The organism is Pseudomonas sp. NPDC087690 (assembly GCF_044743175.1).
In the GTDB taxonomy this organism is placed as follows: domain Bacteria; phylum Pseudomonadota; class Gammaproteobacteria; order Pseudomonadales; family Pseudomonadaceae; genus Aquipseudomonas.
In genome coordinates, this window is the sequence record NZ_JBIUVX010000001.1 from 794,968 (window position 1) to 852,638 (window position 57,671).

The window sequence follows — 57,671 nt, forward strand, 5'->3', positions numbered from 1 at the left end:
CTGAAGCCATCATCAACGCCGAAGTGCTACAGGCACTGGGCAAGGGTGGCTATCTGATCAACGTGGCACGGGGCAAACTGGTCAACGAGACCGACTTGGTGGCGGCCTTGGCCGCGGGCGAAATTGCCGGTGCCGGGCTGGACGTGTTCGTCGATGAACCGAACGTGCCGCAAGCCTTGTTCGGCAACGAACACGTGGTATTGCAGCCGCATCGCGCCAGCGCGACATTGCAGACGCGTACGCGAATGGGGGAAATGGTGGTGGCCAGTCTGCTGGACAGCTTTGCCGGGAAAACACCGCAAGGATGCGTCACCGGCTAAGCCCTGATCTCAGCGGGGGCCAACGGCCCCCGCTGCGAATCACAACGTATAGGCAATCCCGACCTGCACCGTTCTCGGCGCACCGGGATAGGCGTAGACGTTGCCGAACGCGCCTTCTTCGTAATCACGGTCAAACAGGTTCTTCACATCGAGGTTGAGCCGCACTTTGTCGTTGACCTTGTAGAAACCGAGCAGGTCGACGACGGTGTAGCTGCCCATCGAGAACGCGGTGTTGGCCGTTTGCCCGGCGCGCTCATCGACATACTTCAACCCTGTGCCCAGACCCAGGCCTTTGAAAGTGCCGTCCTGAAACTCATAGACGTTGAGCAGGCTGAAGCTGTTCTGCGGGATGTTCATCAGGCGTGTGCCAGAACGAATCACATTGTCCTTGGTGACCTCGGCATCCACATAGGCGTAACCGCCGATCACTCGCCACTCAGGGGTGAGATTGCCGGCGACGTTCAAGTCAAAACCACGACTGCGCACTTCCCCCGCCGCCACACCGAACGTCGAGTCCACGGGATCGGTGGTCAGCACGTTACGCTTTTCGATCTGATAGATCGCAGCATCGACGCTCAACTGCTGATCCAGCGCCTCCCACTTCACCCCCATCTCCCAGGATTTACCTTTCTCGGGTTCAAAACCACCGCCCTGGCGACTGGCGCCGGTGTTGGGTTTGAACGAGCGCGCGGTGTCGGCGTAAAGCGCAACCGCGTCGGTCAAGTCGTAGGACACGCCCAAACGCGGAGTGACCGCGTTGTCACTGGCCTGCCAGTTTTTACCGCCCGGCACGTAGGTTTCATAATCGTGTTCGAAACGCTCGAAACGCGCCCCGGCGAGCACTTTCAAGCGCTCGGTCAGTGCCACTTGATCCTGCACGAACGCTGCGTAGGTTTTGAGATTTTCTTTGTCGTGAGTCGGTGTCCGGGTCAATGCCGGGCGAGGCTGACCGTAGACCGGGTTGAAAATGTCGATCGGGTAGGCGCCGATTGCACCGCTGGAGCGCTGGATAATCGACTGGTAGTCGTAATCTTCGTACTCGACGCCGGTCAGCAACGTGTGCTGCAAGCCGCCCAGGGTGAAGTGGCCAGTCAGGTTGAGTTGGCTGTCCTTGTCTGTCCACTCGAGCTTGCGGTAGTTGAAGTTGCGTCCCAGTGTTCGGCCATCAGCGCCGATGCCATTCGCCTCGATCGCGTCGCCCTTGAGCGAGCCGTCGAGCCACTGGAAACCGCCGCCCAATGTCCAGTCATCATTGAGCAGGTGCTCGAAACGCAACTGCGCCATGTTGTTGTCGTTATGCAACTTGCCAACGTCTTTCTCGCCGAAGAACGTGTCACGCGAGGCGGTGCCGATCTGCTTGGGGTAACGCGTGACGCCACGGTCCAGCGGCGCGTTGTTGCGCATGAAGTCGCCCTCGAAGATCACCCGGGTAGCATCGGTTGCCTGCCAGGTCACGACCGGCGCCACACCATAGCGCTCAGTCTCGACATGATCGCGGAAAGTATCTCCACCCTCGCCGATGACATTGAGTCGGTAAGCCAGTCGACCGTCCTCGTCGATCGGACCGGAAGCGTCCAGCGTGCCGCGTTTCATGCCTTGGTCATTCAGTTGACTGCCCAATGTGACCTTGCTTTCCGGCAACGGCTGCTTGGAAACCACATTGAAGGTGCCGCCAGGGTCGCCACGTCCGTATAACATTGTGGCCGGCCCGCGCAGCACCTCCAGACGTTCAATGGTGTTGGCGTCAGGCATGTTCGGATAGCCGCGATTGATCGGGAAGCCATTGCGGTAAAACTCGCCGGTGGTGAAGCCGCGCACGGTAAACGTGGTCAGCCCCTGCCCGCCAAAATTGTTCGCCCGGCCCACGCCACCGGCGTAATCCAGTGCGTCCTGCAGACGCGTGGCGCCGAGGTCTTCGACGGCATCCCTGGACACCACACTGATCGATTGAGGCGTTTCGTGAATCGAGGTATCGGTGCGCGTGGCGCTGGCAGAGCGCGTGGCGCGATAGCCTTGCACCGGCCCGTCGGCACGTTCGTAGTCTGCGGCACCGATGACGTCGGTGGCTTCCAGCTCCAAGGCTGAAGTTTTTGTATCGGCCTCTTCAGCCCACGAAGAAGGCGACAAGGCTTGCAGCACGCAGATGGAAAGCAGAGTTCGACGCATGAGGTGAGAACCTTACGAATAAGCCAAAACGAAGGGCAGAACTGCCAGCAAAACGCCGCGCATGGTATACCAGTAATTTGCGTAATTGAAACTTATTCTTATTTGCCGCGAGAGTCAGGATTGCCGAACCGAGTCAGCTTCGTGGCGAATGCCGCAGTCTTGATGGAGTTTTGAAGGGCAGCTCGCTGTTTTTCTATTGATTGACCGACAAAAACCTATACATCAACTACAATCTGTACAACTATTCACCATTAGCACTCAAGCGTCCGCTCTGCGCCCTGCTGCCATTCATTACGCTGAATCCGTGCACATGAACAAAACCCATCGGCTGTGCCTGGTCCTCGGTGACCAACTGTCTTTTGATCTGGCTTCACTGACAGATCTGGATCGCGAGCACGACTGTGTGCTGATGGTCGAGGTCATGGAGGAAGCCACCCATGTTGCCCATCATCCGCAAAAGATCGCGCTGATCTTCAGCGCCATGCGTCACTTCGCTCAGGCGCTGGAGCAGCAGGGTCTGCGCGTGCATTACGTGACCCTCGACGACCCGCAGAACAGCGGCTCGATACCCGGCGAGTCAAGGCGCTGGCAGGCGCTGCTACAGGCGCACGCGTTGCACGTCACCGAGTGCGGCGACTGGCGTCTGGAGCAGTCGCTCAAGGATTGTGGCTTGCCGATCCACTGGCATGCTGACAACCGTTTCCTCTGCGGTCGCGACGAATTCCGCGTATGGGCTGCTGGCAAAAAGCAGCTGCGCATGGAGTTCTTCTATCGCGAGATGCGCCGCAAAAGTCGCCTGTTGCTCAACGGTGACGGCACGCCGGTCGGCGGCGCCTGGAACTTCGATGAAGACAATCGCAAAACCTTGCCTAAACACGTAAAGGCGCCCTACCCGGTTGGTTTTGCCAACGATGCAATCACCCTCGACGTGCTCGCATTGGTCAAAGAACGCTTCGCCAGTCACTACGGCAGTCTGGATACCTTCAACTACCCGGTGACACACGCCGACGCCCAGGCATTGTGGGCGTGGTTTCTCGACTACGGCCTGGCCGGCTTCGGCGACTATCAAGACGCTATGGCCAGCGGCGAACCGTTTCTGTTCCATGCGCGTATCAGCGCCGCGCTCAATATCGGCTTGCTCGATCTACGGCAGCTGTGCAGCGATGTCGAGTCTGCCTATTGGTCCGGCAGCATCGCACTGAACGCGGCCGAGGGTTTCATCCGTCAACTGATCGGCTGGCGCGAATACGTCCGCGGCGTTTACTGGCTGACCATGCCTGAGTACGCCGAGGGCAATGCTTTCGGTAACACCCGGCCTTTGCCCGAGTTTTACTGGACCGGCGCCACGCAGATGAACTGCATGCGCCAGGCCATCGGCCAAAGCCTCAAGCACGCCTACGCTCATCACATTCAGCGCCTGATGGTGACCGGCAATTTCGCCCTGCTCGCCGGCATCGCGCCGAGTCAGATCTGTGAGTGGTACCTGGCCATTTACATGGACGCGTTCGACTGGGTCGAGCTGCCCAATACCCTCGGCATGGTCATGCACGCCGATGGCGGTTACCTCGGCTCCAAGCCTTATTGCGCCAGCGGCCAGTACATCAATCGGATGTCCGACTACTGTCGCGACTGTGCTTACTCGGTGCGTGAAACCACGGCTGACAACGCTTGCCCGTTCAATGCGTTGTACTGGCATTTTCTGATGCGCCACAGCGACCTGCTGCGCGGCAATCAGCGCATGGGCATGATGTACAAAAACCTCGATCGCATGCCGCAAGAAAAACAGCAGGCACTGTGGCAACGGGGGCAGAGTCTGCTCGACCGACTGGATCGCGGCGAATCGTTATGAAAGCGCGCAAGCCTTGGACCTCGTGCAACTTAAACCAGAGACCTCGGGTCAATGGCTGACAAAACTTGTGAAGCTCACGGCCGTTCGCTGATTGCACGCAAGGCAAACAACTCACAACGCATGAAGGGTGGACATCCTGAAAGAGCTTACTCGCGAGGAGCTTGAGTCCGAAGTCACGCGCCTGCGGCTGGCCGTCAAGGCGACCTGCGACGCCGTCTGGGACTGGGATCTGAAGACCGACCAGGTCATCTGGAACGACTCGCTGCAACAGGCGTATGGCTACGCGTCAGCAGCCATCGAGCCGACGTGTGACTGGCGGTTTGCGCAGATTCACACGCAGGATCGCTCGCGCGTGACAACCTCGATTCGCTCGGCGATTGACGGTTCAGGCACGACCTGGAGCGCTGAGTACCGCTTCCTCTGCCACGATGGTTCGTACGCCGAAGTGCTTGATCGCGGCCATCTGATCCGCAATGCCGAGGGCCAGGCCGAACGCATGATCGGTGCGATGCTCGACCTGACCCGCTCGCGCAGCGCCGAAACCGCGTTGCGCCGCAGCGAGGAGCGCTTCAGCACCATTCTGGAAACCATCGAGGCCGCGTTCGCGATCGTCAAAGTCAAATTCGACGCCGACGACCACCCCATCGACTATTACTTCGTCGAGGCCAACCCGGCGTTCGAACGTCAGGCCGGGGTCAACCTGCGTGGCAAGTGGGTCACCGAGTTTGCGCCCAACCTGGAAAGCTTCTGGTTCGAGACTTACGGCCATGTGGCCAAGACCGGCGAGCCGGCCAACTTCGAGAACTACGCCAATACCTTCGAACGCTGGTTCGATGTGCGTGCCGTGCGTGTCGGCGACCCGGCCGATCGGCAGATTGCGATCTTCTTCAGCGATGTCACCGAGCGCCGCGATGCGCAAGAGCGTTTGCGCATCAGCGAAGCGGTCGCTCGGGAAAACGTCGAACGGGTCCAGCTCGCCCTGGCCGCCGGCGCCATTATCGGCACCTGGCACTGGCACTTGCCCAGCGATCGCTTCAGCGTCGATGAGGCCTTCGCGCGGGTGTTCAACCTTGATCCGGCCTGGGGCCTCGACGGTCTGACCCTGGAGCAAGTGGTGATGACCGTGCACCCGGATGACCGGGAAGGACTCACAACCGCGATCAACGAAGTCATTGCCCGTGGAGGTGCCTATTCGCACCAATACCGAGTGCGCGGTGCGGATGGCAAATACACCTGGATCGAAGCCAACGGCCGCGTCGAATGCGCCGAAGACGGCACGCCTTTGCGCTTTCCCGGGGTGCTTATCGATGTCGAAGACCGGCGCAACGTCGAAGCCGAGCGCGACCGGGTCACCGCCGCGTTAAAGGCGCTCAACGACACACTGGAACAACGCGTCTCGGCGCGCACCGCAGAACTGATGCAGGCCGAAGAGAAGCTGCGCCAATCGCAGAAAATGGAAGCGGTCGGGCAACTCACCGGCGGTCTGGCCCATGACTTCAACAACCTGCTGGCAGGCATTTGCGCCTCCCTTGAACTGATGGAAAAACGCATCGGCCAAGGCCGTCTGAACGACATCGACAAATACATGCTGATCGCTCAGGACGCCGCCAAACGCGCCACCGCCCTGACCCATCGCCTGCTGGCCTTCTCCCGGCGACAGACCCTCGATCCACGGCCAACTGAGGTCAACGCGCTGATTGCCGGCATGAGCGAACTGATCCAGCGCACCGTCGGCCCGAGCATTCGCCTGAAAACGGTCGCCGCCGCCGATCTGTGGCCGGCGCTGGTCGATGCCAGCCAACTGGAAAACGCCCTGCTCAACCTGTGCATCAACGCCCGCGATGCGATGCCCGATGGTGGCAGCATTACCGTCGAAACCGCCAATCGAACCCTGGATGCTGAATCGGCGCGCGTCCGGGAAATGCCCGAAGGGCAATACCTGTGCCTGTCGGTCGCCGACACCGGTACCGGTATGAGCGCTGAAGTGATCGCCAAGGCCTTCGACCCGTTTTTCACCACCAAACCGTTGGGCCAGGGCACGGGCCTTGGGCTGTCGATGATTTACGGTTTCACCAAGCAATCCGGCGGGCAGGTGCGGGTGCAATCGACCGTGGGCCAAGGCACGACCATGTGCGTTTACCTGCCGCGCTATGTCGGCGAAACGCAACGCAATCACGATGACACGCAAAGCTCGGCAACGCCTCATGCCAAGGCCGGCGAAACCATCCTGATTGTCGACGACGAACCCACCGTTCGCACGCTGCTCAAAGACGTGCTGAACGACCTCGGCTACAACTTGCTCGAAGCGGCCGACAGCGTTGAAGGACTGGAAGCACTGCGCTCCAGCGCGCACATCGATCTGCTCATCACTGATGTCGGTTTGCCGGGCGGCATGAATGGCCGGCAGATGGCCGATGCGGGCAGGCAAATCCGGCCGAAGCTCAAGACCTTGTTCATTACCGGGTACGCAGAAAACTCGGTGATCGGTAACGGTCAACTCGGCCCGGGCATGCAGGTGCTGACCAAACCTTTTGCCGTCGACACACTGGTATCACGGGTCAATGGTTTGCTGTCCATCGACGTCGAATAAGGGTTGCGCAGAGGACTTCATGAACCTGTTGCGCCCCGCCGTCTTCGCTTGATACAGCGCCTGATCGGCACACTCGATCAGACCGTGTACCGGGTCCAGATACGCACCTCGCGCAGCGGCGATGCCGATGCTCAGGCTCACGCGGGTCACGGGACTGGTAGGGTGGGCAATGTTTTCCTGCTGCAAGCGCTGAAGAATCAGCTGCGCCACTACCGCAGCACCGTCAATGTCCGTGTCGGGCATGATCACGGCGAACTCTTCGCCACCGTAGCGCGCCACCAGATCCGAAGGCCGTCGCACACACGCATCCAGCACGTGACCGACGGCCTGCAGACAGGCGTCGCCGGCAACGTGCCCGAGCGCATCATTGAACAGTTTGAAATAGTCGATATCGATCATCAGCAAGGCCAGCGATGAGCCGTCGCGCTGTGCCCGCCGCGCCTCTGTGGCCAGGGTCTGGTCGAAGCAGCGCCGATTCGCCAGACCGGTCAGCGCATCCTTCATGGCCAGCAGTTCCAGTTGTCGGTTCGAGCCGAGCAACTGCTGCTGAGCAATGCGCAGTTCGCCTTCAACCTGGGTCCGGCGCCGGATATCGAGGATCAAGCACCAGCCGATCAGGCCGGTCAGTCCCAACAGCCCCGCCACCACCACCGCCGACAACAGCGCCTCGGTTCGCCACGCCGTGAGTGCTTCACGTTTGCCGATGGCGACCGTGGTGATCAGCGGCAACTTCTCGCTTTTGCGGAAGGCGTAGAGGCGTTCGACGCCATCCAGGCTGGAGGTATACGACGCGGTACCGACCGATTGATCGACCAGGTATTTGGCGTAGATCGGCGACTTGGAAAAGTTGCGGCCCATGTCCTGCTCGCGGAACGGATAGCGAACCAGCAACGTGCCGTCGGTGTACGACAAGCCGATAGCACCTTCCTGTCCGACGTCGAGTTTGCCGAACAGGCGCAGGAAGTTTTCCACGCCCAACGTCACGGCCACGACCCCGGCAAACTCGCCACGATCATCATTGAAACGGCGGCTGACGGTGATCACCCACTCCTGATTGGAACGGCTACGGATGGGTGGCCCGATAAAGGGTTCGCGGCTCGGGTCGTCGCGATGATGAATGAAGTAGGCCCGATCACTGCTGTTGGCCCCCGCCGGAATCGGCCGGTTCGACGACATCAGCCAATGGCCCTGACGGTCGTAGATGGTGATCCCGCTCATTTGTGGCATCAACGGCTGTTGGCGGTTGATCAGCGCACCCAAGCGCTGGATCTGCGCGGGGCCACTGCCTTCGGTTTCCAGGCGTTCGACCAGCCCGAGCAACAGCAGCGAACTTTGCCGGACAATGCCCTCCGAATAGGTCTCGAGTGCCTGGGTCAGGTTCAACCCGTGCACGTTGACTTCCTCCAGCGCGCGATCGCGCGAGGACAGCACTTTCCAGATGGTCAGGGAAGCCAGAGAGCAGCCGATGACCAGCAGCAAGAGGATGACGAGGTGGGTATCACGCTTCACGAAAGTACCTAATGGAAAGTCCGGTTTCCCGTTCCGGCCGTTACTGATTCAAGGCAATAACAGCGGTCGTATGTCCTCGACCGGCGCAAGGATACAAGTAGCGCGTCGAACGTGCAGCAACCGTATGACGGAACGTCGTTTTCAGCCCCTTGGCGTTGTTTCACAACGACACGGCGGCGGCCTGCAACTTATATTCGTGGCTGCTGGTCATTAGGCTTGCTGAGGTTGAAACCATCCGCAAACCTCAAATATTGAAGATACCGCCGTGGCCGCTGACCTCGATCGCCGCAACAACCTGTCACTGGACAGCCTGAACTTTTTCCTTGCCGACGTGCGCGACGGTCTCGGCCCCTATCTGGCCATTTACCTGTTGGCGGTGCATCACTGGGAGCCGGCCAGCATTGGTCTGGTCATGACCATCGCCGGGGTCGCCGCACTGATCACCCAGACACCCGCCGGCGCCTGGGTCGACAACAGCCGACGCAAACGTGCGTTGATTGCGATCGCCGCGCTGCTGGTAACCGGCAGTTGCCTGCTGCTGCCGTTCGTGACGTCGTTCACGTGGGTGGCGTTGACGCAAACCCTGAGTGCGATGGCCGCCTCTATATTCGCCCCGGCCATTTGCGCAATCACCTTGGGCATGACCGGGCCACGGGCGTTCACCCGCCGAACCGGGCGCAATGAAACCTTCAATCATGCCGGCAATGCCTGCGCCGCCCTCCTCGCCGGCGTGTTCGCGTATCTGTTCGGACCGGTGGCGGTGTTCTATCTGATGGCGGCCATGGCCTTGGCCAGTGTCATCGCCGTCGCCTGCGTGTCGCCAGCCGCCATCGACCATGATCAGGCCCGCGGACTGGACCCGGCCGACACCGTGCATCGCCAGCCTTCCGGTTTATCCGTGCTGTTGAGCAACCGACCGCTGCTGCTGTTCGCCATTTGCTGTGCGTTGTTTCACCTCGCCAATGCGGCGATGTTGCCGCTGGTGAGTCAAAAACTTGCGCAAGCCAATTTGCAGATGGCCACCCCGCTGACCTCCGCCTGCATCGTCGCGGCGCAACTGGTGATGGTGCCGGCGGCGTTACTGGTCGGGGCGAAAGCCGATGTGTGGGGGCGCAAACCGCTGCTGCTGGCCGGTTTTCTGATCCTGCCGCTGCGCGGTGTGCTCTATACGCTGTCGGACGATGCCTATTGGCTGGTCGCGGTGCAGCTGCTCGACGGTGTCGGCGCCGGCCTGTTCGGCGCCTTGTTTCCGATCATTGTCAAAGACCTCACCCAGGGCACCGGCCACTTCAATATCAGCCTTGGCGCGTTGACGACTGTGTTCGGGCTGGGCGCGGCACTGAGCAATGGCCTCGCCGGGTTCGTTGTGCAGGAGGCTGGTTACAGCGCGGCGTTTCTGACCTTGGCCGGTATTGCGGCGGTGGCGGTTGTCCTGCTCGCGATCGGGGTTCCGGAAACCCAGCGCAGCGGTCGTCAGGCTGAAAGCGGATTGGTCGAGGCCAGCACTGAATCCTCTGCGTAATCCATATCCCTTCCCTGCCCTCTCATTGCCGCCATTTCTACTCTGCGCGCCGCGCCAAACGGCCGCGGCGGATGCGCGTGGCGTTAAAAAATCCAGATTCAGTGGATCAGGCAAGCAATCCAGAGGAATGCACTACGGCGCTGAGGAGCTGATCGAGAGAATGTTCGGGCACAGGCTCAGACGAATAAACCCTCAATCGCAAGGACATTCCAGTGAAAGGTTTTTGCTTGGCCTTCGGGCTGCTCTTCAGTACTTTTTCAGCCATGGGGGCCGATATGTCGAACGGCGCAGACAACTTCTACACCAGCGATAAAGTGACCGTGGAAAAGGTCACCTTCAAGAACCAGTACGGGATGAAGGTCGCAGGCAATCTGTTCAGCCTGAAGAACCTTGATCCACAGTCAAAAAATGCCGCGATCATCGTCGGCCACCCGATGGGCGCAGTGAAGGAGCAAAGTGCCAATCTCTACGCGACCAAAATGGCCGAACAAGGCTTTGTCACGCTGTCGTTCGACTTGTCCTTCTGGGGCGAAAGCGAGGGCCTGCCACGCCAGTCGGTTGCGCCGGACATTTATGCCGAAGACTTCAGCGCGGCGGTGGACTTTCTCGGCACTCGCCCACTGGTCGATCGCGAGCGTATCGGCGTCATCGGTATTTGCGGCAGCGGCAGCTTCGCCATCAGCGCCGCCAAGATCGATCCACGACTGAAGGCGATTGCCACCGTCAGCATGTACGACATGGGCGCTGCCAACCGCAACGGCCTCAAGCATTCGCTCACGCCAGCGCAACGCCAATCCATCATTGAACAGGCGGCGCAGCAGCGTAACGCGCAGTCCTGGGGCGGCCCGATCCGCTACACCGGCGGCACACCGCTGAAACTCACCGGCAACGCGGTGGGTGACGAGTTCTACGATTTCTACCGCACCCCGCGTGGCCAGGTCACCCCGACCGGCGCTTCGCCGCAGTCCACCACCATGCCGACGCTGGTCAGCAATGTGAAGTTCATGAACTTCTACCCGTTCAATGACATCGAGAGCATCTCCCCGCGCCCGCTGCTGTTCATTGCCGGTGCTCAGGCGCACTCCCGCGAATTCAGTGAAGACGCGTACCAGCGCGCGGCCGAGCCCAAAGAGCTGCTGATCATTCCAGGGGCCGGCCATGTCGACCTGTACGACCGGGTCAACCTGATTCCCTTCGCCAAATTGACCGAGTTCTTCAGCCATAACCTGAAGTAACGCCATCGCAACGCTGCCAGCGCTTTAAAGCGCAGACACGACAAAAGCCTGCTTTGAGGGCAGGCTTTTGTCAGGTCGCGTTCGCTTACTTTTGCTGAGCGGTCAGCGCCGAGTAGCTGTTCATCAGGTTGCGGTAGTTGGGGATGCGCTGCGACAGCAGATTGCCCAAGCCTTCAATATCGTTGCGCCAGTCGCGGTGCAGCTCACACGCCACCGAGAACCAGTTCATCATCTGCGCACCGGCCTGAGTCATGCGGCTCCATGCGGCTTGTTGCACCGTGGTGTTGAAGGTGCCGGAAGCGTCGGTCACCACAAACACATCAAACCCTTCTGCCAGCGCCGACAAGGTCGGGAACGCTACGCAGACATCCGTTACTACACCGGCAATGATGATCTGCTTGCGACCGGTAGCCTTGATTGCCTTCACAAAATCTTCGTTGTCCCAAGCGTTGATCTGACCTGGGCGAGCAATGTACGGCGCATCCGGGAACATCTCTTTCAACTCGGGTACCAGCGGGCCGTTCGGGCCTTGTTCGAAACTGGTGGTGAGGATGGTCGGCAGTTCGAAGAACTTGGCCAGATCGGCCAGGGCCAGTACGTTGTTCTTGAATTCGTTGGGCGAGAAGTCCTGCACCAGAGAAATCAGACCGGTCTGGTGATCAACCAACAGCACGATGGCGTCGTCTTTGTTCAAGCGGTTGTAGGTTGGAGTAGTCATGGTGTGCGTCCCTTTTGAGTTTTTGAAGTTGTTGTTGCGTTCAAGTTGGGTACAGATTACTGACGCACAGGGACGGGATAAATCGGCTGAAAAGTGTTTTACCGTCAACTCGAACAGGACAATCCTCTGAACATGCACAAGCCGCACTAACAAACACTAACAGCGCCTAACTGGCGTTTGATACGCCTGGGGGTGCACGCTTGAATCGCACCATTCAAAGCCAGGCACCAGTCACCGGTTGCCTTGCTCAGTTGAACATTTAATTCAGAGGGATCCGAACATGGCTGAAGGTAATCACCCGAGTTATCTGTGCAACGCTGAGCGACTCGGCAACGACGAGCTGCATGCCTTGATGGCTGAAGCCATCCGCCATGGCCTGCCTCAGTCACAACAACTGCTCGCGACCATCACACCGTTGCTCCTCGCGTTCTTCGAGGGGCAGGTACAAGCCGGACGCGTCAGGTGTGAAGACACCCAGAGTCTTGTCCAGCAAACCTTCAACGCGCTTTATCTGGGTCAGACACGGTATGACCCGAACGCACCGTTCCGGGCTTGGCTCCTGGAGATTGCCCGCGCCACACTGCTGCACAATGTCGACAACCGGACAGCAAACGCACGGTTTGAACCTTTCACAGCGCTAGCACCGCTGCACAGCCCGCAAGTACTGCGAGCAACGTGATTGATCCGTTCAACGTCGAGAATGCTTGTCAGGAAGTACACATGATCAACATCCAGAGAACGCTTTACACCGCTCACACTTACACGACTGGCGGTCGCGAGGGCATTGGCCGAAGCGATGATGGACGACTCGATCTCAAACTGTCCCCGCCGGGCGCCCCCGGGACAGGCACCAACCCCGAGCAGCTTTTTGCCGTGTGCTGGTCAGCCTGCTTTCTTGGCTCGCTGCGTCATGCCTGCAACGCTCGTAAAATCGGCTTTCCAGCGACGGCCGGTGTTAACGCCCAGGTCGATCTGATCCATGCAGAACAGGGCTTCTTTCTGCAGGCGCGACTCGTCGTTTCGTTGCCTGACATAGACGCGGATATCGCGCTGCAGTTGATCGAAGCGGCGCACCAGAACTGCCCTTACTCCAAAGCCACGCGCACTAACATCGACGTCAGCATTACCCTCGCCTGATGCTCATATTCATACCTTCGCCTATCCAGGCGACACCATCGTTCAATAGCTCGCGCCTGTCGCCTCTGCTGTGATTGCCGCGTGCGTCGTGAGCGCCGCAACCCTACTTTCGGCCGCTCGGAACAAGACGCCCGCCTTCCAGAATTCGACAGAGCCAGGAGAAGCCCATGAACAAGCTGACGACCGCCGCGGGTGCGCCAGTGGTGGATAACAACAATTCGCAGACGGCGGGTGCAAGAGGCCCGGTGCTGTTGCAAGACGTATGGCTGCTGGAAAAGCTTGCCCATTTTGATCGGGAAGTCATTCCTGAACGGCGCATGCACGCCAAAGGCTCGGGTGCGTTCGGCACCTTCACCGTGACCCACGACATCACGCGGTACACCAAGGCCAAGGTGTTTTCGAGCGTTGGCAAGACCAGCGATATTTTCGTGCGCTTTTCGACAGTGGCCGGGGAACGTGGCGCCGCCGACGCCGAGCGTGACATTCGCGGCTTTGCCATCAAGTTCTACACAGAACAAGGCAATTGGGATCTGGTCGGCAACAACACGCCGGTGTTTTTCCTCCGGGATCCGTTGAAATTCCCCGATCTCAATCACGCGGTCAAGCGCGACCCGCGCACCAACATGCGCAGTGCCCGCAACAACTGGGACTTCTGGACGTTGCTGCCCGAGGCGCTGCATCAAGTCACCATCGTCATGAGCGACCGCGGGCTGCCGCAGTCATACCGGCATATGCACGGGTTCGGCAGCCATACCTTCAGCTTCATCAGCCCGAACAACGAACGATTCTGGGTGAAGTTCACCTGGAAGACTCAACAAGGCATCGAAAACCTGACGGATCAACAAGCGGCGACACTGGTTGGCGATGATCGCGAAAGCGCTCAACGCGACTTGTACACCAGCATCGAGCAAGGCCAATTTCCGCAATGGAAACTGTTTGTGCAAATCATGCCGGAGGTGGACGCGGCGTCTTATCCGATCAATCCCTTTGACTTGACCAAAGTCTGGCCACACCAGGACTACCCTCTGCTCGAGGTCGGCGTTCTTGAACTCAACCGCAATCCCGACAACTACTTTGCCGACGTAGAACAAGCGGCCTTCAACCCGTCCAATGTCGTGCCTGGTATCAGTTTCTCTCCGGACAAAATGCTGCAGGCACGGTTGTTTTCCTACGGTGATGCGCAGCGTTATCGGGTCGGCGTCAATCATCATCAGATTCCGGTCAACGCTGCCAGATGCCCGGTCAACAGTTACCACCGCGACGGCCAGATGCGTACCGACGCGAACGCCGGCAGCACCCTTGGCTATGAGCCCAACAGTGATGGGCAATGGGTCGAGCAACCGGACTTCAGCGAACCGCCGCTGGCCTTGCACGGCGATGCGGGACATTGGAACCACAGGGAGGATGGCGACTATTTTTCTCAACCGGGCGCGCTGTTCCGGCTAATGAGCCCGGCGCAAAAACAGGCGTTGTTCGATAACACCGCGCGGTCGATTCACGGTGCATCGGCGCAATCGAAACAGCGGCATATCGAGCACTGCACCCTGGCGGATCCAGACTACGGTGCAGGTGTCGCGCAGGCCATTGAACGCTTGGATTAAGGCATCGCCTCCAGCAGAAGCAGACCACCGTCAGCTTCTGCTGGAGAACGTTCAAGTACTGCTGCGCGCGTAGCCGGGGTTGCACGCCTACTCCGACACCACGCTCTTGGCTTCAAGAAAACCTTCCAGCCCGAAAACCCCGAACTCGCGGCCGATACCTGACTGTTTCACGCCGCCGAACGGAGCAAGAAGTTCTGGAGCGATGCGGTTGATCAATACCGAGCCGGCCTCCAGCCGCGCGGCCAGTCGCAGGGCGCGCTCCTGCTGCCGGGAGAACACATACGCTTGCAAGCCGTAGACACTGCCGTTGGCGATAGCAACCGCTTGCTCCTCATCGTCATAGGCAATGATCGACAACACCGGGCCGAAAATTTCCTCGCGGGCAATGTCCATTTCGTTGTCGACGTCGGCAAACACCGTCGGCCTGACGAAATAGCCTCTGCTCAGGTCGCTTGGTCTGCCCTCCCCGCCGCAAACCAGTGTCGCGCCCTGCTCGCGCCCTCGGCGGATGAACCCTTGCACACGGTCGAACTGGGCTTGGTTCACCAGCGGCCCGATGGCCGTGGCCGGGTTATGCGGGTCGCCCACCACCAACGCCTCGACGAGGATTTTCAGGCGCTCGATGACTTCCTTTACACGCGTGCGCGGCACTAACAGGCGTGTACCGGCAACGCACGCCTGACCGTTGTTCATGAACGCTGCATTGAGTGCCAGGGGAATCGCGGTATCGAAATCGGCATCGTCCAGCACGATGGACGCCGACTTTCCCGTCAGGGACAGATTCACCCGTTTCATGCTCTCGATGCCGGCGCGAGCAATGAGTTTTCCGGTGGTGGTGGAACCGGTGAATGAAATTTTCGCGACGTGCGGGCTGGTGCTGAGTTCATCGCCCACATCACTTCCGCGCCCCAATACAATATTGATCACACCCTTCGGCAGCTCGGCGCGGTGCAACACTTGCGCCAGCACATGCGCCTGCAAGGCACTCAACTCGCTCGGTTTGATGACCGCCGCACAACCGCCGGCGATGGCCGACGCCAATTTGCTGCAGATCGTGCCCGCCGTGCTGTTCCAGGGCGCAATCAGCGCCGCCACGCCGACCGGTTCCATCGACACCGTGGCGCTGCCGACGCGCCGAACGAGTTCATACGTCTCCAGTGTCTGCGCCGCGTTGGCGAAAGACTGCGAGGCGTACTGGCTGACCCATTGCGCTCGGTTAAAAGGCGCGCCGTACTCCTCGATAGCGCTGTCGCGGATGTCATCCGTGCTCGCCAGCACTGCACTCTGCAACCGCTTGAGCATGGCGATGCGCTCAGCCTTGGAGGTGCGCTTCATCGCCGCTTGAGCTTGTCGAGCAGCAGCAATGGCGCGCTTGGCGTCTTCGCGATCGGCCAATGTCACCGTGCCGATGACGGCTTGCGTGGTCGGGTTGATGCATTCCAGGCGTTCATGGCCGTGAACAGGAATAAACGCTCCATCGATATAGCTTTGCTGGATATTCCACATGGTGGCGTACCTGTATGACTGTGGCGTTGTCCGGGTTGAGGCAGCAACGCCCGGACGCTCCGGACGTTGCCCAGCAAGCATGGCGCTGCCGCGTTTCAGCCCGGCATCGACTCACGGCTGAACGCTTGCACTTCCTGCACCAGACCTTGCGCCGCCATCATCACCAGTTGGCGACCTTTTTCCGGCGACGCCTGCGCCGGATCCGAGCCCATGCGCCCATCCGGGTGGCGTGCACGGAAATCGGCCGCCTCCCGAATAGGTCCCCAATTGGCAATTTGCGGCGAGTAGTCCGCCGACTTGATGGCCTCGGGATAGGCCCACTGAGTCACGGCAATTTCCGAAGGCGTTGCGTGAATGCCATGGCCGGTGGGGAACTGGTCACGGGCCAGATCATTGATCCCTTCCAGGTCCCACCAGTTGCACAACTTCAAGGCGAAACCCGCTGGACGACGGGCGAAGCTGGCCTCGGCATACAGCTCCGAGAATGCCGCCTCGATCGACGCGATGTTGCCGCCATGGCCATTGAGAAAGAAGATCTTTTCAAAGCCGTGGGCCGCCAGCGAGCGCGTCCAGTCACCGATGGCGGCGATAAACGTCGAAGGCCTCAGCGTGATGGTTCCCGGGAACCCCAGATGGTGTTGCGCCATGCCGATATTGAAGGTCGGGGCAATCAGGATGTCGGCGTTTTTCTGTGCTTCACGAGCGATGATTTCCGGGCACATCCAGTCGGTCCCTAACAGGCCCGTCGGACCGTGTTGTTCATTGGAACCGATCGGTATGACGATCGTCCGGCTGCGTTTGAGAAACTGCTCGATTTCAGTCCAGGTCGATAGATGTAAAAGCATCTGCGTTCTCTCTTTGTTGAGTTCCTTGCGGAACACAATGGGTTTGCCGTTCAAAGCGCCTGATCAAGTTGCGCTGAATTCACAACGGTGCCGGAGCGCGTCAACGGTTTGCTCGCGATGATCACCAGCGCCGCGCAGAGAAACACGCAGCCGACCGCGACCATGCCGGGATTGACGCTTGCCGTTGACGTCTTGGCCCAACCGATCACTGCCGGGCCCCAGAAACCGCCACACAGCCCGATGGTGTTGATCAGGGCGATGCCGCCTGCTGCCGCTTCGCCTTTGATGAGTTCGGATGGCATCGCCCATAAAACGGTGTAGGCCATGAACATCATCGCGATCGCCAACGTCAGCAGGACCATTGATAACACCAGGTTGCCATCGGCAACAGGATACAAAAGTATCAGCAGTGCCCCGACGGCAGCGGGTACTGCGCAGTGATAACGGCGCTCACCGCAGCGGTCGGAGCGGCGCCCTATCCAGTACATGCCGGCGGCCGCTGCCACGTAGGGAATCGCCGCACACCAGCCCAACTGCATCATGTCGCTGACGCCCTGGGCCTTGATGATTGCCGGCAGCCAGAAGCTCATGGCGTAGATGGAAAAGATGATGCAGAAGTAGGCACACGCGAGGATGTAGATTCGCCGATCGCGCAACACCGCTTTGAACGAATGCGCGCCCGCTGAAATGCTGCCCAGTTCACTGGCCAGCCACTGTTTTTCGGCCACGCTCAGCCAACGCGCTTCAGCGGGGTGGTTGGCCAGATAGAAGTACACAAACGCACCGAGAAACACGCACGGCAGGCCTTCGATCAAGAACATCCACTGCCAGCCCGCCAGCCCGCCCACGCCTTCAAACGTGGTGATCAGCCACGCAGACAACGGACCACCGATGATCCCGCCAGCGGGACCGGCGATAAACACGATCGCAATCGCCCGTGCCATGCGTTTGGGGCCGTACCAGCAAGACAGGTAATAGATCATCCCGGGCGCGAAACCCGCCTCGAAAACCCCGAGCAGAAAACGCATGGCGTAAAACATCGGCACGTTGCGCACAAACAGCATGCAAGCCGACGTAATGCCCCATAACACCAGGATGCGACTGAACGTCTTTCGCGCACCAACCCGCGGCAGCATCAGGTTGCTCGGCAATTCGAACAGTACATAACCGAGGAAAAACACCCCGGCGCCGACGCCATAGGCCGCATCGGACAGGCCGAGATCGTGCTGCATCTGCAATTTGGCAAAGCCGACATTGATCCGGTCCAGATAGGCGAACACGTAACACACGAACAACAGCGGCAGCAGCCGCCAGCTGAGCTTGCGGTATAACGCACTAAGGTCGGCACTGCTGGCCGGAGTGATAACGGTTGACATGCTGAACTCCGTTTTTTGTTGTGAGGTCTGGCTTGCAGGCACGATGCTGCGCCGCCGATGAACAGTCAGCAAGAGCAACTAAGTTCGTGTACCGTTGCTCCACGAGCAACACAAAAAAGGAGCCGTTTGATGCGTGAAATCAACCAACAGCGCTTGCGCTACTTTCATGAGGTGCTGACGCACGGCTCGATTCGCGGCGCTGCAGACAGCATCAACACCTCGCCATCGGTGATCACACGCCAGATCAAACTGCTGGAAGAGGAGCTGGGCGCGAAGCTGTTTGAACGCCAGGCGCGTGGGGTTCAACCCACCGAAGCCGCCGCGCACTTGCTGGAGTTCTGGCGCGGCTATCGATCACATCAGGAAAAACTCGAAGACCAGCTACAAGCGATCAAAGGCCTGCAACAGGGCCATGTGCGGGTGGTCATCAGCGAAGGCTACGTCGACACCCTGGTCGACCACGTTCTGGCACCGTTTTGCCAGCAGTATCCAAAGCTCGATATCCGCCTGGATATCCTGCCCGTTGACGATGTGCTCAACGAGATCGCAGAGAATCGCGCGCATATCGGCCTGGCGTACAACCCTCCTCCTCATCCGCATATCGACTACCGCGCGACCTGCCAGCAACCCGTCATGCTGTTGGTGCGCCCGGATCATCCGTTGGCGATGAAAGGAGGCATGGCCAGTGTGGCTGATCTGCTGGAGTGTCAGCTGGTGCTGACGCCGACGACTTTCGGTATCGGCCATGCCCTGAAGATGCTCGAGTACGCCGAGAAGATCACCATCCGCCCGGCCCTGGTGAGCAATTCACTGGCCGCACTCAAACGCCTGGTAGCCAGCGGTGACTTTGCCTCGCTACTGGGCGAGGTGGCGGCCTATCGCGAGATCGCGCAAGGCGATCTGACCGTGGTGCCGGTTGACCATCCCCTGTTTGTGCAAGTCGAAGCGAAGCTGCTGGTGAAGGCCGGCCGGCCATTGGCTGCCCCCGCGCAAGAGCTGTTGAACTGGATGTTGCAACGCTTGCCGATGTTCGCCGCCGGCAAGCTCAGTGACCAACGAGGAACTCGCGGGGGGACTCGCCCATCGCCCGTTTAAACATCGCACTGAAGGCGCTCTGGCTGCTGTAACCCAACTCGCGCGCGAGGGTGCCGATCGACTGCCCCTTGTCCATTCGGTCGATGGCCGTCGCCAGCCGCACCTGCTGAACCCAATGGCGGAAATTCAATCCGGTCTCACTGCGAAAAAGGCGTATCAGCGTGCGCGCGCTGGCCCCGACCTTGTCTGCCCAGTAATCGATTGAATGGGCCTGTCGGGGTTGTTCCAGAATGGCCGTGCACACGGTGACGAGTCGCCGGTCAACGGGCCAGGGAATCTGCAGCGGCAGCGTCCGCGCGCCCTGCAGCTCACTGAGTATCAGGGCCACGATGTGCGAATTGCGCCCCGCCTCCGGGTACTCGATGGATTGCCCGGCCAGCGCCAGTATCAACTCGCGGAGTAACGCCGAGACTTCCAGCACCTGGCAACCGTGACCCAATCCTGTTGCAACGTCGGGTTCGATGTACACCGAGCGCATCTTGACCGGGCTGAGCATCAGTTGATCGTGGACGATGCCCGGCGCAATCCATAACGCGCGCCTCGGTGGCAAGATCCACAGGGCATTGTCGGCCGCCACGCGCATCACCCCTTCCGCGGCGTACAACAATTGCCCATGACGATGGGTATGCGGCGCGTTGTATTCGCCGCTGCATTGATCGCGCACCAGGACGGTCATCGCTCGCGGTACGCTTTGATAGTCCAGATAACTCTCGCTGCGCGACGACCGCATGCCGCCGGAAACAAGCGCGCGAAGCTCTGCTTTCATGGCATTGCTGTCCCGGGTACGAGGGACGACGGCGAGCCGGTACTGGCGCAAAAAGACTGCAAGGCACGATTGTCACTTTCACGACAAAACATGGCATCTCCCATTTTACGTTGATCGTTAGCCTTGCCGTGTACTTCTTCAATAAGGACACATCGATGGCAAAGCCCCTTGATTTTCTCGACCACAAACACAGCGTAGCCGCGGTGATCGGCTTGCTGATCCTGTCGATCGCCTTGCGCCCACCAATTATTTCGATAGGTCCTATCCTGCTGTTGATCCAGCAACACTTTCAATTGAGTTACACCCAGGCCGCGCTGTTGACGTCGATTCCCGATGTCTGCATGGGCGTATTCGCCTTGGTGGTGCCAAGCCTGGCCAGACGTTTCGGTATCCACCGTAGCGTCGTTGTCGCGCTGACGCTGCTGGGTGGCGCGACCTTGTTGCGCGCGGTTTCACCGAATGCCGTTTTGCTGCTGGGCAGCACCTTTCTCGCCAGCATCGGCATCGCCATTGCTGGCGCCATGACCGGTGCCTGGATCAAGACCCACTTTCCCCAGCAGCCGGCGCTGTTCATGGGTATCTATGCCGGCGGCCTGAGTATTGGCGCGACCCTAGCGGCGGTCTTCAGCGCACCGATCAGCGAGCTTGCGCAGAGCTGGCGTGTCGGTGCCGGCATCTGGAGCGTGTTGTGCGTGACCGCTATCGCCAGCTGGCTATGGATGGCAAAACGTTTCGCCACACCGACGGCAGCCGCCGCATCACGGGGCAACCCAGTTGCCGATTTACCTTGGCGCAACCCGCAAGCCTGGTTGGTCGCACTGAATTTTGGTGCCGGTCAATTCGTGGTCTACGCCCTCTTCGCCTGGATGGCCCCGGCCGCTGTGGAAACAACGCATTCGCCGGGCTTGCTGTTGGGTTTGTTCACGGCCGTGTTTGCGTTGGCCAGCATCGGTGCCGGACTCATTCCCGGCAAGGCTCACGACCGCCGTATCTTACTGGCGGTGTCGGCAGCGCTGGCGATACTCGGCGTTGCCGGCATGGCCTTCGCGCCGAGCCATTCACCGCTGCTCTACGTGGTGTTGGCGGCAATCGGCCTGGGCATGGGGTTTACCGTTGCCATGACCTTGCCGCTGGACCATGCCAGCAGCGCCGAGCAGGCCGGATCATGGACGGTGTTCATGTTGTTCATCGGCTACCTGATTGCCGCCCTTGGGCCGCTGGCCTTCGGTGCACTGCGTGAGTTAACCGGTCATTACGGTTCTGCCTATCAATTGCTGTTCGCGGTGTTAGTACTCATGTTGTGCATCACGCCATGGTTGAAACTGGCGGCGCAAAAAACACTTCGCGCCTCCATTGCCTGATGCCCCGCATACGCATGAGCGCTGTAATCGCCCAGGAAAACTCAGGCCAGATAACCGCCATCAACGGTCAGGCTTGCACCGGTGACGAACGATGCGTCGTCACTGGCCAGGTAGGCCGCCATACCGGCGATCTCATCGGGGCTGCCCAGGCGTCCGAGTGGCACCAGATTGATCACGTGATCCAGATAGGGCGCGTCGGCCGGATTCATGTCGGTTGCAGTCGGGCCTGGTTGAATGTTGTTGACGGTAATGCCGCGCGGCGCAAAGTCCAGCGCAAGACCACGAACCATCCCGATCAGCGCCGCTTTGCTCATCGAATAAGCGCTGGATCCCGGAAAACCGCTGCGTGCGCCGGCGACACTGCCGATGGTGATGATACGGTCACCGCGACTCATCACTTTCGAGCAAGCCTGCGCGGCAACGTAAGCCCCACGCACGTTGACCGCATACATGTCATCCAGCGCCTCGACGCTGAATTCATCGACCGAACCAAGCCCGAGAATCCCGGCATTGTTGACCAGTATATTCAGTGCGCTGAACTGCTCCACCGTGATGCTGACGGCGCGCTGGATTTCCTGCGCACACTTGCTGTCCGCCTTGATCGCCAATGCTTTGCCGCCCTCCGACTGAATATTGTCGACCAGCGCCTCGGCCTTCGCCGCAGAGGCCGAGTAAGTAAAGGCCACTGCAGAGCCCTCTCGCGCCAGGCGGCGGACGATCGCCGCGCCAATACCGCGAGAACCGCCGGTGACCAAGGCAACCCTGCCAGCGAAACGTTGTGAAATCATCGACATTTGCGAAACCTCCAGTGCTTGATCAATCAGCGCCGCACCAAGGTACGGCGCTGGGCATTACTTGGCCGACGCGGCTTTTTCGATCAGTCGGGCGACGGGCAACGGATGGGAAACCATCACGACATGGGAAGCGCCCTTGACCACTTCCACCGCTTTCGCGTCGGCCCGTTTGGCCATGAACGCCATGGCTTGCGGCGGAATGTTTTTGTCCTTGTCGCCATAGATGTACCAGGATGGGATGTGCTTCCAGGCGGGGTTGCCTGCTTGCTCGTTTAACGCCGCCTCGGTGACCGGGCGCTGCGTCGCGGCCATCAGTGCGGCTTGCGCCGGGGGCACATCAGCGGCGAACTGGTCAGGAAACTTGTCTTGCTGGATGTATAAATCCTTGCCGCCATCGCTCAGCGCGACTGGGGCCGCCAGCGTCGGGCCGAGGGTGCTGCCCGGAAACTTGCCGGCCAGGCCGGCAACCGTTTCACCGGCCTCGGGTGCAAAGGCACTGACATACACCAGCGCTTTGACATTGGCCTGATCATTGGCGGCATCACTGATAACGTTGCCACCATAGGAATGGCCTACCAGCACCACCGGCGTCTTGATGCTCGCCAACAACGCGGCAATGGCGGCGCCATCACTCTTGACGCCACGCAACGGATTGGCGGCGGCCACCACCGGGTAGCCATCCTTCTCGAGAATCTGTGTCACCCCATTCCAGCTTGAAGCGTCGGCAAAAGCGCCGTGCACGAGTACGACGGTGGGCTTTTCGGTTGGCGCCGCCATGGCGTTGCCAACACCCAGGCCAACGGCAATGGCCAGTGCGATGAATGTCTTTTTCATTGAGATCTCCTTATTGGACGGTTTATGGCGCAAGCCGCGTGAAGACAAAGTCATGGTTGCGCACTCGCGCCTGATGACAGGCGAAACAGGTTTGATGCTGAGCCTCATCGGCCGGTTTACCGTTGATGAAGCGGCCAAAACCCCAGCCACCGGTGGCCGCATACTTCTGCGAGTCCTTGACCATCACCTGAACAGTGGTGGCTGCACCGGGGATCGAGGCGGGTTCGAATTCCGGCGACTGCACGTGTTTCCAGGCGAGCTTGACCAGCACCGTGCCGTCGGGAAATGGCAGGGTCGAATCCTGATAAGCCTTGATCGCCAGATCATTGCCCAGCACCGCGCGCAGCTCGTTCAACGGCTCCGCTTCCTGCGCCGGGGCAATCAACGCCCATTGGCGATAGCCCTCGGGAAGCTTCACACCGTAGATCGGTGACACCTCGCTGTCGCCGAGGACGACACCGGTGGCGAGCAGCGCAGCGCACGCGATAGCGGCTGATATCGCCGTCAGACAGTTGAGGTTCATAGTCGCGCTCCCTTCGGCCGGCTATCAAAGGTGGTCGGCATCGATCACCGCCTGGGCGAAGGCTTGTGGCGCCTCTTGCGGCAGGTTGTGGCCGACACCACCGCTGATCAGCCGATACTCATACTTTCCGGTAAAACGCTTGGCGTACGATTCGGCCGGTGGATGCGGCGCGCCATTGGCGTCGCCTTCCATGGTGATGGTCGGCACGCTGATGCTCGGAAAAGCCGCGAGTTTTTTCTCCAGCGGATCGTATTTGACCTCGCCCTTGATCAGGCCCAGACGCCAGCGGTAGTTGAAGATGGACACGGCGACGTGATCGGGATTCTGCAACGCCGCGGCACTGCGCTCGTAAGTCGCGTCGTCGAACTGCCATTGTGGCGAGGCCAGTTTCCAGATCAGCTTGGCGAAGTCCCGGGTGTTTTTTTCGTAGCCCAGACGACCGCGTTCCGTGGCGAAATAAAACTGATACCACCACTGCAACTCGGCAGCCGGCGGCAACGGGGTCTTGCCGGCGTCTTGGCTGCCGATCAGATAACCGCTCACCGCCACCAGCGCTTTCACCCGTTCAGGCCACAAGGCGGCGACGATGTCGGCCGTACGCGCGCCCCAGTCATAGCCTCCGAGTACCGCTTGCTTGATGTTCAGCGCATCCATGAAGTCGATCAGGTCCGCCGCCAGCGCAGCGGGCTGGCCATTGCGCACGGTTTTGGCCGACAGAAAACGGGTATCGCCATAACCGCGCGCATACGGAATCAGCACGCGATAGCCCTTCTGCGCCAAGGCGGGCGCTACGTCGGTGTAGCTGTGAATGTCGTAAGGCCAGCCGTGCAACAGAATGACCACCGGCCCGTCAGCCGGGCCGACTTCGGCGTAGGCGACATCCAGCAGCCCGGCCTTGACGTGCTTGAGCGGGCCGAACGAAACGTGAGTCCCGGGTGTCAGCGTGTCGATTTTGCCGGCAGGTACATCAGCGGCATTGGCCTGCGCTGAGGCAATGCTCAACGCGCCAACCTGCATCACGGCCAGCGCCAGAATCGAGCGAGCGAGCAGACGCCGATAGCTGATGGCGGCTTTGGGATTTAACGCAGTCATGTTCATGGTGATACTCCCTTGCGAATCTCAGGTGGGTGACGGCGGTTGTTCGGGGTGGATGCAAACCGGTTTCAGCGTGCGGCTTGATTGGCGTCTGCCTGCGCCGCCGTGCGCAGAGGTTTGAAGGCGGCGCGCAACTCTTCGCTAAACAGTTGCGGCTGCTCCCAGGCGGCGAAATGCCCGCCCTTGGCCACTTCGCTGAAGTACGACAGCGATGGATAGGCGCGCGCGGCCCAGACCTTCGGTGCACGGTAGATTTCATGAGGGAACACGGTGATCGCCACCGGGACCTTGATGTCCGTGGTCTTCTGCGCCGCCGCACTGAAATTATTGTTGTTGTTCTCCCAATAGAAACGTGAGGACGACGCGCCGGTATTGGTCAGCCAGTACAGACTGATGTCGTCGAGCATTTCATCGCGACTGAGTACACGCTCGGGGTGCCCGTCACTGTCGGTCCACGCGGCAAACTTTTCGTACATCCAGGCCGCGGTGCCGGCGGGCGAATCCGCCAGCAGGTAACCGATGGTCTGCGGCCGTGTCACCATCATTGCGCCGTAGGCGGCGCTGCGACCGAAGAAGCGGCTAAGCGAGTTGTAGGCGGTAAATTCCGGTTCGGTCAGGCCGGCCGGTGCCGGGTCGCCGCTGTTTATCGGCTTGACCAGTTCCGGCGGCACGGTCGCCGGCATGTTCAAATGAATCCCGAGCAAACCCGGCGGTGCCAAGCGGCCCAGTGCATCAGAGATCACCGAGCCGTGATCGCCACCCTGCGAAACGTAATGGCTGTAACCAAGGCGTTTCATCAGCACATCCCACGCCTTGGCCACGCGGTCAGGCCCCCACCCCGGCTCCGTCGGTTTACCGGAGAAACCATGCCCCGGAATCGACGGAATCACCACATCGAAGGCATCTTCGGCGCGCCCGCCGAACGCGGTCGGATCGGTCAACGGACCGATGGTTTTGAGGAATTCGAACTGCGAACCCGGCCAGCCATGGGTGAGGATCAATGGCATCGCATTGGGATTGCGTGAACGCACATGAATGAATTGGATATCGACGCCATCAATCGTCGTGACGAACTCCGGTAAGGCGTTGAGCCTGGCCTCGGCTTTGCGCCAGTCATAGCCGCTGCCCCAGTACTTCACCAGCTCCTGCACCTGGGCCAGTTGCACTCCCTGGGAAACATCGTTGACCGTTTCCTTGTCCGGCCAACGGGTATCGGCAATGCGTTTGCGCAAGTCCGTCAGTTGCGCTTCATCGACATGGATTCGATACGGGCGAATGGCTTGCGACTGCGCCGACGCTGCGTTGGCTGACGGCTGCTCAGCGGGCGGGCTGGCCGCCCACGCGCCATGGCTGCCTGCAAGCACAACGAGCCCGAGCAACCCGGCCCGGATAGAAAAGACCAGACGATGCGTCGTGAAACCGGACGAAACCGCAACCATGATGAATCTCCTTTGAGTAATTGTTGTGGGAGCTTGTCGCGCGCCGCAGCGTCTGTTCGAGCAGCAACAGCGGCGACATCCGGCTCACGCTGCGGATCAAATCACCCCGCAGACACCCGGGCGATTACACGATGGTGTCGGTCGATACTTAGGTATGAGGCGCCATGCGCACACTCACCCGCCTGCTCAGGACGTGGCGTCTGGAAAAATCCGCGAAAAAAAGCTCGACGCTGGCAATCCGCACAGCCAGCATTGAGCACCCCTTCGAAAAACAACGCGGCGCAAGGACAGAAAATGCTTGGGGAAACAGTGCGCAAGGCCGGTAATGACGCAACAGAGGCCGCTTCTCAGTGGGCGCTCATCAGCCTGTGCATGCTCTTTAACGTCATCGATGGTCTGGATGTCATGGCCATGGCGTTTACCGCCAGCCGCGTTGCAGCAGAATGGGGTTTGAAGGGTGCCGAACTCGGCACGCTGCTGAGCGCAAGTCTGCTGGGCATGGCCGTTGGTTCCCTGCTGGCCGGCCCCAGGGCAGACCTTTACGGACGCCGTCCGGTTTTGCTGACGGGCCTGGCATTGAGCAGCCTGAGCATGCTGCTGTGCTTCTGGAGCCCGAACCCTTACGTGCTGATTGGCCTGCGTTTGCTGACCGGCGTTGGCACCGGGGCGATTCTGGTCGGCGCGAATGTGCTGACCTATGAACATACGTCTGCGCATCGGCGCAACCTCGCCATCGCTCTGCAATCTGTCGCCTTCGCCCTCGGCGCGAGCCTGGGCGGTCTGTTGGCGCACGTACTTAATGAATACGCAGGCTGGCGTTATGTGTTTCTCACGGGTGGGTTGCTCACCCTGGCGGGGGCATTGGCAGGCGCATGCTGGTTGCGCGAGTCCCCTGCCTTCATGGCACTTGACCCTCAGTCGCCACGCACGGCGCCAATGACGGTTACGTTACGAAGTGCGCAGTATCGAGAGCTGTTCGCGGCCGGCCAGTGGCAACAAACCCTGGCGCTGGCGCTCGCACTGTTGCTCATCATGTTCTGCTTTTACTTCGTCATGAGCTGGACACCGACGCTGATGATCCACAGCGGCTTTTCCGAAAAACAAGGCGTGGCTGTCGGGATGCTGTTGTGTGCCGGCGGGGTTATCGGCGCACTATCGCTGGGCCTCGCCGCCAATCGTTTCGGCTGTCGACGCCTCTTGCGGGGTGCCCTGCTGCTCAATGTCGCGTTGATGCTGTTGATCGTCCCGTCATCTCATGTGGCAGGCCTGATCGTACCGGTGGGTATTGCGACCGGGTTGTTGCTCAATGGCATGATCGCCGCGATGTTCATATTGACCCCGCAGGCCTTCGACACGGCGATCCGCACCCGTGGCGTGGGTCTGGTGCTTGCCACGGGACGTATCGGCGCGATTCTCTCGCCAGTCATTGCCGGTCTTCTGCTGGATGCCAACTGGAGCACGCAGGGCCTGTTTGCATTTTTTGCCGGCAGCCAGGTGTTGGCGGCCCTGCTGATCGGTTTCGGTTGCGGGCGCGCAGGCCGCCAGACGTCGAAGCCATGCTGATGTTTACCAGTTCATGAGGGTATCTCCTGTTTGAGTGGTTTTTGAGTCCACCTGAGCGATCTCGATGGAAGCCATTTAACGCCGCTCAGGTATCCCGGATGTGTCAGTCACGCCGCCAGGTGAATCAGTACGTAACCGGCTGCGGCCCTGATACACAGTGATACCGTTGCGCCCGAACTAACGGGCCGGATCAAGCGAACTCGAGTCGGCGTGAGGGCAAATGAGCAGTTTCCCCGTCGTCTGGCGAGACTCGATATCGAGATGCGCCTGTCGCGCCTGCGCCAATGAATAGCGCTGGCCGATAAAGGTCTTCAACTTGCCCGCGCGCGCCCAGGCGAACAATTGCGCGGAATGTTCCAGCAGCGTCTCGCGAGTGGCGACGTAATGCATGACCGAGGGATAGGTCAGCTTGATGCTGCGCGGTACGGAAAAGATATCGATCGGCGCGATCGGGTTCATGAAGGGGCCGTACAAGGCCAGCGTGCCGAAGTAGTCGAGCAAGCTCAGCGAGTCGCTGAAGCCTTCGGCCCCTGTACCGTCGTAAACTACGTTCACCCGTTGTCCGTCGTTCAGGCGCAATACCTGACCGGCGATGCCGGCTGCGCGGCCGATCACCACATAATCCGCACCGGCCGCGAGCACCGCGTCAACTTTGTCGGCCTGCGAAACCCGGCCGATGACTTTGCCGCCGTGCAGCTTGATCAACTGCGTCAGCATCAGCCCGACACCGCCCGCCGCGCCATGCACAAACGCGACATCGCCGGGACTGATGGCATGCACCTTGTGTATCAGATTGCGCGCCGTCAGGCCCTGCATCATCAGACTCGCGGCCGTATCGAAGTCGATATCGTCGGGCAGCGGCACCAACTGACTGACCTCGGCGATCACTTGCTCGGCATAACTGCCTGGCACGTAATGCCACGCCACTCGATCACCGGCACGCACCTCCTCCACGCCTGGCCCGACGGCGAGGACGATGCCCGCCCCCTCGACGCCGAGTGTCACCGGTAACGGGCGCGCCGGACCGAGACCACGGCGCGCGCCAGTGTCCAGAAAGTTGACGCCCGCCGCCATCACTTGCACCTGCGCCTGCCCAGGCCCCGGCGCGGCCAGTGGAATATCTTCCACTGCCAACACCTCGGGACCGCCATAAGCCTTGATTACCACCGCTCTCATAATGTTCAAGCCTGTCACATGGACGACCTGCCCTGCCCGCCCCTTAAGACCGGACATAGGCGCGGACGTCGCGTTGTATTCCTTCCACCGTCGACTGACGATGGAACCCGCGGTCATGTTGCGCAGGGCTTGTATCTGCGCTGTTTCGCGAAGTCCGGGGTTTGCATGCTGATATGGCTGAAGTGCTTCTGGATACACTGGCTTACAAAGGCAGTCCGGTTTGCTCAAGTGCTCTGTGCGCCGCTTCGCAAATTCAGCTGCGAGTGGATATTGGCGGTATGCGACACCAAAGTATGATGGGCGAGTACCCGCGCAAAGGCGCATCTTAGTCGGACGGTGACTGCACTATGAGAATCGGTATGGCCCATGAGCTCGAGCGCGTCATTGATGCGTTGCCAAGTGTGGTATTCACCGCACTGGCCGATGGTGCCGTGGATTACGTCAATCAGCAGTGGCACACCTACACCGGCCGCAACGCTGAAGATGCCATGGGAATGAACTGGCAAATGCTCATTCATCCGGCTGACCGCCAAGCTTTGATCGAGCGCTGGCAGCGCATTGTCAGCAGTGGCGTTCCCGAGGATATCGAGGCTCGTCTGCGGCGCTTTGACGGCACCTATCGCTGGTTCCTCTGGCGCGTCACGGCGCTGGACGATAGACACGACCAACCGCGCAAATGGTGCGCAATCGGTACCGATATCGAGAACAGCCGGGCCAAAGTCAATGGCGAAATGAGCAACCCGTTCGATGTCCACTCGATCATCGACAGCATCCCGGCAATGGTTGCCTTCATGAACCCGGCCGGTGAGCTGGAACAGGTCAATCGGCAGATCGTCGACTACATCGGTGGTTCCTTCGAAGAAATGAAAAACTGGGACGCCGGCGAAACCGTTCACCCGGAGGATCTGCCAGCGGTCATTGTCGCCTGGACCCACTCGGTCACCACGGGCGAGCCCTACGATGTCGAGATTCGCATTCGCCGGGTCGACGGTGTCTACCACTGGTTCCACGTGCGCGGACTGCCGATCAGGGACAGCGAGGGCAACATCCGGCATTGGTGCGTGTTGCAGATCGATATCGATGAACGGCGACGCGACAAGGCGTTGATCGCCAAGGTACTGGCGGAAGTCAGCGCCTCGGAGGATCGCCTGCGCAACATCATCGACGCCGTGCCCGGGTTTGTCTGGAGTGCAGCCGCCGACGGCAATGTCGGTTTCGTCAATCAGCGTTGGTGCGATTACACCGGCATGACCCTCGACGAGGCCTGCGGCAGCGGCTGGACCACGTCCGTCCATCCAGACGATGCCGGTTCGCTTGCCAGTTATTGGTTTGGCCTTCTGCAATCAGGTACGGCCGGTGAGCACGAGGCCCGATTGCGCCGCTTCGACGGCACTTATCGCTGGTTCCTGATCCGCGCCGTGCCGCAACGTGATGATGCGGGGCAGGTCCTGCGCTGGTACGGCGAAAACACCGATATCGAAGATCGCAAACGTGCGGAGCTCCTGCTCGACGGCGAAAAACGCTTGCTTGGCCTGATGGCCGGAGGCTCGTCGTTGACGGCGATTCTGCAAACGCTTTGCCAATTGGTGGAAGTATTTCTCGACCGCTGCGTGTCCAACGTGGTGCTGGTCGACCTCAAGCGTGCCGAGGGTTCACAGGAGATGTCGTTGCGCATGCAACAGGGCGCCGGCGCCAATATGCCCGCAGGATTGATCCCGGGCGCCGGAGACACACCGCTGTGTGCCGAGCGCTGCCCCATCGTCATGGCCGCCACGTTCAATACCCCCATCATTTGCCAAGACCTATCGGCGCAACCCCGCTGGCAGGACTGGTGCAAGGCGGCCCTGAGCCACGGTTTCCGAGGGGCCCGGTCGATGCCGATCACCTCGAACAGCGGCCATATCACGGGTGTTCTGACGGTGCTGCACCGCGAAACCACGCCACTCTCGGCGGATCAGGAAAACCTCATTGCGCAATTCACCCACCTGGCGAGCATCGCGATTGATCGGGTGCGCGCAGAAGCCGCACTCAAGCAAAGCGAGGCCTTTCTGGCCAAGGCGCAACGGCTGAGCGCCACGGGGACGTTTTCCTGGCGCGTGAGCAGCGATGAAATCACCTGGTCGGATGAGATCTGCCGCATCCTCGAGCTGGCCCCTGACACCACACCTGGATTCGACGCGATTTACACCCGCATCCATCCGGACGATGTTTCCAGTCATCGGGAAATGATCAGGCGTCAGCGCCGCAAGGGCCGCGATTTCGAACATGAACACCGCCTGCTGATGCCGGACGCTAGCGTTAAGTATGTGCGCCTGGTTGCCCACTCGATCAAGGACGCTGAAGACGGCATCGAATACATTGCCGCGTTGCAGGACATCACCCAAAGCCGCCTGGCCGAAGAAGTGTTGAACAAGGCCCGCTCGGAGCTGACCCATCTGGCCAGAGTGGCGAGTCTGGGCGCCGTCACCGCGTCAATTGCCCACGAGGTCAACCAGCCGCTGGCGGGCATCATTACCAATGCCAGCACCTGCCTGCGCATGCTCGGGGCCGACCCTCCGAACGTTGACGGTGCACGGGAAACCGCGCGCCGGACCATCCGCGATGGCAATCGCGCCGCCGACGTGATCAACCGATTGCGCGCGTTGTTTTCGAAAAAAGACATCACCCTGGAAGATGTCGATCTGAACGACGCCGCGCGGGAGGTAATCGCCTTGCTGCTGGGTGAATTGCAGCGCAACGGTGTGGTGCTTCACCCGCAATTTGCCGACGCATTGCCGATGGTCAGAGGCGACCGGGTACAACTTCAACAAGTGATTCTCAACCTGATCATGAATGCCGTCGAAGCCATGAACACCATCACTTGCCGATCCCGGCAAATGCGTGTCAGCACGCGACTGGACGAAAATCAGCGCGTTTGTCTTGAGGTTTCGGACAGCGGCAACGGTGTAGACCCGCAAGACATGGAGCGCATTTTCAACGCGTTCTATACCACCAAGAGCGCAGGCATGGGGGTCGGCCTGTCCATCAGCCGCTCCATCATCGAGCGCCACGATGGCGCGTTGTGGGCCACCGCCAACGAGGGGCCGGGGACAACGTTTCAGTTTTCAATCCCCGCTCTGGCTGAACGCTGCGCAACCGAGCGAGACGCCCATGACATTTCCAGCCACGCCAGGGAGGAACACTGAATGGTCATGCCTTTACTGGTATCGATTGTCGACGACGACGAGTCGGTTCGTGAATCGCTACCTGACCTGATCAAGGAGTTCGGTTTCGCCGTGCTGGCCTTCGCGTCGGCGCAGGAATTCCTGACCTCGTCCTCTCTGCCGCGAACCCACTGCCTGATTCTGGATGTCGCCATGCCGGGGATGTCAGGCCCGGAGCTGCAAAAAGAATTGATACGTCGCGGCTATCGCATTCCGATCATTTTCATAACCGCTCACGGCGATGCCAGAGAACAGGCCCACCTCTTGAGTAGTGGCGCAGTGGAGTGCCTGCTCAAACCGTTCAGCGAAGCTCAGTTGCTCAAGGCCCTGAGCGCGGCGCTGCCGTTCGATCAAGCGTGAAACCAGGACCAGAGGACGTGACATCTTGAACGCTAAAAATGGCTTGGCCGTTAAGTCCGGAGCATGCTCGATGAGCGATGTCACGCCAGTGGTATTCGTGGTCGACGATGACATTTCCGTGCGCGAATCACTGGAACTGATGATCCGCTTCGCGGGATGGCAGCCTCGGCTTTTCGAGTCGGCGCAAGCGTTTTTGAATGAACCCAGGCCCTTGGTGCCCTGCTGTCTGGTACTGGATATCAATCTGCCTGACCTGAGCGGTCTGGATCTGCAAGCCTCCATTGCGCAAGACCGGCGCAACATGCCGATTATTTTTATCACCGGCTACGGGGATATCCCGCGCACCGTGCGGGCCTTGAAGGCTGGGGCAGTGGAGTTTCTGACCAAACCGTTCGACGACGAGGTGATTCTCAACGCCATGGCCGACGCCCTGGAGACCAGCCGAGCGGCCCTTGACGGCGAAAAAAACCTGCACGCCCTACGTCAGGCCTACCAGACCCTGACACCCCGCGAGCAGGAAATCATGGCGATGGTGGTCAGCGGACGGCTGAACAAGGTGATTGCCTCCGACCTCCGCATCAGCGAGATCACGGTCAAGGCTCATCGAGGCAAGGTCATGCGCAAAATGAAAGCCCGCTCACTGGCGCAACTGGTGAAAATGTCCGCGCTGATAATGCCCGAGCACTGATTCGCGAGGCGAAATCAACGTGCTGCGCGATCAAGACTGTGGCGACGTGATCGAATCCTGAACTGTGCGCCAAAGCGTTTCCAGTCGACGTAGATCAAGGGTATCGAGGCCTTCCGAAACCCTCTCGCGGCAGGCATGCAGCAGTGCCTCTGCCTGCGCTGGGCGACCCTGTTCCAGCCATGCTCTGGCGAGGTCCATCGATGCCCGCAACTCCCATGCCCACGCGCCCTGCTGGCGACTCAAGGCCAGCGACTCTTCGAGAATCTCGTACGCTGCCTGAACCTCCGCACCGTGGGTAACCTTGAGAATGCCAGCCTTGATCCGCAGCAACTCCGGCAGCGCAAAAGCATCACCACTGGCTCGACAGTGGGCAATGCTGCCCTCCACTACCGCCATGGCCTTTTCAGGTTGGTGATTGAGCATCAAGCCTTCGGCCAGCGCGATTTCGAATGACGTCGTCAGCAATTCGTAACGCATGCCATGCAGCCGCGTCAGACTCTCCTGGAGCATGGCGACCGCATCGCCAGGCTGTTCCGCACGAATGGCAATCGCCGCGCGAAAGCCATGGGCCGCGGCAATGTAAGGGCCAAGTGCGTTGGCCTCGGCAATGTCGGCAAAACGCTGAAGGCTGGCGGTCGCCTTTTCCAGATCCCCGGTCCAGATATAGATGCAAAGGATCCAGACCATCGCGATGCAATAGGTCACCGCGTGCTGGAGCGCCGAGGCCTCAGCCTCTATTTGCTCGGCCCAGCGCCGGGCCTGATCGGGAAAGCCTTGTAGCCAAAGGGTACGTGCGAGGGCCAGACCGGTGCGATTGCGATGATCAAAGCCGTAATAAATCGTACTGCTGCGATGCGATGGCAAGCTGTGGCGCAACGAACTTTCAAGCTTCTGCCGAGCCAGCGGCTGGTCGCCCAGCAAATGATGGGAAATTCCGGCAAGCGACGAGGCAATGGCTATCGCCTCAGGCTCATTGAGGATACGGCCGACTTGCGTTGCCTGCTCGGCCCACGCCAGCGAGGAGGCGAAATCACCGATGCGTTCATAGAATATCTGCAGGAGCCCGAGCAGCCTTAACTGCGACCCGTAATCGGCCAGGGCTACGGCGATGTCCATCGCCCGCAACAATGCCTTTTGCGCCGCTTCGTTGTTACCTCGGGTAAACATCAAGACCAGGCCCAGCGCCGCTTGCAGCTCCATTTCGGTGGGCGTGCCGTAGTAACCCAACTCCAGTAACTCAACCGCCCGTGAACTCCAGGTCCGGCACTCGACCAGCAACGAAAAATGCAGAAACAACGGCGCGCCGGCGGCTGCCAGCGGCAGCGCCAGCCCCGGATCACCGTGCGGGCCGAAGCTCCATTCCAAGGCACTTCGCACATTGCCCAACTGGCTGGCGAGGAGCGCCGAGTTGCGGAAAATCTCATCCGGCGAGGTGCCGAGATGCCCCAGCAGATCCATATAGAACGCCGCATGCCTGAACGCCAGGGCATTGACCTCGGCAGCGCCCCGCGCGACAAGTTTTTCGCGGGTATAGGTGCGGGTCATTTCCAGCAGTCGATATGCCCACGTAGCGTCGTTCTGTTCGACAGTGACCAGCCCCTTGCACACCAACTCGTCGAGCATTGCCGCCGCGACGGCAGCATCGATGTGGTTGTCGGCAATGACTTGGGATATCGCGTTTTGTGAGAACGGACCGACGAACACCGATAACCGCTCCAGTGCCAGACGCTCCAGGGGCGACAGCAGGTCGTAGCTCCAGTCGAGCATCGCGCGCAAGGTCTGATGCCGCGGCATGGCCGTTCTGCGTCCCGACCAACCGAGGGAGAATCGTTCGCCCAACGAGGCGTGCGTCGAACTCAAACCATGGCTGGCGACACGCATCGCCGCCAGTTCAATCGGCAGCGCCATGCCCTCCAGCCGTTGGCACATGTCGGCGATCAACAACGCATCGCCAGCACCCAGTACCAGCGCGGTATTGCCTGACGAGGCTCGTTCGACAAACAGCCTGATCGCTGCAAACTCCATCAACTCATCGTGTGAGCAGTTTTGCGGTTCGCGGGGGAATTCGAGTGGATTGAGCCAATGAACGTACTCACCTCGCGCACGCAGGGGTTCACGACTGGTCGCCAGTATCCCGACATTGGGCGCGGCATGGCTGATTTGCTCGACCATTGCCGAAACGGCATCGATCAAATGTTCACAGTTGTCGATGACCAGCATCAACCTCTGCATGCGCAGGTGTGCAAGCAGGACGAACATAGAGTCCTCAGCCTGAACCGGGATCTCCAGCGACCTGGCCAGTGCCGACGGCACCAGCGCCGGGTCCTCGACTTGTGCCAGGTCGACGAAGCGCACCATCTGATAACGCTGAGCGGCAATCAGGTGCGCCACCTCGATCGCCAGGCTCGTCTTGCCGACCCCGCCGGGGCCGACGATGGTGAAAAGTTTGGGCTGCAGAAGGTGTTCGACGACCAGTTGAAGATCGGCCTCGCGCCCGATCAATCTGGCCCGCGCTGGCAGGGGGCACACGGGGTCGACGCGCTGGTGGTCGGCAGAATGTGCAGCGATAAGCGTGGATTGCCCACTGGCCTGTTGTTTTTCCAAGGGTGCAACGAACGCATAGCCCACACCGACCTGAGTAGCGATGTATCGCGCGCCCTCCTCACCATCGCCGAGAATCCGTCGCAGCCCGGTCATATGGAAACGCAGGCTCCCTTCTTCGACAATGATGCCGGGCCAAACCTGCTTGATCAGGTCGCTTTTGGACAGCACTCGACCGGGTCGTTCCAGCAAGGCAATCAGCAGATCCAGCGCGCGTCCGCCGATTTCGATGGGGATTCCTTTCTTCTCAAGCAACCTTTTCGCGGGAACGACGCGAAACGGCCCGAAAACGAATTCAGTGGTGAGTGATTTGTGCAACTCGCCTGGAAAAGACTCCACGAGCATCAATCTCTGAAAAGTACCCAGTGATGTTTTTGCCGGATTTAAATCCGGCGCGCAAGCCTAGCATAGGGGGTTTGCACGATCGATCAAGCATGCCGCAGGTTGCCGGCCAGGCGACAAGACCACAGCTTAAAAAACAAAAGCCTGCTTTTCAGGGCAGGCTTTTCGTTCGCAGCGCGCTGGTTTACTTCTGCTGCGCGGTCAACGCCGAGTAGCTGTTCATCAGGTTGCGGTAGTTGGGGATCCGCTGCGACAGCAGATTGCCCAAGCCTTCAATGTCGTTGCGCCAGTCGCGGTGCAGCTCACACGCCACCGAGAACCAGTTCATCATCTGTGCGCCGGCCTGGGTCATGCGACTCCATGCTGCCTGTTGCACCGTGGTGTTGAAGGTGCCGGACGCATCAGTCACCACAAACACATCAAAGCCTTCTGCCAGCGCCGACAAGGTCGGGAACGCTACGCACACGTCTGTCACCACACCGGCAATGATGATCTGCTTGCGGCCGGTCGCCTTGATCGCTTTGACAAAGTCTTCGTTGTCCCAGGCGTTGATCTGGCCAGGGCGAGCAATGTACGGCGCATCCGGGAACATCTCTTTCAGCTCCGGCACCAACGGGCCGTTCGGGCCTTGTTCGAAACTGGTGGTGAGGATGGTCGGCAGTTCGAAGAACTTGGCCAGATCGGCGAGGGCCAACACGTTGTTCTTGAATTCGTTCGGCGAGAAGTCCTGCACCAGGGAAATCAGGCCGGTCTGGTGGTCGACCAGCAGCACGATGGCGTCGTCTTTGTTCAGGCGGTTGTAGGTTGGAGTGGTCATGGTCTGCTTCCCTTTTGAGTTTTTGAATTTGTTGTTGCGTTCAAGTTGGGTACAGATTACTGACCCATCGAAAAGGGATAAATCGGCTGGAATGTGTTTCACCGTCAACCTGAAACGGACAATCATTCGACATTCAAGTCCAGCCCTCCAGGCGCATCGTCGCGCGCACCAGCCGCTGCTCTTCGCTTTCGATCTCCTTGAGGTTGTCACTGATGCTCTGGATATGCGCGACAGCAGCCTTGCGCGCCTGTTCAGGCAGGCGCCCGGTCACGGCGTTGTAGAGGCGCGCGTGTTGGCGGTCAATCTGGCGTTTTTGCGGTTCGCGGTGATAGAGATTGTTGACCGAAGCGAACACCGTGTTGAGCAACAAGTCCGTCAGTGAGCGCAGGGTCTGCACCAGCACCGGGTTGTGTGAAGCCTCGCAGATCGCCAGATGGAATGCGTGGTCGAGCCGCGCATGTTCGGATGCTTGCAGCTCACAGCCATGCGCATCGAGCAAAGCCTGATAGCTGCGGGTGATCAGGACGAAATCCGCTTCGGTGCCGCGCAACGCCGCCAGCCGCGCCGACTCGCCCTCCAGCAGGCTGCGCACTTCAAACAAGTCGTACAGGGTGCGCGGTTGCGAGCTGAACAAGTGCATCAGGGGCGATGCGACGCCCTGCCCGCAAAGGTCGGCGACAAATGAGCCTTTACCCTGCTTGGTGCTGATGATCCCGCGGGCGCGGAGCAGTTTCAGGCCTTCACGCAACGCGGTGCGCGAGACGCCGAGTTTTTCCGTCAGCCGGCGTTCAGAGGGCAATAGTTGCCCGGTCTTCAACACGCCGTCGACGATCAATCGCTCGACACGTTCGCAAACCACATCCGCCACCTGCACAGTCCGTCCTTCACTGGTATGACCAGCCATAACCCTGCATCTCCCTGCTTAGCGATTGCATCGCATCTTGTTGTTTTAAAAGACTTGAGTGGCTTCATACGAAAAACCCGGCAAAAAGAACTGGTTCGACCAGTACCGGACGACGTAGACAGTATTGCCCGTGCGCCCAATGATGCAAGCACGCCCATGTGGCGTCGGCCTGTCAAAAACAATAACCAAGGGTTGCCTGCCCGCGATGAATATTCTTTACGACGAACGCGTTGATGGCGTGTTACCGGCCACCGATAAACCCGCACTGCTCAGCGCGCTGCGGGCGCAAATGCCGGAGCTGGAAATCCTCCACAGTGAAGAGGCGCTGAAACCGTACGAATGCGATGGTTTGTCGGCCTACCGCACCACACCGATGCTGGTGGTGCTGCCACGCGAGCCCGAACAAGTCGCTACCATCCTCAGGATCTGTCATCAACAACGCGTGCCAGTGGTGCCGCGCGGCGCCGGTACCGGTCTGTCCGGTGGTGCCCTGCCGCTGGAAAAAGGCGTGCTGCTGGTGATGGCGCGCTTCAACCGGATACTCGAAATCAACCCTGCCGGACGTTTTGCGCGGGTCCAGCCGGGCGTGCGCAACCTGGCGATTTCCCAAGCGGCCGCACCGCATGGTTTGTATTACGCGCCGGATCCGTCTTCGCAGATCGCCTGCTCCATCGGCGGCAATGTCGCGGAAAACGCCGGTGGCGTGCACTGCCTGAAATACGGTCTGACCGTGCACAACCTGCTCAAGATCGAGATGCTCACTGTCGATGGTGAGTGCCTGACGCTCGGCTCCGACGCATTGGACTCACCCGGTTTCGATCTGCTCGCACTGTTCACCGGCTCCGAAGGCATGCTCGGGGTGATCACCGAAGTCACCGTCAAACTGCTGCCCAAACCGCAAACCGCGAAAGTCCTGCTCGCGGCGTTCGACTCGGTGGAAAAAGCCGGGCGCGCGGTTGCTGACATCATCGCCGCCGGGATCATTCCGGGCGGCCTGGAGATGATGGACAACCTCGCCATCCGTGCTGCCGAGGATTTTATCCACGCCGGTTACCCGATCGATGCCGAAGCGATCCTGCTGTGCGAACTGGACGGCGTCGAAGCCGATGTCGACGACGACTGCCAGCGCGTGCGTCAGGTGCTGCAACATGCCGGTGCCACCGAACTGCGCCAGGCCAAAGACGAGGCCGAGCGCGTGCGTTTCTGGGCCGGACGCAAGAATGCCTTCCCTGCCGTCGGCCGGCTGTCGCCGGATTATTACTGCATGGATGGCACCATCCCGCGCCGCGAATTGCCCGGCGTGCTTCAGGCTATTGCCGATTTGTCCATCGAATACGATTTGCGCGTGGCTAACGTCTTTCATGCTGGCGACGGCAACATGCATCCGCTGATTCTGTTTGATGCCAACCAGCCCGGCGAGCTGGATCGCGCGGAAGCCCTGGGCGGCAAGATCCTTGAGTTGTGCGTCAAGGTCGGCGGCAGCATCACCGGCGAACACGGTGTCGGCCGCGAGAAAATCAACCAGATGTGCGCGCAGTTCAGCAGTGATGAATTGACTCTGTTCCATGCCGTCAAAGCAGCATTCGACCCCGGCGGCCTGCTCAATCCCGGGAAAAATATTCCGACCCTGCACCGCTGCGCCGAATTCGGTGCGATGCATGTCCATCACGGCCAGTTGCCCTTCCCCGATCTGGAGCGTTTCTGATGACGGTCGAACATGACAACGACGCCGCTGCCGAACTGCTGCAACAGGTTGAGCAGGCGCTACATGACAAACTTGCGTTGCGCATCCAGGGCGGCAACAGCAAGGCCCATCTGGGCCGCGTGACCCACGGCGCGTTGCTCGATACTCGCGTGCATCGCGGCATTGTCAGCTACGACCCGACGGAACTGGTGATCACCGCACGCGCCGGCACGCCATTGGCCGAACTCAACGCGGCCCTCGACGCGGCCGGACAAATGCTGCCATGCGAGCCGCCACACAGTGAGGCGGGTGCCACCGTCGGTGGCATGCTCGCTGCCGGGTTGTCCGGGCCGCGCCGCCCCTGGGCCGGATCCGTGCGCGATTACGTACTGGGCACGCGGATCATTACCGGCCATGGCAAACATCTGCGTTTTGGCGGCGAAGTGATGAAGAACGTTGCCGGCTACGATGTCTCGCGCCTGATGGCTGGCAGTTTTGGTTGCCTGGGATTGCTCACTGAAGTCTCGCTGAAAGTCCTGCCGAAACCACGTCACAGCCTGAGCATTGCCCTGGAAATCAGCCGCGAGCGTGCGTTGCTCAAACTCGCCGAATGGGGCCAACAACCGGTTCCGATCAGCGCCGCCAGCCACGACGGGCAACGCCTGCATCTGCGCCTGGAAGGCGGTGAAGGATCGGTGACGGCGGCTCATGACCGACTCGGGGGTGAACCGCTGGACACGGAGTACTGGGCCGATCTGAATGCTCAGCGCCTGGCCTTTTTTGCCGATCCAAGGCCGCTCTGGCGCCTGTCAGTGCCGCCGCACACAGGCCCGTTGAGCCTGCCCGGCGAACAACTGATCGATTGGGGCGGAGCCCAGCGCTGGCTGAAGTCCGACGCCGACGCCCTGACCATCCGCGCCATCGCCACCCAGGCGAGCGGTCACGCCAGCTGCCATGCAAACTGCGCACAACCGTTCCAGCCGCTGGCACCGGCGTTACTGCGCTATCAGCAATCACTGAAGACGCAACTGGACCCGCAAGGGATTTTCAACCCGGGCCGAATGTACGCAGAGATCTGATCATGCAAACCACCCTGAGCGAAAAATCCCTGCGCCTTACGCGCGCCGCAGAAGCCGAGCGCATTTTGCGCAGTTGCGTGCATTGCGGGTTCTGCAACGCCACCTGCCCGACCTATCAACTGCTCGGCGATGAACTGGATGGCCCACGCGGCCGGATTTACCTGATCAAGCAAGTGCTCGAAGGCAATACCGCAAGCGCCACTACCCAACAACATCTCGACCGCTGCCTGTCCTGCCGTAATTGCGAGACCACCTGCCCGTCCGGTGTCGACTATCACAACCTGCTCGATATCGGCCGTGCGGTGGTCGATGATGCAGCGCCGCGCAGTCCCGGCCAGCGTCTGTTGCGCCAGGGTTTGCGCAGCGTGTTGACTGAGCCGCGGTTGTTCAAACCGTTGCTGATCCTCGGTGAACGACTGCGTCCACTGCTGCCGCAGGCTGTGCAAATGAAGCTGCCGCGACACATTGCGCCGGCCAGACCCAGACCAGCGCGAACGCGGGCCCGCACGATGCTGATGCTCGAAGGCTGCGTACAGACCAGCCTGTCGCCGAACACCAACGCCGCGACCGCGCGGGTGCTCGACCGTCTGGGCATCAGCATCCTGCCGATCAGCGAGGCCGGTTGCTGCGGTGCAATTGACTATCACCTCGACGCCCAACAGGCCGGACTGCAGCGCGCGCGGCGCAATATCGATGCGTGGTGGCCGGCGATCGCAAGCGGCGCCGAGGCGATCGTGCAAACCGCCAGCGGTTGTGGCGCCTTCATCAAGGACTACGCTCACCTGCTCGAACACGATCCGGCCTACGCAATGAAAGCCGCCAAAATCAGTGCGATCAGCAAGGATCTGGTGGAGATTCTGCAGGCGGAACCGCTGGAACAACTGGTCGTGGCGCACAACGATCAGCGTCTGGCGTTTCATTGTCCGTGCACGCTTCAGCACGCGCTCAGACTCGGTGGCGCGGTGGAAAGTGTTCTGACACGGCTGGGGTTTCACCTCACGCCAGTGCCCGACAGTCACCTGTGCTGCGGTTCCGCCGGTACCTATTCGATCACCCAACCTGCACTTTCCCGGCAATTGCGCGATAACAGGATCAATGCGCTGGAAAGCGCCTCGCCCAGCCTCATCGTCACCGCCAACATTGGTTGCCAGATTCACCTCGACAGCGCTGGCCGCACACCGGTCAGGCACTGGATCGAGGTGCTTGAAGAGTCCCTTCTCGCGCAGGAAAAACCATGAACAGCAAATTCGTATTGAGCCAGAGAGAAGTCGCGCTGATCCTCGCCGCCGGGCGCACCGAGGCGCAGCGCAACCAATGGTCGGTGAGTATTGCCGTGGTCGATGATGGCGGCCACTTGCTGGCGCTTGAGCGCCTCGACGGTTGTGCACCGATCGGCGCCTACATCTGCATGGAAAAGGCCCGCACTTCAGCCCTCGGTCGCCGCGAATCGACTGTCTATGAAGAGATGGTCAACAACGGCCGCAACGCGTTTCTCTCGGCGCCCCTGCTAACCTCGCTTGAAGGTGGCGTGCCGATCATTGTCGACGGACAAGTGATCGGTGCGGTGGGCGTGTCCGGGGTCAAATCCGCTCAAGACGCGCAGATTGCCAAGGCTGCCGTCCTCGCGCTGCAGGGTTATTCGTAGAACGGCTCGACGGCTTCGCGACTGCCGACAAAAAACTGTCCGCAAGCAGGCGCAAGGGTTGCAGGTCGAAGTCCCTGCAGCGGTCCCTCATCAGCTGTTGGAAATAACGGTAAACCGCAGCGTGGTCGCTGATGGTCTCAGTCGAACAGGTCCCGAGGCAGCTCGACCCGCGCCACCAGGCCACCGCCGCTGCGATTGCGCAGGGTCAGCTCACCACCCTGCTCGCGCACGATCGCCTGCGCGGCCGAAAGCCCCAGCCCGACGCCGCCGGTATCACGATTGCGCGAAGCTTCAAGGCGATAGAACGGATCGAAAACCCGCTGCAGCGCCGACTCGGGAATCCCCGGCCCTTGGTCGCACACCTCGATGCAGATCGTATGGTCGTTACCGCTCAGTGCGATGCTCGGTTGCTGCGCGTATTTGGCGGCGTTTTCCAGCAAATTGACGATCACCCGCTTGATGCCCAGCGGCCGCCCCTCATACACCAGATGCGCGGGGCCACTGAAGTCGACAGCGAGGTGCTGGTCGCGGTAATCGTCGATGATGGTTTGCAGCAACTCCGACAGGTCGAACGCGGTGGGCTGCTCGCGGTGAGTGTCCTCACGAAAGAACGCCAGCGCGGCGTTGATCATCGACTGCATTTCTTCAACGTCACGGATCAGCTTGTGCTGATGATCGAGGTCTTCCATGAACTCGCTGCGCAAGCGCATGCGGGTCAGCGGCGCGCGCAGATCGTGGGAAATGGCCGCGAGCATGTGCGTGCGCTCGGCGATGAAATGCTGGATCTGCGCCTGCATGGTGTTGAAGGCGATGATTGCCTGACGTATTTCGTCCGGGCCTTCGACGTTGATCGGCGGCGCCCGCAGATCGCTGCCAAAGCGCCGGGCGGCGCTGGCGAAACGCTGCAGCGGAGTGGCCAACTGGCGCGTGGCGAGCCATGCCACCAGCAAGGTGGCGATCAATCCGAGGGCGATGACCACCGCGATCCGCGTGCCGACGTCGAGGCCCCAACTGCGTTGCGGCGGGGTAAACGACAACCAGCTGCCATCGACCAATTGCACCAGCGCGACGTAGTGCGCGCGCGGGCTGTCGCGCGGAAAGTCATCGGGGCTGAACACTTCGATTTCACGGTCGTCACCCAGCAGTTGTTGCATCACCGGCCCCCTGCCCGCCTCGATTGGCGTGCCGATCGCAGGCAGATCGAAGTCGGCGCGCCGAGCGTGCCAGACCACGTTCAGCATCGAACTGGTTGCCGCGCTGGCCAGTTGCGGGCGCAGCGACGTCGGGGCGGCTTCGATCAGCCGCGTGGTCACGGCAATCTGTTCGAGCAGGCCGGTGCGTTCAATGGGCGGGCGCGCCCAGATGCCGGCGACCTGCACGAACAAGGCATTGAGTGCCAGTGAAGCCAGCATCGCCGCGAGGATGGTCAGGGCAATCCGCCGTCGCAGGGTATCGCGGCGCAACAGACGGCGGATCACGAACGGCTGACCTTGGCGGTGAACATGTAGCCTCCGTTGCGCACAGTGCGGATCAGGTCTGGACGCTTGCTGTCGGGTTCGATCTTGCGTCGCAGGCGACTGACCTGGACATCGATGCTGCGATCAAAGGCGTCGTGGCCTTCGCCACGCGTCAGGTCGATCAATTGTTCGCGGGTGAGAATGCGCTGGGGATGATCGAGAAACACCACCAACAGGTCGAATTCGCCAGCGGACAGCGGAATCATCACCTGCTCCGGCGAGCGCAACTCGCGACAGGTGATATCCAGGTGCCAACCGGCGAACGCAATCACCGGTCGCGGGCGTTCACTGGCGGGACTTGGCTGCTCGCCGGCACGACGCTGCACGGCGCGCACCCGGGCGAGCAATTCGCGTGGTGCGAAAGGCTTGGTCAGGTAATCGTCGGCGCCAAGCTCCAGGCCGACGATGCGATCGCTGAGCTCGGCCATGGCCGTGAGCATGATGATCGGAATGCCCATCTGTGCGCGGATTTTCTGGCACAGGCTCAGGCCGCCTTCGCCGGGCAGCATGACGTCGAGAATAATGGTGTCCGGGCGCTGCTGCGCGATGGCCGCCCACATCGCCACGCCATCGGGCGCGACATCGACCTCGTAGGCATGCTGAACGAAGAACTTCTTCAGCAGGGACAGCACTTCCATGTCGTCATCGACGATCAGCAATCTGCTCACGGTCACAGGATCCAAGGGCCAAAAAAGAGCGCATCTAAAACCATTTCGCCGTTCGGGTCATTTATTTCAATCACGCAACATTCCTTCCGCGCCGACAACAATCGGACATTCCCGGGCAATCCTCCTCGGGCACTCTGCGGGACTTTCATCGCAGGGGGCTCCCATGAAGGAATTCAATCAGAGGTACACCGCCAAGGGCCGCGCCAGCCATCGTCCGTTGATCCTTAGCCAGCGCACTACGGCTCCCGGGCACGATACGCCGATTCTGTTTCAGGAGTCGTGCCTGGGCCTGACCGGCAATCAGGAGCGCATCGTCCTGCGCCGCTATTTCGAACAATTCAGCCCGGACAACGCGCACTGGGTGGAATACGTGCATTCGATTCCAGTCGCCGACCTCGTGCACTGGATCATGCGCCACGGCCAGTTGCATATCGAGTGCTCGGACAACGCCCCGCCAGCCCACAAGGAAAGCCATTGATGATCAGCAATTTCTCGAAGTCGCTGGTGCTTTCAGCCACCTTGAGCCTGCCGGCATGCAGCAATAAAACCGTCGAACCGAAGATGTACAGTGGATTTCTGCATGACTACAGCCTGTTGAGCGAACGCCAGTCACCGTCGGGGCAGACGGTACTCGGATGGGTCAGCCCGGCATTGGCCCGAGGCCGTTATACCCAGGCCTATCTGGCGCCCAGCCAGTTCTACCCGAGCGTCGCACCGACCGAGCGGATTCCGCTGAGCACGTTGTCCGGCGTGACCGAATACTATGACGCGGCGCTCAGACAGGAACTGGGCAAAGTCATGCGCCTGGTGTCGACACCGGGGCCCGACACCCTCATCGTGCGACCGGCGATTACCCGGGTCGCGACCCGCACCCAGGGTTTGCGCTTTTATGAATGGCTGCCGGTCACGCTGGTCGCAGCAGGCGTGAGCACCGCCACCGGCATTCGCGACCAGGACAGCGAAGTCGCCACGGAAGTGTCGTTCGAGGATGGTTCGACGGGTGAGGTGGTTGCCGAAGTGGTCCGCAAGGGCATCGGCGTGCCGCTGGAGAACGACAAACAAGTGCTGAGCGCCGATGACGTCAAGATCGTGCTGGACGGCTGGGCCGGCGATCTGGGCAAATCCTACCTGGCGTTGCGCAAGTAAACGGCCGTCGGCAAGGCGAGGTGTGCGTCGGTTATGAACTAATAACACCTTCATTAAGCGGTCGCTGAAACGTTGTACTAGGATAGGATCCAGTTCCCGAGGCGTTTTCACCGGTCAAGGAGCTTCACCCCCGGCGCCTGCGGGACACGAGCCGCCCATTGCAACTCATGGATGAATGACATGAACTCACAGCTGTTCCCGCAGATTGGCAAAGTAATTGCCAGCACCGGCAGCCGGCATTTTCCGCGCATGCTTCACGACCTGATCCTCACTCAACTGGCGGTGGACGCCACGCACATCCGCCAGATGCGTGTCGAGTCGGTAAGCCGTACATCCCTTCGCAACGGCCCCGAGCCGCTGAAAGAGCCAGCACTGCTGGCCGAAACGCTGTTCTCGGAACACAGCGCGATGCCCAGCGACGAGCTGCCGCCGGCAGAATCAGCCAACGTCACCGATGCCTCGCAACTGCACCTGACCCGACGCAAGGACGGTTTTCGCTACGTGATTTCGGTGTACCGCAACGGTCAGTCGCAACGTTTTTCCGCCCGGGAGCGCAGCCTGTTGCAAGACATCTCCCCAGTGCTGCTGCCGATGGTCGAGAAACATATCAACGCCGTGCAACCCGCCTGCCCTGAAGCCGAAAGCCCCAGCGAAGCCCCCGAGGGCACCGGGCTGCAAACCCTGCGCTTGCGCTTCACCGAACGTTTGCAGCAATTGGGCCTGAGCCTGTCGAACCGTGAAACCGAGGTGTGCATCGGCCTGCTTGCCGGGCACACGGCACCGGAACTGGCCGAGCAATTGCAACTGAAGGTCAACACGGTGGAGAGCTATCTCAAACGGGCGGCGATCAAGCTGGGCATCAGTGGCCGGCATTCGTTGATGCGCTGGATGTATTCGCCACAGGAAACCTCGGCATCGAGCGCTGCCTGATAACACTGCAAAAAAACCGCTTTTGATAACGACGCTATTGATCGTTCCCACGCTCTGCGTGGGAATGCAGCCCGTGGCGCTTCGCGTCACTTGACGCAGAGCGTCCCTAAAGGCATTCCCACGCGGAGCGTGGGAACGATCAACAAGCGCGGGCTGTCAGTCGCGGGCGAGCGCTTCGATCGGGTCGAGGCGCGAGGCGTTGCGGGCCGGGACGAAGCCAAAGACGATGCCGATCAATGTCGAACAGATCACCGCCGTGAGCACCGAGGTCAGCGAGAAGACCATCTCCCACTCCTTGATAAACAGCGAAAACAGATGCCCGATCGCGTACGACAGGGAAATCCCGATCGCCCCGCCCAACAGGCAGACCATCACCGCCTCCACCAAAAACTGCTGACGAATGTCCGACTGCCGCGCGCCGACCGCCATGCGAATACCGATCTCGCGGGTGCGTTCGGTCACCGACACCAGCATGATGTTCATCACTCCGATGCCGCCGACCACCAAGGAAATCACCGCAATCAGCGACAGCAACAACGCCAGCGAACGACTGGTTTTCTGCACGGTCTGCAAAACGCTGTCGAGGTTGTTGGTGAAGAAATCCTTACTGCCATGGCGTTGCAGCAGCAGTTGGGTCACATGCTCTTCCACCACTTTGCTCGGCTGGCCGTCCTTCATGCGCACGCTGATGCTGTCCAGATAACGCTGGCCCAACACCCGCCCCGCAGCGGTTTCATAGGGCACCCAGACGTTGAGGGTCTTACCCGAGGCAAACAGGCTTTTATCCGGCGCGGCGACGCCGATCACCGTGCACGGCAGGTTGCCGATCAGGATCACCTGACCCAGCGGATCGACATCCTGGCCGAACAAGCGTTGCCGGGTGTTGTGATCGATGACCACCACTTGCGCCTGGCGCCGCGCATCGCTTTCGCTGAATGCAATACCCGCCGCCATCTTGATGCCGCGCACCTTGAAGTACTGATCGCTGACGCCGTTGACCTGCGCATCCAGATCGATATTGCGGTAGCGCAACAACAGGCTGCGGCCAATCATCGGCGTGGCGCTGTCGACGTAGTACAACTGATTCAGTGCCGTGACATCGGCCGGCGTCAGGGTTTCGATGGCCGCCGCACGCTTGTCACCGTAGCTGGTGCCGGGATAGACATCGATGGTGTTGCTGCCAATCGCGGCGATGTCCTTGAGCACGTAGTTCTTGGCGCCCTCGCCGACCGCCGAGATCGATACCACCGAGGTGATGCCGATGACGATGCCGAGCATGGTCAGCAACGTCCGCATGCGGTGCGAGATCAATGCGACCCAGGCCATGCTGAAGGCTTCCTTGAACAGTCCTAGGCTGGCGACTAGACGCCGTGAAGCGTTGGCTTTCGGCGCCACCGGCTCATCGCTGAGCAAGTGCGTGGTGTCACGTTCGTTGGCACGGTCGCTGAGGATTTCGCCGTCGCTGACTTCGATGATGCGCTCGGCGTTGGCCGCGACTTTCGGATCGTGGGTCACCAGAATCACCGTGTGCCCCGCCGCGTGCAGCTCCAGCAGGATGCGCATCACCTCCTTGCCGCTGGCCGTGTCGAGGGCGCCGGTGGGTTCATCGGCGAGGATCACTTCGCCGCCGTTCATCAACGCCCGGGCGATACTGACCCGCTGCTGTTGGCCGCCAGACAACTGGCTCGGTCGATGCGTCAGGTGACCTTCGAGGCCCAGTCGCGCCAACAGCTCTCGGGCCCGGGCATGGCGTTGCAGCTGTGGCGTGCCGGCATAAATCGCCGGCATCTCGACGTTGTGCATCGCACTCAGGTGCGGCAGCAAGTGGTAACGCTGGAAGATGAAACCGAAGTAGTCACGACGCAGTTCGGCGAGTGCCTGATTGTCCAGATCACGGGTTTCCTGGCCGTTGATCTTGTAGCTGCCGGCGGTGGCGTAATCGAGGCAACCGAGGATGTTCATTAGCGTTGATTTGCCGGAGCCCGAGGCGCCGATGATCGCGACCATTTCCCCGGCATGGATCGTCAGGTTGATGTTCTTCAGCGCGAGAAATTCGCGGTCGCCGGCAGTGAAACTGCGGGTGATGCCGGTCAGCTGTAACAGTGGCTCGGTCATGCTCAGGCCCCCGCCACATTGGTCAGCGGATCTCCGATGACCACGCGATCACCTTCAGCCAGACCATCATTGATCTGCACTTTGACGTTGTTGTTGATCCCGGTCTGCACATTGCGCGACTGCGCGTGCCCCTTGGCATCCAGCACCCGCACCGGAAAGCTGCCATCGGCATTGCGCGGGCCGAGCGCCGCCACCGGCACGGTCAGCACTGCCTTGGCGGTGTCGAGGACGATGCGCACCTGCGCGGTCATCGAAATGCGCAGACGATGGTCGGGGTTCGGCACTTCAAACAAAGCGTTGTAGAACACCGCGCTGCTTTGCTTCGGCGTGCCGGCGGGCGGGGTTTCGAGAAAATTCTGCGGCGCTGGATCGGTACCGCGCAATTTCGCGTAGTAGCGTGTGTCCTCGCCAAGAATGGTGAAATACACCTCTTGCCCCGGCGCGATATGGATTACATCGGCTTCGGAGACCTGCGCCTTGACCGTCATGGTGTCCAGGTCCGCCAGTTTCAGCAGGACCGGCGCCAGTTGGCTGGCAATCACTGTCTGGCCTTCCTGAGTGACCACGCCGACCACGTCACCATCGATCGGCGCAACAATCCGCGTGTAGGCCAGATTGACCTTGGCCGTGTCGATCTGGATGTGCGCGCTTTTGATCTGCGCATCCAGCGACATCAGGTTGGCCTGCTGCACCTGATAGTTGGATTCGGCGGTTTCGAAATCCTGGCGCGAAATCGACGCATCTTCCTGCAGGTTCTGATAGCGCTCGTAAATCGCTTTGGTCTGTTTGAGCTGGGCCTGCGTGGCGCGTTTTTGCGCCTGCAGGTTTTCCTCATCGACCTGAGCCTGACGCAGGGTGTTTTGCAACACCAGCGGATCGATCTCCGCCAGCCACTGCCCCTTCTTCACCTTGTCGCCGACCTTGACCTTCAGCGACTTCAGTTGGCCAGAGACCTGCGCACCGACATCAACCTGCTTGATCCCTTCGAGCACGCCGGTGGCCAGCACCGCGTTCTCGATGTCATCGCGCTCAACCGTCGCGGTCAGGTACTGCGGTGCCTCCGCCGGTGCCCGCACCGTGTAAAACACCAACCCCGCCACCACCGCCAACGCCAAACCCATACCGGCTTTGCGCCACTTCGACTTTTCCATAAATGCCCACAAGTCCGTTCAGGATCGAGCCCGGCGCGACGCTGGGCTCTGCTAGATAAACAACAATCAGGACAATATTTCGCCCGCTGGCACTTTCCGGCCGTCATGCCACCACGCTGCGAAACTGAAGACGTTGGGCGCCTTGAGAATCGTGAAATGGTTGCCCGGCCCGTACCACACCGCCAAGTCCGCGACCTGGCGCTGCCAGCCTTCAACCATCGCCGCCTGCTCGCGCTGATTGCCCCACGCGTCCAGCGTCGGGTCATCGACCAGCGCCAGCCGCACTGGGCCGGTGTAGGCCAGTTGCGGTTGGTAGACCGTGCGCAGTGCCGTGGCGAAAGTACGTACCGGGCCGTGCATCGCCTGCGCTGACGAACGCGCAGACAGCACACCGGCGCGCACCATGCCCTCGTGCAGCAGGGACATTTGCGTAGCGTCGTCAGCCTCGGCGAACACCAGCGGATCGATGCCCAACGACTTGCCGCTGGACAGTTGCAGCGTCTCGATCAAGCGTTCCAGCGCGGCGGTCGTCGTATATGGCTTGCCCGCCGTGCCGTTACCACCGGGGGCTTCGCTGTCGATCAGGGTCAAGGACGCCACTTCACGCCCCCCCGCCTGCAATTGCACGGCCATGGCATGCACGACCCAGCCGCCGAACGAATGGCCGATCAGGTGCACCGCGCCCTGCGGATGCAGCTGTTCGACGGCGTGCAGATAACACTTCGCCGCCGCTTCCACCGAACTGTGCGGCACGCCGCTGCCATCGAGCCCGCGCGGTTGCAGACCGAAAATCGGCCATTCCGGGCCCAGTGCTTCGGTCAGGTGAATGAACCCGGTGACACTGTCGCCCGCCCCCGGCACGCAGAAGATCGGCGCATGCCCGGCGTGCCCGCTCTGGATCGTCAACACGGGCTGATAAGCCTGTGGTTGCGGGGCCTGCGCAGCGGCCATAGCCTGACTCAAGGCCTGGCCGAGTGCCTGGACATCCGGGTTTTTCATCATGCTGCGGTGATCCCCCGGCACATCGATGCAGCGCAGCAAACCGCTGCCGACCTTGTTCTCCCAACCACGGGTCGGACTCGGCTGTGCCTGCCCCGGCATCAGTGCCTGAGCGCGGAACAAGTGCACCGGTTGGCTGGCCGGGCTGACCCGATAATGCGCCAGCGCCAGGCCATGAGCGGCCTCACGGTCAAAGTAACTCCAGGCATCTGCTGCGCTCAGTGCGGCCAGTTCCGGGTCAGGCAATTGCTGTTCGCAGCAGCGCTGGAACAGTTCATCGAACGCGATGAGTTCGACTTCAGCCTCAAGCCTTTCGACATCAGCCAACGCTTGCAGCCCTTGTTCACCCAGCATCTGCGAACGCGCCCGACAATGTTCGAGCAATTGACGCTTGTCACGATGCTCGCCGCTCCAGCGGGTTTTATCCTGGCTGGCCGAGTGCGGGGCGTAGGTATCGAGCAGGCCGACAAAAGCCACCGTCTCATCGAGACCGAGCAATTGCTGTGCGATTTCATAGGCCAGCAAGCCACCAAACGACCACCCGGCCAGACGGTAAGGCCCGTGCGGCTGCACCGAGCGCATGATCCCGACCATCCGCGCCGCCATGCATTCAAGGGTGCGCAGTTGCGGCTGCCCCAACGGCACACCGGGCAAACCGTAAATCGGAAACTGCCCCTCGATGTGCATCCCCAATGCCGGGAAATACACATCCCGACCGCTGAATTCATGGATCAGGAACAGCGCATTGCCGCCCTCGCCCGGTCGCACCACGACCAGTCCTTCCGGCTGCTCGGGCACACCACTGCGCTGACTGAGCAGCGCGGCCAGCGCCTCGATGCTCGGCCGCTGGAACAGCTCCGCCAGCGTCACTTGCTGCCCCGCCCGCTGCAGCACGTTGACCAGACGAATCGCCAGCAATGAATGCCCGCCCAATTCGAAGAAGTTGTCGTGGCGTCCAACCTGTTCGACATTCAGCACCTCACTCCAGACCCGCGCCAGCAAGGTTTCGACCTCACCTTGAGGCGCTTCGTAGTGCCGGCTGAGCACGGCGTCGAGGCCTGGTGCCGGCAGCGCCTGGCGGTCGATCTTGCCGTTGGGACTCAACGGCAAGACGTCGAGCGCAACAAACGCGCCCGGCACCATGTACTCGGGCAATTGTTCAAGGATGAACGCGCGCAACGTGTCGATCGCAGGCACAGCACTGCGATCAACCGCAGTGAAATAGGCGACCAGTCGCTCGTCGCGCATCAGCACCACCACCTCGCGCACCTGTGGGTGCTGAATCAACCGCGCTTCGATTTCACCGAGTTCCAGACGCAAGCCGTGCAGCTTGACCTGGAAGTCGTTACGCCCGAGGAATTCGAGGTTACCGTCGGCGCGGTAACGCACTAGATCGCCAGTGCGGTACAAGCGATCACCGGCTACGAACGGGCTGTCGATAAAGCGCTCGGCCTGCATCTGCGGCAGTCCCCTGTAACCGCGTGCCACGCCGATACCGCCAATGTGCAACTGGCCAATAACGCCGTGCGGCACAGCCTGATCGTGTGCATCGAGCACATACAGTCGGGTGTTACAGATAGCCTTGCCGATTGGCAATTCAGATAATGGCACCGGCATGTGCGGTTCCAGCGTCCACGCCGTGCTGTCGACCGTGGCCTCGGTCGGGCCATACACGTTATGCAGGCGCACCCACGGCAGGTGCTGGCGCACAGCAGCGGCCAGTGCCGCCGTGAGTTCGCCGCCACCACAGAACACATCGGTGAGGCTGGTGCATTCACTGACGTCCTGCAGTTCAACAAACTGCTGCAACAACGCCGGCACAAACTTGACCACCGTAATGCGTTGCTGACGAATGACTTGCGCCAGATACGCCGGTTCCCGGTGACCGCCCGGCCGTGCCAATACCAGACGCACACCCGCCGTCAGCGGCCAGAAGAACTCCCACACCGACCCGTCGAAACTGAAAGGCGCTTTCTGCAACAGCGCGCCGTCTGTGGTCGGCGGGCAGATCTGCGAGCCCCAATACACCAGATTGCACAGGCCACGGTGTTCAAGCATCACGCCTTTTGGTGTGCCGGTCGAACCCGAGGTGTAGATCATGTACGCCAGATTCGAAGCATTCAGACCGGGCACCTGCGGATTGCTGTCTGCCTGGTCATGCCAAGTGCATTGATCAAAGTCGATCAGCAGCGCATCGGTCGCGGCGAACAGCGATCGGGTCGCCGTCTGCACCAGCACTGCCACCGGCGCGCAGTCCCTGAGCATGTAGTCGAGGCGCTCCGCCGGATAAGCCGGATCCAGCGGCACATAAGCGCCACCGGCCTTGAGAATGCCGAGCAAACCCACCACCAGATCAAGTCCACGCTCGACGCACAGCGCCACCCGCGCATCCGGCCCCACATCCTGCTCGCGCAGATGATGCGCAAGACGGTTGGCGCGGGCATTCAGTTCGCGATAAGTCAGGCTGTGTTCGCCGATCTGCACGGCAATGGCATCCGGCTGACGCTGCACCTGCGCTTCGAACAGGCTCTGAATCGGCTCCTCGACCGGGCAATCAACCGCCGTCGCATTGAATTCGCCGAGCAGGCGTTGCTGCTCATCCGCCGCCAGCAGCCCGACTTGCGCCAACACAGCCTGATCATCACTGACCAACGCCGCCAGCAAACGCTGGAAGTAACCGACAAAACGACGCACCGTCGACTCATCGAACAACGCCGTCGCATAGCGCAACGAGCCGCGAACCCCTTGCAGAGTTTCACCGAGGCTCAACGACAGGTCGAACTTCACAAAGTGATTTTCCCCAGCGACGCCTTCCAGCGTCAGGCCGCCCAGTGCCAAAGCGGGCGCAACGCTGCTGTCCCAGCTCAGCAGAGTCTGGAACAACGGTGTATGAGAAAGGCTGCGTAACGGTCGAGTGATTTCCACCACATGTTCGAACGGCAGATCCTGATGCGCCTGCGCCGCCAAGGTCTGCGCCTTGACCCGCGCCAGCAGCGCTGCGCCTGTCAGATCGCCCGAGGTATCGATACGCAGAGCCAGCGTGTTGACGAACATGCCGATCAGCCCCTCGATCTCGGCGCGAGTGCGGTTGGCCACCGGCGAGCCGACCACCACATCGGACTGTCCGGACAAGCGAGCCAGCAACATCGCCCAGGCACTCATGATGACCATGTACGGCGTCACGGCGTGACGCTGACACAACGCCTTGAGACCGACGCTGGTCTGCTCGTCCAGCACGATTTCGACACTGCCGCCGTGGTGATCCTGTTGTGCCGGACGCGGACGGTCAGTCGGCAGGCTCAGCAACGCCGGCGCACCGGCCAGTGTCTGCTGCCAGTAATCGCTCTGGCGCTGCAGCACCTCACCGCTCAGCCAGCGCCGCTGCCACACCGCGTAGTCGGCGTATTGCAGGGTCAGCGGCGGCAGCGGATCCTCCTCGCCATGGCTGAACGCCTGATACAGCGCCATCAGTTCGCGGGTCAGCACGCCCATCGACCAGCCGTCGGAGATGATGTGGTGCATCGTCAGCAACAGCACATGGTGATCATCGGCCAGACGTACCAGACGTCCACGAATCAGCGGCTCATCCTGCAGGTTGAACGGCCCGCGCGCTTCCCTTTCGAGCAATGTGCGCAAGGCCTCGTCGGTCTGCGGCTGTTGCCGCCAATCTTCCTCGATCAGCGGCAGACCACTGTCGACCGGGGCAAACAGTACCTGGGCTTCGTCGTTCAATTGCGCGAAACGGCTGCGCAGGGTTTCGTGGCGCGCAACGATTCGCGCCAATGCCCGTTGCAGGGCCACGGCGTCGAGTCGGCCACGCAGGTGCAAGCCCAGAGGAATGTTGTAGGCGGTGTTGCCGCCGTCCATCTGTGCGAGGAACCACAAGCGTTGCTGGGCGAACGACAGCGGCAGCGCCTGATCTCGCGGTGCCGGCAGAATCTCGGGCAAGGTGCTGCGTTCGGCCTGACCCAGGACCTGGGCGACCGCCGCCAGCTCCGGGTTGGCAAACAGATCGGCCAGCGCCAGTTCCACGCCCAACTGCTGACGCACCTGGGACAGCATGCGCATCGCCAACAATGAATGACCACCGAGTTCGAAGAAGTTGTCGTGGCGACCAACCTGTTCGACCTGCAACACCTCGGCCCAGACCCGTGCGAGGCGGGTTTCCAGTGCATTGGCCGGTGCCTCGTAAACCCGACTGAGCAGCGCTTCCTGGGTCGGCGCCGGCAGTGCCTTGCGGTCGACCTTGCCGTTGTTGTTCAACGGCAAGACATCAAGTTGCACCCACGCGGTGGGCACCATGTATTCCGGCAGTCGTGCGTGCAATTGCGCGTGCAGTTCGGCGCTGTCCAAGACGCCATCGTGCGCCGTGTAGTACGCCACCAGACGCGTGGCGTCCTGACCGTCGCGGCGCGCCAGCACTACCGCTTCCTTGATCCCCGGGCAGTTCAGCAGGCGGTTTTCGATTTCCCCCAGTTCGATGCGAAAGCCACGGATCTTCACCTGATCGTCGTTGCGGCCGATGCAGTCGAGTTGCCCCGGCACCAGCCAGCGCGCGAGGTCGCCGGTGCGGTAAAGCAGCGCACCCGGTGTTTCGCTGAACGGATCGCGGAGGAATTTCTCGGCGCTCAGATCCGGCCGGTTCAGGTAACCCAGCGCCACGCCCTGCCCGCCGATGTACAGCTCGCCGGTCACACCCATCGGCACCGGTTGCTGATACGCGTCGAGCACGTACACCTGCGTGTTGCCGATGGGGCCGCCAATCGGCACGCTCTCGGCATTTTCAGCCACCTCCTTCACTTCGAACGTCGTTGCGTAGGTGGTGGTTTCGGTCGGGCCGTAGCAATGCACGATGCGCAATGCCGGGGCCTCGGCCAGCAGTCGCCGGAACGCCGCCGGATCGCCACGCTCACCGCCGCACAGCAGAATCCGCAGGCCCTTGAGCGCCTGCGGAATCAGTTGCACGTACTGGTTGAACAGCGCGGTGGTGACGAACAGGATCGTCGCGCCGCTGGCACTCAGTTCACGGCCGAAGGCATTCGGATCAAGCAGGGTTTGATGGTCGATGATCACCACGCGACCGCCGTTGAGCAGCGGCGCCCAGATGTCCATGGTGCTGGCGTCGAACGCCGGGTTCGAGGCGAACACCACACGATCCTGCGCAGTGAAATCGGCGTATCCGTTGTTGAGCACCAACCTCCCAATGCCCCGGTGCGGCACCATCACCCCTTTCGGCGTGCCGGTGGAACCGGAGGTGTACATGATGTAAGCCAGCGTTTCGGAGGACTGCACAAGATTCGGATTGTGCGTCGGCTGGCCGTTGAGGGTCAGCGTGTCGAGATCGATGCGCGGCGCGGCGTAGGCGATGATTTCACTGCTCAAGATCAGCAGCGCCACTGCCTGACAGTCCTCGACCATGAACGCCTGGCGTTCGCTCGGCGCATTGATGTCCAGCGGCACGTACGCCGCCGCACACTTGGCAATGGCCAGTTGCGCCACCAGCAGTTCCAGCGAACGCGGCAGCAGGATCGCCACGTGATCGCCCGGTTGCACGCCGTGAGCGATCAGGTGATGGGCCAAACGGTTGGCTTGGGCATTCAGCTCAAAGTAGCTCAGCGAATGCGCACCATGCACCGCCGCCACCGCTTTGGGGTGCGCCGCTGCCTGCTGCTGGAAAACACCGTGCACGGTCAGTGTTTGCGGGTAATCGCGCGCCGTGGCGTTGAAGTCCCGCAGCAAGCGCTGACGCTCATCTGCTGCCAGCAACGGCACCTGCTCCAACACCGTTTGATCACTGCTGATCATCGCTTCAAGCAAGCGCTGCAAGTACCCGATGTACCGCTCGATCGTCAGCGCATCGAACAGCGCCGTGGCGTAGTTCAGCGAACCGCGAATCACACCGTTGACCTCGCCCAGTGTCAGCGTCAGATCAAACTTGGCGACATCGCCCGAACCGGCGACGCCCTCAAGTGTCAGCTCGCCCAGCGCCAATTGCGGACCGACGCTGCTGTCCCAGTTCAACGTGGTCTGGAACAACGGGCTGTGCGCCAGACTGCGCAGCGGTCGGGTGATTTCCACCACTTGTTCGAACGGCAGATCCTGATGTGCTTGCGCCTCCAGTGTCCGCGCCTTGACCTGCGCCAACAGCGCTTCGACGCTCACCGCGCCCGAGGTGTCGATGCGCAAGGCCAGCGTGTTGACGAACATGCCGATCAAGCCTTCGAGTTCAGCGCGGCTGCGGTTGGCCACCGGCGCACCGATCACCACATCGGTTTGCCCGGACAGGCGACTCATCAGCGATGCCCAGGCGCTCATCACGGTCATGAACAGGGTCACGCCATGACGTTGGCTCAAGGCCTTGAGCCCTGCACTCAGGCGCGGGTCCAGCAGCACTTCGAGGTTGGCACCGGTGTAATCCTGTTGCGCCGGTCGCGGGCGATCGGTGGGCAGCGTCAACAAGGCCGGCGCGCCATCGAGGGTCTGCTGCCAGTATTGGCTTTGCCGCTGCAGCACTTCACCGCTGAGCCAGCGCCGTTGCCACACGGCGTAGTCGCCGTATTGCAGGGTCAGGGCTGGCAACGGGTCAGGCTGTCCCTGACGGAACGCTTGATACAACGCCATCAACTCAGTGGTCAGTACGCCCATCGACCAGCCGTCGGCAACGATGTGATGCACGGTCAACAGCAGCACATGATGCTCGTCGGCCAGACGCACCAGCCGCCCGCGAATCAGCGAGTCGTTCTGCAAATCGAACGCTGTCGAGGTTTCCTGCGCCATCAATGCCTGCAAGGTGTGCTCTGCC

Annotated in this window: 43 protein-coding genes and 1 pseudogene (2 of these 44 only partly in view); 22 read left to right on the top strand and 22 right to left on the bottom strand. The window is 60.8% G+C overall.

What is annotated here, in order from left to right; translation table 11 throughout:
- A protein-coding gene (locus ACIPIZ_RS03700) for a 2-hydroxyacid dehydrogenase (protein ID WP_064390442.1) crosses the window boundary here: on the top strand, positions 1-320 show its 3' end. 637 nt of this gene lie to the left of the window's left edge; the window shows 320 of its 957 coding nt (coding positions 638-957); the start codon falls outside the window, past its left edge; the stop codon is at positions 318-320.
- Between the two features lie 39 nt (positions 321-359).
- Here the strand turns inward: ACIPIZ_RS03700 and ACIPIZ_RS03705 are convergent, their stop codons facing one another.
- On the bottom strand, positions 360-2,486 hold the full coding sequence (locus ACIPIZ_RS03705) for a TonB-dependent siderophore receptor (RefSeq protein ID WP_401164039.1): 2,127 nt from the start codon (positions 2,484-2,486) through the stop codon (positions 360-362).
- 310 nt (positions 2,487-2,796) lie between these two features.
- Between ACIPIZ_RS03705 and ACIPIZ_RS03710 the strand changes: the two genes are divergently transcribed.
- Positions 2,797-4,335, top strand: coding sequence for a cryptochrome/photolyase family protein (locus ACIPIZ_RS03710; RefSeq protein ID WP_401164041.1), 1,539 nt, complete (start codon positions 2,797-2,799; stop codon positions 4,333-4,335).
- A gap of 127 nt (positions 4,336-4,462) precedes the next feature.
- Positions 4,463-6,925, top strand: coding sequence for a hybrid sensor histidine kinase/response regulator (locus ACIPIZ_RS03715; RefSeq protein WP_122854490.1), 2,463 nt, complete (start codon positions 4,463-4,465; stop codon positions 6,923-6,925).
- Here the strand turns inward: ACIPIZ_RS03715 and ACIPIZ_RS03720 are convergent.
- Positions 6,887-8,434 carry a sensor domain-containing diguanylate cyclase gene (locus ACIPIZ_RS03720; protein WP_122854491.1) on the bottom strand — a complete coding sequence of 516 codons (1,548 nt, stop codon included), beginning with the start codon at positions 8,432-8,434 and terminating at the stop codon, positions 6,887-6,889. The genes ACIPIZ_RS03715 and ACIPIZ_RS03720 overlap by 39 nt on opposite strands.
- 265 nt (positions 8,435-8,699) lie before the next feature.
- Here ACIPIZ_RS03720 and ACIPIZ_RS03725 point away from each other — a divergent pair, with 265 nt between their 5' ends.
- A complete protein-coding gene (locus tag ACIPIZ_RS03725) occupies positions 8,700-9,956 on the top strand; it encodes an MFS transporter (protein WP_401164045.1) in 1,257 nt (418 codons plus the stop codon).
- A 212-nt stretch (positions 9,957-10,168) separates the two neighbouring features.
- Positions 10,169-11,191, top strand: coding sequence for an alpha/beta hydrolase (locus ACIPIZ_RS03730; RefSeq protein ID WP_401164048.1), 1,023 nt, complete (start codon positions 10,169-10,171; stop codon positions 11,189-11,191).
- A gap of 85 nt (positions 11,192-11,276) precedes the next feature.
- On the opposite strand, the gene ycaC (ACIPIZ_RS03735) is transcribed toward ACIPIZ_RS03730, so the two are convergent.
- A complete protein-coding gene (gene ycaC / locus ACIPIZ_RS03735; RefSeq protein ID WP_007916011.1) occupies positions 11,277-11,909 on the bottom strand; it encodes an isochorismate family cysteine hydrolase YcaC in 633 nt (210 codons plus the stop codon).
- A 280-nt stretch (positions 11,910-12,189) separates the two neighbouring features.
- Here ycaC (ACIPIZ_RS03735) and ACIPIZ_RS03740 point away from each other — a divergent pair, with 280 nt between their 5' ends.
- The 3 genes from ACIPIZ_RS03740 to ACIPIZ_RS03750 all read left to right on the top strand — a co-directional run bounded on the left by ACIPIZ_RS03740 (position 12,190) and on the right by ACIPIZ_RS03750 (position 14,647).
- Positions 12,190-12,588 carry a hypothetical protein gene (locus tag ACIPIZ_RS03740; RefSeq protein ID WP_401164051.1) on the top strand — a complete coding sequence of 133 codons (399 nt, stop codon included), beginning with the start codon at positions 12,190-12,192 and terminating at the stop codon, positions 12,586-12,588.
- 41 nt (positions 12,589-12,629) lie between these two features.
- On the top strand, positions 12,630-13,046 hold the full coding sequence (locus ACIPIZ_RS03745) for an organic hydroperoxide resistance protein (protein WP_401164054.1): 417 nt from the start codon (positions 12,630-12,632) through the stop codon (positions 13,044-13,046).
- Positions 13,047-13,213: 167 nt separating this feature from the next.
- Positions 13,214-14,647: a catalase gene (locus tag ACIPIZ_RS03750; RefSeq protein ID WP_401164057.1), complete on the top strand. Its 1,434-nt coding sequence runs from the start codon at positions 13,214-13,216 to the stop codon at positions 14,645-14,647.
- A gap of 87 nt (positions 14,648-14,734) precedes the next feature.
- On the opposite strand, the gene ACIPIZ_RS03755 is transcribed toward ACIPIZ_RS03750, so the two are convergent.
- From ACIPIZ_RS03755 to ACIPIZ_RS03765, 3 genes are all read right to left on the bottom strand, one after another.
- Positions 14,735-16,153: an aldehyde dehydrogenase family protein gene (locus tag ACIPIZ_RS03755; protein WP_401164059.1), complete on the bottom strand. Its 1,419-nt coding sequence runs from the start codon at positions 16,151-16,153 to the stop codon at positions 14,735-14,737.
- A gap of 95 nt (positions 16,154-16,248) precedes the next feature.
- Positions 16,249-16,998, bottom strand: coding sequence for a creatininase family protein (locus ACIPIZ_RS03760; RefSeq protein ID WP_401164062.1), 750 nt, complete (start codon positions 16,996-16,998; stop codon positions 16,249-16,251).
- Positions 16,999-17,048: 50 nt separating this feature from the next.
- On the bottom strand, positions 17,049-18,374 hold the full coding sequence (locus ACIPIZ_RS03765) for an MFS transporter (protein WP_401164065.1): 1,326 nt from the start codon (positions 18,372-18,374) through the stop codon (positions 17,049-17,051).
- Between the two features lie 129 nt (positions 18,375-18,503).
- Here ACIPIZ_RS03765 and ACIPIZ_RS03770 point away from each other — a divergent pair, with 129 nt between their 5' ends.
- Positions 18,504-19,469 carry a LysR family transcriptional regulator gene (locus ACIPIZ_RS03770; RefSeq protein ID WP_401164067.1) on the top strand — a complete coding sequence of 322 codons (966 nt, stop codon included), beginning with the start codon at positions 18,504-18,506 and terminating at the stop codon, positions 19,467-19,469.
- On the opposite strand, the gene ACIPIZ_RS03775 is transcribed toward ACIPIZ_RS03770, so the two are convergent.
- Complete coding sequence (locus ACIPIZ_RS03775; protein ID WP_401164070.1) at positions 19,420-20,235, bottom strand: AraC family transcriptional regulator; 816 nt, start codon at positions 20,233-20,235, stop codon at positions 19,420-19,422. The genes ACIPIZ_RS03770 and ACIPIZ_RS03775 overlap by 50 nt on opposite strands.
- Positions 20,236-20,390: 155 nt before the next feature.
- On the opposite strand from ACIPIZ_RS03775, the gene ACIPIZ_RS03780 reads away from it, so the two are divergent.
- Positions 20,391-21,596, top strand: a complete 1,206-nt coding sequence (locus ACIPIZ_RS03780) for a CynX/NimT family MFS transporter (RefSeq protein WP_401164073.1) — start codon at positions 20,391-20,393, stop codon at positions 21,594-21,596.
- A 41-nt stretch (positions 21,597-21,637) separates the two neighbouring features.
- Here ACIPIZ_RS03780 and ACIPIZ_RS03785 read toward each other — a convergent pair whose 3' ends face one another.
- The 5 genes from ACIPIZ_RS03785 to ACIPIZ_RS03805 all read right to left on the bottom strand — a co-directional run bounded on the left by ACIPIZ_RS03785 (position 21,638) and on the right by ACIPIZ_RS03805 (position 26,281).
- Positions 21,638-22,390 carry a 3-oxoacyl-ACP reductase family protein gene (locus ACIPIZ_RS03785; RefSeq protein ID WP_401164075.1) on the bottom strand — a complete coding sequence of 251 codons (753 nt, stop codon included), beginning with the start codon at positions 22,388-22,390 and terminating at the stop codon, positions 21,638-21,640.
- A 57-nt stretch (positions 22,391-22,447) separates the two neighbouring features.
- Entirely contained in the window at positions 22,448-23,224 is a 777-nt protein-coding gene (locus ACIPIZ_RS03790) for an alpha/beta fold hydrolase (RefSeq protein WP_401164077.1), read from the bottom strand.
- Between the two features lie 22 nt (positions 23,225-23,246).
- Positions 23,247-23,747 carry a cytochrome P460 family protein gene (locus ACIPIZ_RS03795; protein ID WP_401164079.1) on the bottom strand — a complete coding sequence of 167 codons (501 nt, stop codon included), beginning with the start codon at positions 23,745-23,747 and terminating at the stop codon, positions 23,247-23,249.
- 24 nt (positions 23,748-23,771) lie between these two features.
- On the bottom strand, positions 23,772-24,845 hold the full coding sequence (locus ACIPIZ_RS03800; RefSeq protein WP_401164082.1) for an alpha/beta fold hydrolase: 1,074 nt from the start codon (positions 24,843-24,845) through the stop codon (positions 23,772-23,774).
- A 65-nt stretch (positions 24,846-24,910) separates the two neighbouring features.
- Complete coding sequence (locus ACIPIZ_RS03805) at positions 24,911-26,281, bottom strand: epoxide hydrolase family protein (protein WP_401164084.1); 1,371 nt, start codon at positions 26,279-26,281, stop codon at positions 24,911-24,913.
- Positions 26,282-26,445: 164 nt separating this feature from the next.
- Between ACIPIZ_RS03805 and ACIPIZ_RS03810 the strand changes: the two genes are divergently transcribed.
- Positions 26,446-26,607: a hypothetical protein gene (locus ACIPIZ_RS03810; protein ID WP_401164086.1), complete on the top strand. Its 162-nt coding sequence runs from the start codon at positions 26,446-26,448 to the stop codon at positions 26,605-26,607.
- Positions 26,576-27,844, top strand: coding sequence for an MFS transporter (locus ACIPIZ_RS03815; protein ID WP_401164088.1), 1,269 nt, complete (start codon positions 26,576-26,578; stop codon positions 27,842-27,844). The genes ACIPIZ_RS03810 and ACIPIZ_RS03815 overlap by 32 nt, the downstream gene beginning before the upstream one ends.
- Before the next feature lie 177 nt (positions 27,845-28,021).
- Here the strand turns inward: ACIPIZ_RS03815 and ACIPIZ_RS03820 are convergent, their stop codons facing one another.
- The gene (locus ACIPIZ_RS03820; RefSeq protein ID WP_401164240.1) at positions 28,022-29,020 is read right to left on the bottom strand and encodes a quinone oxidoreductase family protein; all 999 of its coding nucleotides are present in this window, start codon (positions 29,018-29,020) and stop codon (positions 28,022-28,024) included.
- Between the two features lie 359 nt (positions 29,021-29,379).
- On the opposite strand from ACIPIZ_RS03820, the gene ACIPIZ_RS03825 reads away from it, so the two are divergent.
- The 3 genes from ACIPIZ_RS03825 to ACIPIZ_RS03835 all read left to right on the top strand — a co-directional run bounded on the left by ACIPIZ_RS03825 (position 29,380) and on the right by ACIPIZ_RS03835 (position 33,271).
- Positions 29,380-32,205 carry a PAS domain-containing protein gene (locus ACIPIZ_RS03825; RefSeq protein WP_401164091.1) on the top strand — a complete coding sequence of 942 codons (2,826 nt, stop codon included), beginning with the start codon at positions 29,380-29,382 and terminating at the stop codon, positions 32,203-32,205.
- Positions 32,206-32,583, top strand: coding sequence for a response regulator transcription factor (locus tag ACIPIZ_RS03830; RefSeq protein WP_401164094.1), 378 nt, complete (start codon positions 32,206-32,208; stop codon positions 32,581-32,583).
- A gap of 70 nt (positions 32,584-32,653) precedes the next feature.
- A complete protein-coding gene (locus tag ACIPIZ_RS03835) occupies positions 32,654-33,271 on the top strand; it encodes a response regulator transcription factor (protein ID WP_401164097.1) in 618 nt (205 codons plus the stop codon).
- A 30-nt stretch (positions 33,272-33,301) separates the two neighbouring features.
- On the opposite strand, the gene ACIPIZ_RS03840 is transcribed toward ACIPIZ_RS03835, so the two are convergent.
- The 3 genes from ACIPIZ_RS03840 to glcC all read right to left on the bottom strand — a co-directional run bounded on the left by ACIPIZ_RS03840 (position 33,302) and on the right by glcC (position 37,935).
- Positions 33,302-36,211: an ATP-binding protein gene (locus ACIPIZ_RS03840; protein ID WP_401164099.1), complete on the bottom strand. Its 2,910-nt coding sequence runs from the start codon at positions 36,209-36,211 to the stop codon at positions 33,302-33,304.
- Positions 36,212-36,398: 187 nt separating this feature from the next.
- Positions 36,399-37,031, bottom strand: coding sequence for an isochorismate family cysteine hydrolase YcaC (gene ycaC, locus ACIPIZ_RS03845; RefSeq protein WP_007916011.1), 633 nt, complete (start codon positions 37,029-37,031; stop codon positions 36,399-36,401).
- Between the two features lie 133 nt (positions 37,032-37,164).
- Positions 37,165-37,935, bottom strand: coding sequence for a transcriptional regulator GlcC (glcC, locus tag ACIPIZ_RS03850; protein ID WP_401164101.1), 771 nt, complete (start codon positions 37,933-37,935; stop codon positions 37,165-37,167).
- Positions 37,936-38,140: 205 nt separating this feature from the next.
- On the opposite strand from glcC, the gene glcD reads away from it, so the two are divergent.
- Genes glcD through ACIPIZ_RS03870 form a run of 4 tightly spaced genes read left to right on the top strand, consistent with a single transcriptional unit; the run spans position 38,141 to position 42,343 of the window.
- Positions 38,141-39,640: a glycolate oxidase subunit GlcD gene (gene glcD / locus ACIPIZ_RS03855; protein ID WP_401164103.1), complete on the top strand. Its 1,500-nt coding sequence runs from the start codon at positions 38,141-38,143 to the stop codon at positions 39,638-39,640.
- Entirely contained in the window at positions 39,640-40,698 is a 1,059-nt protein-coding gene (glcE, locus tag ACIPIZ_RS03860) for a glycolate oxidase subunit GlcE (RefSeq protein WP_401164106.1), read from the top strand. Before glcD ends, glcE begins: the two co-directional genes overlap by 1 nt.
- 2 nt (positions 40,699-40,700) lie before the next feature.
- Positions 40,701-41,936 carry a glycolate oxidase subunit GlcF gene (gene glcF / locus ACIPIZ_RS03865; protein WP_401164109.1) on the top strand — a complete coding sequence of 412 codons (1,236 nt, stop codon included), beginning with the start codon at positions 40,701-40,703 and terminating at the stop codon, positions 41,934-41,936.
- Positions 41,933-42,343, top strand: a complete 411-nt coding sequence (locus ACIPIZ_RS03870; protein WP_253483156.1) for a heme-binding protein — start codon at positions 41,933-41,935, stop codon at positions 42,341-42,343. Before glcF ends, ACIPIZ_RS03870 begins: the two co-directional genes overlap by 4 nt.
- Here ACIPIZ_RS03870 and ACIPIZ_RS03875 read toward each other — a convergent pair.
- The 3 genes and pseudogenes from ACIPIZ_RS03875 to ACIPIZ_RS03885 form a co-directional block, all read right to left on the bottom strand.
- Positions 42,334-42,470, bottom strand: a pseudogene (locus ACIPIZ_RS03875) (gfo/Idh/MocA family oxidoreductase); the annotation flags it as partial. The gene ACIPIZ_RS03870 and the pseudogene ACIPIZ_RS03875 sit on opposite strands and share 10 nt — an antisense overlap.
- Positions 42,471-42,480: 10 nt before the next feature.
- Positions 42,481-43,821, bottom strand: a complete 1,341-nt coding sequence (locus ACIPIZ_RS03880) for an ATP-binding protein (protein WP_105707752.1) — start codon at positions 43,819-43,821, stop codon at positions 42,481-42,483.
- A complete protein-coding gene (locus ACIPIZ_RS03885; protein ID WP_224790847.1) occupies positions 43,818-44,528 on the bottom strand; it encodes a response regulator in 711 nt (236 codons plus the stop codon). Before ACIPIZ_RS03885 ends, ACIPIZ_RS03880 begins: the two co-directional genes overlap by 4 nt.
- A gap of 163 nt (positions 44,529-44,691) precedes the next feature.
- Between ACIPIZ_RS03885 and ACIPIZ_RS03890 the strand changes: the two genes are divergently transcribed.
- The 3 genes from ACIPIZ_RS03890 to ACIPIZ_RS03900 all read left to right on the top strand — a co-directional run bounded on the left by ACIPIZ_RS03890 (position 44,692) and on the right by ACIPIZ_RS03900 (position 46,604).
- Positions 44,692-45,006 carry a hypothetical protein gene (locus ACIPIZ_RS03890; protein WP_064390454.1) on the top strand — a complete coding sequence of 105 codons (315 nt, stop codon included), beginning with the start codon at positions 44,692-44,694 and terminating at the stop codon, positions 45,004-45,006.
- Positions 45,006-45,674 carry a DUF3313 domain-containing protein gene (locus ACIPIZ_RS03895; protein WP_105707760.1) on the top strand — a complete coding sequence of 223 codons (669 nt, stop codon included), beginning with the start codon at positions 45,006-45,008 and terminating at the stop codon, positions 45,672-45,674. Before ACIPIZ_RS03890 ends, ACIPIZ_RS03895 begins: the two co-directional genes overlap by 1 nt.
- Positions 45,675-45,854: 180 nt before the next feature.
- Positions 45,855-46,604 (top strand): helix-turn-helix transcriptional regulator, encoded by a 750-nt coding sequence (locus ACIPIZ_RS03900; protein WP_064390456.1) that lies wholly within the window; start codon positions 45,855-45,857, stop codon positions 46,602-46,604.
- 156 nt (positions 46,605-46,760) lie between these two features.
- Here ACIPIZ_RS03900 and ACIPIZ_RS03905 read toward each other — a convergent pair whose 3' ends face one another.
- The 3 genes from ACIPIZ_RS03905 to ACIPIZ_RS03915 form a co-directional block, all read right to left on the bottom strand.
- Positions 46,761-48,719: a MacB family efflux pump subunit gene (locus ACIPIZ_RS03905; protein WP_105707762.1), complete on the bottom strand. Its 1,959-nt coding sequence runs from the start codon at positions 48,717-48,719 to the stop codon at positions 46,761-46,763.
- Between the two features lie 2 nt (positions 48,720-48,721).
- Positions 48,722-49,870 carry a macrolide transporter subunit MacA gene (gene macA / locus ACIPIZ_RS03910; protein WP_253483149.1) on the bottom strand — a complete coding sequence of 383 codons (1,149 nt, stop codon included), beginning with the start codon at positions 49,868-49,870 and terminating at the stop codon, positions 48,722-48,724.
- A 66-nt stretch (positions 49,871-49,936) separates the two neighbouring features.
- A protein-coding gene (locus tag ACIPIZ_RS03915; RefSeq protein WP_401164117.1) for a non-ribosomal peptide synthase/polyketide synthase crosses the window boundary here: on the bottom strand, positions 49,937-57,671 show its final stretch. It continues 10,109 nt past the right edge of the window; 7,735 of the gene's 17,844 nt are visible here — the last part of the coding sequence; its start codon lies off the right edge, out of view — the gene reads right to left on this strand; it ends in the stop codon at positions 49,937-49,939.

Coding starts and splice junctions, on each gene's coding strand:
- ACIPIZ_RS03705 (WP_401164039.1), bottom strand. CDS start 2,486: ATGCGTCGAACTCTGCTTTCCATCTGCGTGCTGCAAGCCTTGTCGCCT.
- ACIPIZ_RS03710 (WP_401164041.1), top strand. CDS start 2,797: ATGAACAAAACCCATCGGCTGTGCCTGGTCCTCGGTGACCAACTGTCT.
- ycaC (WP_007916011.1), bottom strand. CDS start 11,909: ATGACTACTCCAACCTACAACCGCTTGAACAAAGACGACGCCATCGTG.
- ACIPIZ_RS03740 (WP_401164051.1), top strand. CDS start 12,190: ATGGCTGAAGGTAATCACCCGAGTTATCTGTGCAACGCTGAGCGACTC.
- ACIPIZ_RS03745 (WP_401164054.1), top strand. CDS start 12,630: ATGATCAACATCCAGAGAACGCTTTACACCGCTCACACTTACACGACT.
- ACIPIZ_RS03750 (WP_401164057.1), top strand. CDS start 13,214: ATGAACAAGCTGACGACCGCCGCGGGTGCGCCAGTGGTGGATAACAAC.
- ACIPIZ_RS03755 (WP_401164059.1), bottom strand. CDS start 16,153: ATGTGGAATATCCAGCAAAGCTATATCGATGGAGCGTTTATTCCTGTT.
- ACIPIZ_RS03760 (WP_401164062.1), bottom strand. CDS start 16,998: ATGCTTTTACATCTATCGACCTGGACTGAAATCGAGCAGTTTCTCAAA.
- ACIPIZ_RS03765 (WP_401164065.1), bottom strand. CDS start 18,374: ATGTCAACCGTTATCACTCCGGCCAGCAGTGCCGACCTTAGTGCGTTA.
- ACIPIZ_RS03770 (WP_401164067.1), top strand. CDS start 18,504: ATGCGTGAAATCAACCAACAGCGCTTGCGCTACTTTCATGAGGTGCTG.
- ACIPIZ_RS03775 (WP_401164070.1), bottom strand. CDS start 20,235: ATGAAAGCAGAGCTTCGCGCGCTTGTTTCCGGCGGCATGCGGTCGTCG.
- ACIPIZ_RS03780 (WP_401164073.1), top strand. CDS start 20,391: ATGGCAAAGCCCCTTGATTTTCTCGACCACAAACACAGCGTAGCCGCG.
- ACIPIZ_RS03785 (WP_401164075.1), bottom strand. CDS start 22,390: ATGTCGATGATTTCACAACGTTTCGCTGGCAGGGTTGCCTTGGTCACC.
- ACIPIZ_RS03790 (WP_401164077.1), bottom strand. CDS start 23,224: ATGAAAAAGACATTCATCGCACTGGCCATTGCCGTTGGCCTGGGTGTT.
- ACIPIZ_RS03795 (WP_401164079.1), bottom strand. CDS start 23,747: ATGAACCTCAACTGTCTGACGGCGATATCAGCCGCTATCGCGTGCGCT.
- ACIPIZ_RS03800 (WP_401164082.1), bottom strand. CDS start 24,845: ATGAACATGACTGCGTTAAATCCCAAAGCCGCCATCAGCTATCGGCGT.
- ACIPIZ_RS03805 (WP_401164084.1), bottom strand. CDS start 26,281: ATGGTTGCGGTTTCGTCCGGTTTCACGACGCATCGTCTGGTCTTTTCT.
- ACIPIZ_RS03810 (WP_401164086.1), top strand. CDS start 26,446: ATGCGCACACTCACCCGCCTGCTCAGGACGTGGCGTCTGGAAAAATCC.
- ACIPIZ_RS03815 (WP_401164088.1), top strand. CDS start 26,576: ATGCTTGGGGAAACAGTGCGCAAGGCCGGTAATGACGCAACAGAGGCC.
- ACIPIZ_RS03820 (WP_401164240.1), bottom strand. CDS start 29,020: ATGAGAGCGGTGGTAATCAAGGCTTATGGCGGTCCCGAGGTGTTGGCA.
- ACIPIZ_RS03825 (WP_401164091.1), top strand. CDS start 29,380: ATGGCCCATGAGCTCGAGCGCGTCATTGATGCGTTGCCAAGTGTGGTA.
- ACIPIZ_RS03830 (WP_401164094.1), top strand. CDS start 32,206: ATGGTCATGCCTTTACTGGTATCGATTGTCGACGACGACGAGTCGGTT.
- ACIPIZ_RS03835 (WP_401164097.1), top strand. CDS start 32,654: ATGAGCGATGTCACGCCAGTGGTATTCGTGGTCGACGATGACATTTCC.
- ycaC (WP_007916011.1), bottom strand. CDS start 37,031: ATGACCACTCCAACCTACAACCGCCTGAACAAAGACGACGCCATCGTG.
- glcC (WP_401164101.1), bottom strand. CDS start 37,935: ATGGCTGGTCATACCAGTGAAGGACGGACTGTGCAGGTGGCGGATGTG.
- glcD (WP_401164103.1), top strand. CDS start 38,141: ATGAATATTCTTTACGACGAACGCGTTGATGGCGTGTTACCGGCCACC.
- glcE (WP_401164106.1), top strand. CDS start 39,640: ATGACGGTCGAACATGACAACGACGCCGCTGCCGAACTGCTGCAACAG.
- glcF (WP_401164109.1), top strand. CDS start 40,701: ATGCAAACCACCCTGAGCGAAAAATCCCTGCGCCTTACGCGCGCCGCA.
- ACIPIZ_RS03870 (WP_253483156.1), top strand. CDS start 41,933: ATGAACAGCAAATTCGTATTGAGCCAGAGAGAAGTCGCGCTGATCCTC.
- ACIPIZ_RS03890 (WP_064390454.1), top strand. CDS start 44,692: ATGAAGGAATTCAATCAGAGGTACACCGCCAAGGGCCGCGCCAGCCAT.
- ACIPIZ_RS03895 (WP_105707760.1), top strand. CDS start 45,006: ATGATCAGCAATTTCTCGAAGTCGCTGGTGCTTTCAGCCACCTTGAGC.
- ACIPIZ_RS03900 (WP_064390456.1), top strand. CDS start 45,855: ATGAACTCACAGCTGTTCCCGCAGATTGGCAAAGTAATTGCCAGCACC.
- ACIPIZ_RS03905 (WP_105707762.1), bottom strand. CDS start 48,719: ATGACCGAGCCACTGTTACAGCTGACCGGCATCACCCGCAGTTTCACT.
- macA (WP_253483149.1), bottom strand. CDS start 49,870: ATGGAAAAGTCGAAGTGGCGCAAAGCCGGTATGGGTTTGGCGTTGGCG.